This window comes from Allobosea sp. TAF32, assembly GCF_052113585.1.
Taxonomy (GTDB): Bacteria; Pseudomonadota; Alphaproteobacteria; order Rhizobiales; family Beijerinckiaceae; genus Allobosea.
Window position 1 is genome coordinate 229779 of the sequence record NZ_JBFRDM010000001.1, and the last position, 55529, is coordinate 285307.

Below are 55529 nucleotides of genomic sequence, written 5' to 3' on the forward strand. Positions count from 1 at the left end.
GCGAAGTTCACGACAACCTCCCCCCAATTCAGCGGCACATACCCTCTGGCCGCGAAGCTCCCGACAAGGGCCACACGATTGGTCGACTGACAACGAAAACGAAGGCCAATGGGCATTTTTACCGCAACATTTCCCAACGGTAAACCAGAATACCCCTTGGTCGCGCCTCCCCTGCCGCAGGTTCAAACGGATTTTCCGGAGCATTGTCCGGAGCTGGCAACATCGCGCGACGCGGCCGAGCGCGACATCCTCCATTTGCAGGAGATCGGCGGAATAAGACCAAGGGATGAGATGTCCCTTCCGCGCGCCGCTTCCGGCCCCGGGATCGTTGACTTATGTTCGCGGCGCGGTGCAGCATGCCATGCAAGGGGAACCGCACAAGCAAGAATGATTAAGCTGATGAGGGCTGGCAACCGGCATGCCTGAGGACAATATTCTTTCGACGTCAGGTCTAACCAAAGAATTTGCCGGCTTTACAGCTGTGAACGGCGTGGACCTCAATGTCCGGCGGGGCTCGATTCACGCTTTGATCGGCCCCAACGGAGCCGGCAAGACGACCTGCTTCAACCTGCTGACCAAGTTCCTCCCTCCGACGCGCGGCACGATCATGTATAACGGCCGCGACATCACGCGCGAGAAGCCAGCGGAGATCGCACGGCTCGGGCTGGTGCGGTCGTTCCAGATCTCGGCCGTGTTCCCGCAGCTCTCGGTGCTGACAAATGTCCGCATCGCCCTGCAGCGCAAGCGCGGCGATTCCTTCGATTTCTGGCGTTCGGAGCGCACGCTGAGGAGCCTGGACGATGAGGCGAGGAGCCTCGTCGACGCGGTCGGTCTCACGCCCTTCCTCTCCCTGACGGCGGGCGAGCTCTCCTACGGCCGCAAGCGCGCACTCGAGATCGCGACGACGCTGGCGCTCGATCCGGAGATGCTGCTGCTCGACGAGCCCATGGCCGGCATGGGCCGCGAGGATGTCGAGCGCATCGAGGCCCTGATTCGCAAGGTCTCGAAGAACCGCACCATCCTGATGGTCGAGCACAACCTCTCGGTTGTCGCCTCGCTGTCGGACCGCATCACCGTGCTGGCGCGTGGGCAGGTGCTGGCCGAGGGCGACTACGCCACCGTCTCGAAGGACCCCCGCGTGGTCGAGGCCTATATCGGCTCGGGAGGCGGACATGGCCACCACTGAAGCCGCGAAGGCCCCTGCGACGGCGGCCGGCAACGCTCCGCTGCTGAAGGTGCGCGGGCTCGAGGCCTGGTACGGGGAATCGCATGTACTGCACGGCATCGATCTCGACGTCGCGCCCGGCGAGGTCGTGACTCTGCTGGGCAGGAACGGCGCCGGCAAGACCACGACGCTGAAGTCGATCATGGGCGTGATCGGCAAGCGCAGGGGCTCGGTCGTGCTGGAGGGCAAGGAGACGATCGGCCTGCCCTCGCGCGCCATCGCCCGGCTCGGCATCGGCTTCGTGCCCGAGGAGCGCGGCATCTACGCCTCGCTCTCGGTCGAGGAGAACCTGATGCTGCCGCCGCAGGTCAGGCCGGGAGGGCTTTCCCTCGACGCCATCTTCACGCTCTTTCCCAACATCAAGGAGCGGCTGAAGAGCCAGGGCACGAAGCTCTCCGGCGGCGAGCAGCAGATGCTGGCGATCGGCCGCATCCTGCGGACCGGCGCGCATCTGCTCCTCCTCGACGAACCCACCGAGGGCCTCGCGCCGGTGATCATCGAGCAGATCGGCCGCACCATCGCAAAACTGAAGCAGGAAGGCTTCACCATCATCCTGGTGGAACAGAACTTCCGCTTCGCCCAGACCGTGGCGGACCGACACTATGTCGTCGAGCAGGGCAAGGTTATCGACATGATCCCGAACGCCGAGCTCGACGCCAATATCGAGAAGCTGCACCGCTATCTCGGAGTTTGACGGGCTTCGCCCGGATGCCGGCATCGCGCGGCCAAGAACACGGCGAAATGCCGACAACCACACCAGGGAGAACGACGATGAAACTGAAGACGATTCTTGCAACGACCGCGCTCGCCGCCCTGATGGCCAGCCCGGCACTGGCCCAGCAGATTTCGGTCAAAGCCGGCGTGCTGAACGACCGCTCGGGCCTCTATGCCGACCTCTCGGGCGAAGGCTCGGTCATCGCCGCGCGCATGGCGGTCGAGGACTTCAAGGCCGCCGATAAGGGCATCAAGGTCGAGATCGTCTCGGCCGACCACCAGAACAAGCCGGACGTCGGCTCGACCATCGCCCGGCAATGGTATGATCAGGACGGCGTCGACCTGATCCTCGACGTGCCGACCTCCTCGGTTGCGCTGGCGGTCAGCCAGATCACCAAGGAGAAAAACAAGATCCACATCAACTCGGGCGCCGGCTCGTCGGACCTGACCGGCAAGGCCTGCAGCCCCAACACCGTCCACTGGACCTACGACACCTACGCGTTGGCGCAGGGCACCGGCGGCGCCATGGTGAAGGCCGGCGGCGACACCTGGTTCTTCCTGACCGCGGACTACGCCTTCGGCCATGCGCTGGAGCGCGACGCCACGGCCGTGATCACCAAGGCCGGCGGCAAGGTCGTGGGTTCGGTGAAGACGCCGTTCCCGGGCACCGACTTCTCGTCCTTCCTGCTCCAGGCGCAGGCCTCCAAGGCCAAGGTCATCGGGCTGGCGAACGCGGGCGGCGACACGATCAACTCGGTCAAGCAGGCGAGTGAGTTCGGCATCACCCAGGGCGGCCAGAAGCTCGCCGGCCTGCTCACCTTCATCAGCGACGTCAACGCGCTCGGCCTGCAGGCGGCGCAAGGCCTGGTCCTGACGGAAGCCTTCTACTGGGATCACGACGATCAGACCCGCGCCTGGTCGGAGCGCTTCGCCAAGCTCAACGGTGGCAAGAAGCCGACCATGGTCCATGCGGGCGTCTATTCCGGCATGCTGCACTACCTCAAGGCGGTCGAGGCCACGAAGAGCAAGGACAGCGCCACGGTCATGGCCAAGATGAAGGAAATGCCGACGGACGACCCGCTCTTCGGCAAGGGCACCATCCGCATCAACGGCCGCAAGGTGCACGACATGTATCTCTACGAGGTCAAGAAGCCCTCCGAGTCGAAGGGCCCGTGGGACTACTATAAGCAGATCGCCGTGCTGCCGGGCGAGCAGGCCTTCCAGCCGCTTTCCGAGAGCGAGTGCCCGCTCGTCAAGAAGTGAGCCACTGAAGCCCGGCTCGGCCGGGCTTCGAACCCTCCGACGTCATTCCGGGCCTGCGCTTCGCTGCGCCCGGAATGACGGACGAGGTTCCATGAAGACATCCAGATGATCTGAGCCCCGCATGTTCGAACTTCTTGGAGTCCCGCCCCAGGCGCTGTTCGGCCAGGTTCTTCTCGGCCTGATCAACGGCTCGTTCTACGCGATCCTCAGCCTCGGGCTGGCGGTGATCTTCGGGCTCCTGAACATCATCAACTTCACCCATGGCGCCCAGTACATGATGGGCGCCTTCGTCGCCTGGATGTGCCTGAACTATCTCGGCATCAACTACTGGGCAGCGCTGCTGCTGGCGCCGATCATCGTCGGTGCGACCGGTATCGCGATCGAGCGGCTGCTGCTCAAGCGCATCGCCCATCTCGACCATCTCTACGGGCTGCTGCTGACCTTCGGGCTGGCGTTGATCATCCAGGGCGTGTTCCGCAACTATTACGGCTCCTCAGGCCTGCCCTATGCCATTCCGCCGCAGCTCGCCGGCGGCCAGAATCTCGGCTTCATGTTCCTGCCGAACTATCGCGGCTGGGTGATCGTCGCATCTCTCGTCGTCTGCCTCGGCACATGGTTCCTGATCGAGAAGACCAAACTCGGCGCCTACTTGCGCGCCGCAACCGAGAACCCGACCCTGACCCAGGCGTTCGGCATCAATGTGCCGCTCCTGGTGACCCTGACCTATGGCTTCGGCGTTGCGCTCGCGGCCTTCGCCGGCGTGCTTGCAGCGCCGATCTATTCGGTCAATCCCAACATGGGCGGAGACCTGATCATCGTCGTCTTCGCTGTCGTCGTCATCGGCGGCATGGGCTCGATCATGGGTGCCATCGTCACCGGCTTCTCGCTTGGGGTGATCGAGGGCCTGACCAAGGTGTTCTACCCGGAAGCGGCCGCGACCGTGATCTTCATCATCATGGTGCTGGTGCTGCTGGTGAAGCCCGCCGGCCTGTTCGGCCGTCAGGCCTGACGCGAGCGAGGGACAATCTCATGACCGACCTTGCCTCGAGCGACACCCCGGCTGCCGCCGTCGTCACCGAGACCGACGACAGCACGGCGCGCCTGCACCGCAACCTGTTCATCGCCATCGCCGCGGTGCTCGTGGTCGCGCCCTTCGTCGCCTATCCCGTCTTCGTGATGAAGGTTTTGTGCTTCGCGCTGTTCGCACTCGCCTTCAACCTTCTCCTTGGGTATGGCGGGCTCCTTTCCTTCGGCCATGCCGCCTATTTCGGCATGGCGAGCTATGTCAGCGCCTACACCGCCAAGAACTGGGGCCTGACGCCGGAGCTCGCGATCCTGCTCGGCACGGCAATCGCCGCCGTGCTTGGCACCGTCTTCGGCGCGCTCGCCATCCGCCGCCAGGGCATCTATTTCGCCATGATCACGCTGGCGCTCGCCCAGATGGTGTTCTTCTTCTCGCTGCAGGCGCCACGCTTCACCGGCGGCGAGGACGGCATCCAGGCGGTGCCGCGCGGTAAGTTCCTCGGCCTGATCAGCCTCGCCGACGACCGCGTGCTCTATTGGCTGGTGGCGGCGATCTTCATGATCGGCCTCTTGCTGATCTACCGCATCATCCACTCGCCCTTTGGCCAGGTCTGCAAGGCGATCCGCGACAACGAGCCCCGCGCCATCTCGCTCGGCTATCGCGCCAACCAATACAAGCTGGCGGTCTTCGTGCTCTCGGCGACGCTCGCGGGACTCGCGGGCGCAACCAAGGCGATCGTATTCCAGCTGGCGTCGCTGACCGACGTCTACTGGTCGATGTCGGGCGAGGTCGTGCTGATGACGCTGGTCGGGGGCTTGGGCACCGTGTTCGGCCCGATCGTCGGCGCGCTCGTCATCGTCGCCATGCAGAACTACCTCGCCACGCTCGGCGCCTGGGTCACCGTCGTCCAAGGTGTGGTCTTCGTGGTCTGCGTGCTGCTTTTCCGCGAGGGCATCGTCGGCGTCATCGCCAAGGCGATCAAGAAGCCGCTCTGAGCCGAGACGGGGCCGTCACCGGATCAGCTTCAAGACCGGCCGGAACTGCGGATGGTCCGCCGTCCGCAGCCATTCGAACAGCACCATCTCGGTGGTGACGATCTCGGCGCCATGGCTCGCCATGCGGTTCAGCGCAATCGCGCGCGACTCCGGGACGCGCGAGCCGATCGCGTCCGCGGCGACGACCACCCGCCGGCGGCGATCGAGCAGGCTGAGCACGGTCTGGCCGACGCAGACATGCGCCTCGCAGCCGCAGATAACCCGCTCATGATCTCCTGCGACGGCATCGAGGAAGGCGGGTTCCGCGCAAGCGTCGAAACTCATCTTGGTGACGACCGGACCAGCCCCGGCCAGTTCCGGCACCGTCGTGCCCAGGCCGCGCGGATTCTGCTCCGTCAGAACCGCGGGGATATCGAGCAGGCGCGCCGCCTCGGCGAGACGGCCTGCATTGAGCAGCACCTTATCGCCGTCATGGATCGCCGGCATCAACCGCGTCTGGAAATCGATGACGACCAGCATCACATTCTCGGCGGCCAGCAGCGGCATCGCGAACCTCCTTTCGCCGTTTCCGGTTTACCCACCATAGCGCGCCTCGGCACCCTCAGCGTCAACCCGGCCGGTCACCCGCCGCGGGTGCCGCTTGACTCGCTCCGGCGCGCCCCACATGCCATCGACATGAACGAGGATGCGAGCGTTCCCTTCGCGACCACGCTGCTGGTGCTCGCCGCCGCTCTCCCGATCTGGCAGAGCAGCCACGCCGCCGTCGAGGCGGCATTGCCTGGGGACTGACCGAGGCGCTGCGCGCTGCATTGCGCCAGCTAGCCTAAAGAAGATCGCAGCCGCTCCGCCCCCATCGCAGAGCGGCCCCGACAACACGCGGCTGGCGCATGGCTCACGCCAGCACTAATTTCCGTCATTCTCAAAATGCAGATTGAAACACGGTTTCCATGGACAAGCGGCTCGACGCACCGGCCCAGGCCGCATCGCTGACACCTGCCGATATCCGCTCGATCCTGATCGGCGTCATGCTGGCGCTGTTCCTGGCCGCGCTCGACCAGACGATCGTCGCCACCGCGCTGCCGACGATCGGCCGCGAACTCAACGACGTCACGCATCTGTCCTGGGTCGTCACCGTCTACCTGCTGTCCTCGACCGCCGTGACACCGCTCTATGGCAAGCTCGCCGATATCCATGGGCGGCGGGTGGTCCTGCTCTCCGGCATCGTCGTTTTCGTGATCGGGTCGATCGCCTGCGCGCTCGCACCGTCGCTCTGGCTGCTGGTGCTGGCGCGCTTCATCCAGGGGCTCGGCGGCGGCGGTTTGATCGCGCTTGCCCAGACCATCGTCGGCGACATGGTGCCGCCCAAGGAGCGCGGACGCTATCAGGTCTATTTCGCCAGCGTCTTCATGTCGTCCTCCCTCCTCGGCCCGGTCCTCGGCGGCGTGCTCGCGGAGCAGTTGAACTGGTCGGTGATCTTCTGGATCAACGTCCCGCTCGGCTTCGTGGCCTATTGGATGACGAGCTCGGCGCTGAAGCGCCTCCCGCGCCATGAGCGCCCCCACAAGCTCGACGTGCTCGGCGCCTTGCTGATGACGCTGGGAACCGTATCGCTGCTGCTCGCCCTGTCCTGGGGCGGCACCGCCTATCCCTGGCGCTCCCTGCCGATCGCCGGGCTGGTCGGCATATCCCTGGTGCTTTGGGCGCTCTTCGCCTGGCGCCTGCGGACGGCCGCCGAGCCGCTGATTCCGCTCGACCTGCTCGGCAACCGCGTCGTGCGGCGCGGCACCGTCGCAGCCGGTTTCGGCATGGGCACCTTCATCGGCCTGACGATCTATCTGCCGCTCTATTTCGAGACGGTGATGGGGATGAGCGCCACGCATTCCGGCCTCGGCCTCCTGCCGCTCACCTGCGGGACGGTGGTCGGCGCGTTGAGCTCCGGCCGCGCGATGTCGCATCTGACGAATTACAAGCGCGTGCCGCTGGCCGGGCTCTTCGTCGCGCTTGTCGGCACGGCCGGGCTGTCCGCCTTCTCGGGGCAGCTTCCGCTGTCGGCTTTCTCCGTGATCCTCGCCGTCGTCAGCATCGGCTTCGGCACCCTGCTGCCGGTCGCGACCGTCTCGATCCAGAATGCCGTGAACTCGCATCAGCTCGGCACGGCAACCGCAGTGGCCAACTTCTTCCGCCAGATCGGCGGCGCGCTCATCGTCGCGATCTTCGGCGCGATCGTGCTCGGCGGCGTCGGTGGCCCCTCCGCGCAGCTCTCGCCCGAGGCGCTGAAGCTCGGCACGGTCGATCGCGAGACGATGGTGACGCTGTTCCGCTATGTCTTCGGCGCAGCGAGCCTCGGCTTCGGCTGCGCCCTGATCTCGCTCGCACGCATGAAACAACTCCCCCTGCGCGGCCGGGCGATCGAAGCGGCCGAGGTGGTCGGCGGCGAGTAGGGCCAGTATCGGATCAGGTTGAAACAACCTGAGCTGAAAACGATCCCTGGCGGAACCGACAGCGATGCTGCGCGTTGCCTTGTGCTTGTCACCTGCACGGGCCAGCATGCCACCATTCGCAGCAAGAGGTTCACGCCATGTCCGATCTCGTCGTCATCGTGTATCCGACCGAGGCCCGCGCCGAAGAGATGCGCCAGAAGCTCATCGGCCTGCAGAAGGAATATCTGATCGAGATCGGGGATGCCGCCATCGCGGTGATGCATGAAGACGGCAAGGTGAAGCTGAACCAGTTGCTCAACACCACGGCGATGGGCGCGCTCTCGGGCTCGTTCTGGGGGCTCCTGATCGGCGCGATCTTCCTGATGCCGATCTTCGGCGCGGCGCTCGGCGCGGCTTCCGGCGCGCTCGGCGGCGCCCTGACCGATTACGGCGTCGACGACAAGTTCATGAAGGATCTGTCGAGCAGCCTGCGGCCCGGCAATGCCGCGCTCTTCGTGCTGGTCAAGAAGGTGACAGGCGACAAGGTGCTGGAGGCGATCCGCGGCACGGGCGGCACCGTGCTCAAGACCTCGCTCGACCGCACGCAGGAGCAGAAGCTGCGCGACGCACTGGCCGACGCCCATACGGCGACCCCGCCGGCCGCGGACTCGCCGCCCGAACCCTATCCGCAGGGAACCGGCGCGCCCTCGCCGGTGGGGTGAGGTATCCCGGCTTTCCGTCATTCTCGGGCGAAGCGGAGCTGAGGCCCGAGAATCGCGTTGAGGAGATGCTCGGGTCAGGTCCGAGCATGACGCGTCGCGACCGACGCCTCAGTCCCTGAGCAACTCGTTGATGCCGGTCTTGGAACGGGTCTGGGCATCGACCGTCTTGACGATGACGGCGCAGGAGAGCGCCGGACCCGGCGTGCCGTCCGGGAAGGGCCTGCCCGGCAGCGAACCCGGCACCACCACCGAATAGGGGGGCACCTTGCCGATATGGACCTGGCCGGTGGCGCGGTCGACGATCTTGGTCGAGGCCGAGATGAAGACGCCCATCGAGAGCACGGAGCCCTCGCCGACGATCACGCCCTCGACGACCTCGGAGCGGGCGCCGATGAAGCAGTTGTCCTCGATGATGGTTGGGTTGGCCTGCAGCGGCTCGAGCACGCCGCCGATGCCGACGCCGCCCGAAAGATGCACGTTCTTGCCGATCTGGGCGCAGGAGCCGACCGTCGCCCAGGTATCGACCATGGTGCCGCTATCGACATAGGCGCCGATGTTGACGAAGGACGGCATCAGCACGACGCCCGACGCGATGAAGGAGCCCTTGCGCGCGGCGGCCGGCGGCACGACGCGGAAGCCGGCGGCGCGGAAGCGGTTCTCGCCCCAGCCCTCGAACTTCGACGGCACCTTGTCCCAGAACACGCCCTCACCCGGGCCGTTGGCCATGATCACGTTGTCGGTGAGGCGGAAGGAGAGCAGCACCGCCTTCTTCAGCCATTGATGCACGACCCAGTCGGCACCCTGCTTCTCGGCGACACGAGCCTGGCCGGCATCGAGCATCTCGATCGCCTGCTCGACAGCGTCACGCACGGCGCCCTTGGTCGAAACGCCGATCTCGGCCCGGTTCTCCCAGGCGGCGTCGATGGTGGCGGCGAGATCGGCGAGGGACATCGGGCAGCTCCGGCGCTTGGAAGGTCGCGGGAGCGATGGCGGATGAGGGGCGCTGCGTCAAGCCGCAGAGCGCCGGCGCAGCAGATAGGTATCCATGATCCAGCCGTGGCGGGCACGGGCCGCAGCCCTGACGCTGGTGATCTCGGCCGAGAGCTCGGCGAGCGGCCCGGCACGCAGGATCTCGTCGGGCGTGCCGAGATAAGCGCCCCAGTAGATATCGAGTTCAGACGGATCGATCTTCGTGAAGGTCTGCTCACCGTCGAGCATGACGACGACGCTGTCCTGGTCGGCCGGGAAGCCTGCCGCCAGCCGGCGCCCGGTGGTGATCAGGATCGGCGCGCCGATCGTGTTGAGGGGAATGCGGTGGCGCGCAGCCAGCACCTGGACGCTGCTGATGCCGGGATAGACCTGCCAGTCAATGGCGAGGCCGGAGGCGGCGACGCGGTCCATGATGCGCAATGTACTGTCGTAGAGCGCGGGGTCGCCCCAGACCAGCAGCGCGCCGGTCTGCCCCTCGGCCAACTCGGCCTCGAACAACGCGCGGTAGCGCGTAGCGATGCGCTCATGCCAATCGTCGACTACGCCATGATAGTCGCTGCCGGCCTCGACCCGGCGCGGGATGTCCACGGGAACCGTGCGGTAGCCCGGCTTGCGGATGAAGCGCGTGCAGATGCCTTCGCGCAGGGCCCGCAGCGCCGCCTTCTCCTCACCCTTGTCGGGGATGAACAGGACATCGGCGCGGTTCAGCGCCTCGATCGCCTCGACCGTCATATGGTCGGGATTGCCGGCCCCGATGCCGATGATGAGGATGTTGCGCATGCCGCTCCGAGGGTTCGCAGCGGCTTAGCATGGCCTGCGCGCGAAATGCGAGATCAGGCCCGGCCGAGCACGGCCATGCCGGCGAGGCTCGGCTGGGGAGCTGGCGCTGCGCTTAACGCCAGCGCCGCCTGACGCGCCTCCAGATCCGCCTGGAGGCGCGGCCGCCAGCCGCAAGGGCATGGCTGATCGCCGCGATGAGCATCCGCCACCTCTCTGTCGACAGAACCGACCGCCTGCGCCGCCAGCTCGATCAGGGTGAGAGGCGGCAGCCGAGTATCGCGGAGCGCCACACAAAAAGCCGTCAGCACCGCCTGCCGGATCCTGCCCGGGCGGTTTCCAACGATTCTGCGCTCCCCTGATCAAGCCGCACAATCGAGGCCCTTCATGGCGGCATGGAGGCGGCTCGGTGGCCCCTGTTCGGGCAATGTGACGCCAAGCAGATCGACGAGGCGCTGCATGCGCGGCGGGAGTGCCGCATCGGCGGCGAGATCGCCCGGCCCCTTGGCGAGAGCGAGCGCGCGGCGCAACTCCGGCCGGCTCGCGCCGGTGCGGACGATTTCTTGAATGATGATCTTGTCGATGCGGCCGATTGCGGCCGCGACATCGACCTCGGTGACTCCACCCATTCCGGTCCTCCGTCGGTTGATTCACTGATCGCGGCAGAGAGATAGGCAGTCAGGCGATTCGAGGCAACCCTTTGTTATTAATACGTAAATAGAACTATTCGAAGGTAACGGGCCACTCTCGCCCGCAAGCGTGACCGGAAAATGACGCCGCCGGCTCAGGGCTCGCGGACGATCTCCAGCCGGGCGCCATGGGCCGGATCGACGTCGAGCACCGCGTCGTCCGGACCATAGAAGGAAATCGCATAGGCGCCCTGGCCACGGGCGATGAGATGCGCCGCCGGGGCGGCTGCGGCCGCCGCACGCGGCTCCACCAGCGAGAGGGTCTGTCGCTCGATGCGGAACTGGGCGAGGCCAAAGCCGAGTCCGGGAACGCTGCCGGTTGCGACCGGCTCGCGGCCGAGCAGAGCACGATAGCGCGCCGTCGAACCCGCGAGGTCCTGAACGGCAACCGTGACGCCGGCGACCCCGGTGACGCCGTTCGGGTGACGACGTGCCGCACCGGTCGGGACGCGCAGATCGCGCGGGGTGACGTCGGTGACGAGGAAGGGAATGTCCGGCTCGGGCGGGCGTGCCGAGCGCCAGGCGAGGCGCGTGCCGTCCGGCTGGAGCCGGCCGCCCTCGATCGGGCCGTCCATGACGATGCCGGTGGCGCGGGCGCGGGCGAGATCAGCCTCGAAATCATCCGGCAGAACGGCATAGTCGACGAGGCCGGGCCCGGCGCTATCGAGCACCTGCCACCAGCGGAAACCCGGCACCGGCCGCGGAAAGGCGATGATCTCGAGATAGGCGCCGTCCTCGAACACGACGAGCGCATTGCGCGAGCCCCGCGGATGCTCGCCGCCCGGCAGCACGGTGAAGCCGAGGGCGGCGTAGTCCCGCATGGCCGCATCGAGATCGGCGACGGCGATGACGATATGGTCGATCGAAAGCGGCATGGCTGTCGTCCTGCGATGCGGTGATCAGTCGCTTTGTGCGATGGCTTCGATCCTGGCCATGCCGCCAAGCTGGGGGGCAAAGCTCGCCCAAACCTTGCGGGCGCCGTCCTGCCAGCCGGCGCGGTCCTCGGCCGGCACGGTCCTGCCGCCTTCGGAAGCGGCCTTCGCCATAGAGGCGGCCTCGTCAGCCAGCATGAGCTCGTCGAAATAGGCGGTTCCCTCGGCCACAGCTGCGGCCAACGCCTCGCGGTCGGACGGCGTCAGCGCCTTCCAGAACGGCGCAGCGAACATCACGACGCCGCTAGCCCAGATATGGCCGGTCTCGATCAGGACCGGCACGACCTCATGCAGCCGGAAGCCGACATAGGCGGATTTGGTCAAGTCCATGCAGTCGACCACGCCGGTCTTCAGGGCGTTGTAGGTCTCGGGGATCGGGATCGGCGTGGGGTAAGCGCCGAAGCCGGACCAGAGCGCGGTGTGGAGCGGGCTCTGAATGACGCGAATGCGCTTGCCCTTGACGGAAGCGGGCGTCGTCAACGGCTCCTTGGCGAGGAGATGGCGGGCGCCGTAGTTGATGAAGCCCGGCACGATGAAGCCCTGCGCCTCGTAGCGCGCCTTGAGCTCGGCCCCGAGCGGGCCGGCCAGAACCCTTCCGAGATGGTCGCGATCCCGGAAAAGGAAAGGCAGGTCGAGGATCTGCCCCTCCGGCACCCAGCCGGACAAGGATGAGACTGTCGAGAGCGCCGCCTGAATGGAGCCAAGGCGTAAGCCCTCGGCGACCTCTTTTTCGCCGCCGAGCGCGGCATTGGGCACGATCCGCAGATCGAAGCGCCCCGGCGCCGTGCGCGCCAGGATCTCGGCGACGCGCCGCCAGATCCTGGTCTCCGGCTTGGCCTCTCCGAGCAGCGAGGCGACGGTGACCGGCCGGCCGGCGGCAAAGGCCCGCCCGCTTCGCAAAATAGCGGGCGCGACGAGGGAGCCGGCGGCGAACTGGCGGCGGGTGATCGGCAAGGGCGTGCCTCCTTCAGCGCTTGCCGCGAGATCGCGCGAAACGCGCCCCGCGGCAAGAGGTGCGCACGATTCAGGCCGGGAAGGCGCCCTCGAAGGCGGTCGCCGAGATCGGGTTGCGCTGGCTGGGCGTCTCCCGCGCCTGCAAGGCTTCCGGCAGCTGCGCCTTGTCGCCGGGCTTGCCGATCGCGACCGCCGCCTCGACGCGGTAGCCAGCAGGCACCTTAAACTCTGTCAGCGCACGCGCACGGTCGAAGCCGACCATGCCATGCGCCTGCCAGCCCAGCCGCACGGCCTGGAGGGCGAGATTGGCCCAGGCGGCGCCGGCATCGAAGGAATGGCTGTAGGACGGCACTTCCTCGGCCTTGCCAGGCACCGCCATGGTCTCCTTCGAGACGACAACGACAAGGGCCGCGGCGTTCTTCGCCCAGGACTGGTTGAACGCGTTGAGCAGGCCGAGCAGCGTCTGCCAGTGTGCCGTGCCACGGCGGGCGTAGACGAAGCGCCAAGGCTGGGAGTTGTAGGAGGATGGCGCCCAGCGCGCCGCCTCGAACAGTGCCTTCAGCTCAGCTTCGGAAATGACCTCGTCGGTGAAGGCGCGCGGCGACCAGCGCTCGAGAAAGAGCGAGTCGATCGCGTGATCGGCGGTGCGGCTATTGGCAATACTGGTCATCAGAAATCCTGACGGCATGAACGAAACCCGGCGCGAGATATACCACGCCTGGAGCCCTGCGGGGCCTCCGGCAGGATCGGCATGGGCGAAGGAGGGGTCAAGGAAAGGAAAAACCTTAAGAAGACCCGTTTCGGCAACGCGTTACTTGCCTGGCAGCGCGGCGGAGAACGATGCCGCTTTTGCATGGATTCCGGGGAATGCGGTGTCACTCTTGCGTGATATGCAGGGCGGACCGATCTGCCAGATCGCGGCGGCCAGCGGAGACGACGATGACGGACACCCACGAAATTGCTTCCGGCCGGCTGCGTGCGACGATCCGGGCACAGGGCGGCGAAATGATCGCGTTGTCCGATGCCAACGGGCCGCTGCTCTGGCATGGCGGGCCGGAATGGCCGCGCCATACACCCGTGCTTTTCCCCATCGTCGGGCGGCTCACCGACGACACGCTGATCCTAGGGGGCCAGTCCTATCATCTGACGCAGCACGGCTTCGCGCGCGACAGCCTGTTCCAATGGGTCGAACGAGCGGCGGACCGCGCCGTGCTGGAATTGCGGGAGAGCGCTGAGACGTTGGTACGCTACCCGTTCCGCTTCGTATTGCAGATGATCTACGAGCTCGCCGACGACAGGCTTTCGGTGACGACGCGCGTCACCAACCCGGCCGAGACGAAGCTGATCTGCGGCGTCGGCGCCCACCCCGCTTTCCTCTGGCCCTTGGCGGAGGGCATCGCGAAGGAGGCCCACCGCCTCAGCTTCATTCACGCCGAGCCCGGACCGGGCCTGGGCGTCGAAGGCGGGCTGCTCGGCGCGCCGATCCCCTTGCCTTTCGACGGCACCGAGCTGCCGCTCGCGGAGGCGCTGTTCGCCAACGATGCGATCGTGATCCCGGACGTCGCCAACAGTTCGGTGCGCTTTGCAGCCTTCGACACGGCCGGGCGCGAGGTTCGCGCCCTTACCGTGAGCTGGGAGGGCTACAAGGACCTCGGCATCTGGTCGAAGCCGACCGGCGCCCCCTTCCTCTGCATCGAACCCTGGTTCAGTATGGCGAGCCCGGCCGGCTGGCAGGGCGAGTTCGCGGAGAAGCCGGGCATCCTGACGCTGGCGCCGGGCGAAAGCCGCGACTTCGTCTGGCATGCCACGCCGCATTTCATCCCGACGGCTTCGCCAGCTTGAACGCCCCCGGCGCTATTTCTTCTCGATGTTCCAGAACAGCATGACCGGCGCCGCCAGCACGCCGGCGACATTCGTGCGGCGGGCATAGGGCTGATCGAACTGGCCGAGCACGCGATAGGGCTGCACCTCGGCAAGACGCTTGTGCAGCGCTTCGAGCGCGATCTTGCGGCTGGCGTCATCGGGCGCATCGACGAAGGCGCCGCGCAGCTTCTCGGCTTCAGCATCGCAAGGCCAGCCCGCCCAGGCGCGCTCGCAGGCCATGTTGGTGCCGATATTGGTCAAGGGCGACTGCATCGTCGCGCCAGAGGCATAGGTGACGAAGAGGTTCCAGCCACCCTGATCCGGCGGGTTCTTGTTCTGCTGGCGCGTGGTGACGGCACCCCAATCCGCGAACTGCACGTCGACATTGAAGCCGACTTCCTTCAGCGAGGCGGCCGCAACCTCGGCCATGCGGCCGATCGGCGCGATGTCGTTGCTGGTCGAGAGAACCAGCTTCTCGCCCTTGTACCCGCTTTCCTTGAGCAGTTGCCGCGCCTTCGCGAGATCGGGCTTGGCATAGCCCTCGGCACCGGCTTCGGTGCCGTTCGGGCTGCCGCAGACGAAATAGGCGTTGCAGCGCTTCCACCATTCCTCATCGCCGAAGCCGGCGGCGAGGAAATCGGCTTGATCAGTGGCATAGGCCAGAGCGAGCCGCGCCTTCGGATTGTCGAAGGGCGGGTAGAGATGGTTCGGCCGCAGCATCACCTGATTGGCGAGGTTGGAATAGCGCTCGACCTTGATCTGCTTGTTGGTGGCGATCGTCGGGATCAGATCCTGGCTCGGCTGCTCCCAGATGTCGATCTCTCCGGTCTGGAGCGCCGCGGCGGCGGTGGCGGCATCGGGCATGATCAGCCATTCGACGCGGTCGACTTTGACGACACGGCCACCTGCGAGGCCGTCGGCAGGCTCGGAGCGGGGCACATAGTCGGGATTGCGGTCGTAGACGATCTTCGAGCCGCTGCGCCATTCCTCGCGGTTGAACTTGAACGGGCCGGAGCCAATCGTCTCGGTGATCGGCTTCATCGGATCGCTCTTGGCGTCCGCCTCGCGCATGATGACCGGGATCTGGCCCACGGCCGAGCCGAGCGCGAACGGCACCAGCGCCAGCGGGCGCTTGAGCTTCAACTTGAAGGTCCTGTCGTCGACCGCCTCCATGCCTTCGGTGTACTCGCCGAGCTTGCCGCCGATGGTGTCGCGCTTCATCCAGCGGGCGAGCGAAGCGATGACGTCCTTGGTGGTCACCGGCTGGCCGTCATGAAATTTGAGGCCGGGGCGCAGCGTAAAGCTCCAGCTCAGCTTGTCCGGCGCGGTCTCGAAGCTCTCGACCATCTGCGGCTTCGGCTGGAGGTTCGAATCCCAGGCGAACAGCGTCTCGTAGATCATCAGCCCGTGCATCCGGGTGATGACGATCGAGGCTGCGACCGGGTCGAGCGTCTTGAGATCGGCATGCGGCGCGACACGCAGCACGCGGTTCGCGGCGGGCTGCGCCTGCGCTGCCGCCGGCAAGGGCAGCAGCGCAGATGCCGTCAAAAGCAGCGCGGCAGCGAAACGGGGCAGTTGCATCGGGACGTCCTCCTCAATCGTCATCGACCCAGCTGCATCGCCCACGCGGAGCGGTGTCAGCCGACGCGTTTCAGTTGCAAAATCCTTGCCCTGTGCCCGGCGACCTGCAAGCCGCCGGCGCCATCGAGCCAGAGGCAGGGCCGCGAACGCCAGGGGCCGTGCAGCAGATCGGCCAGCGCGCGGCCGTTCGGCAGCGGCGTCAGCCGTGAGACCGTGCCGCCTGAGGGCCAAGGCATCAGCGCGGTGCCGTCGGCGCGCACCTCGATCTCGGTGCCGAAATGCGGATCGCGCCAGTGGCCTACGAGCCGGGCATCGAGTGCCGTATCGGCGGGGACGCGCCGCAGCGAACGTTGCACGCCGCCGATTGGGCCGGACAGGCGGTCAGCCCCCTCCTGCCGGAGACGGATATCAAGATAGGCCGGCAGGCTGCGCAGCCCGTCGGCCCCGTCCTTCACAAGGCGCTCATAGCCGCCCATGAAGCTGATCGAATCCGGCGTGAGTTCCGCCCAGAACGGACCTTCTTCGGCGGCGAAGAGGCCGGCGGGCGCGTCGGCCGGCACGGGCAGTTCCTGCCCGAGCAGCGCCGCCAGCACCGTCATGGCCGGCCAGAGCGCTTCTTCCTCGCGATTGGTCAGCACGACCACGCCGGCGCCATAGGCCGGCGCCATCAGAAAGTGGTTGCGATAGCCCGTGAGCGAGCCGCCATGGCCGACGATCCCGATCTCGCCGAGGCGGCTGCAAACAAGCCCCAGCCGATAGACGCTCTCGCTGCCATCGGCGAAATGGCGCGGTATCGTCAGGCGTTCGAGCATGCCGGCAAGCGGTCCGCGCCCCGCCAGCAAGGCGGAGGCCCAGCCGGCAAGATCGGCAGCGGAGCCGGCGATGCCGCCCGAGGCGGAGAAGTGAAAGCCGTAATGACCGCGCCGCCAGCTTTCGCCATCACGCCAATAGCCCGTGGCAAGGCCCGGCACGATCTCCGCGCTGTCATAGGGCAGCCGGAAGGCGAGGCCGAGTTCGCCCGACAGCTCCGCGACGATGTCGGCGTAGGGCCTGCCCGTGACCCGCTCCAGAATGCGCTGGCCGAGCCGCCAGCCGGTGTTGGAATAGGCCATCTCCGTGCCTGGCTCTGCGCTCAGCGACGGGAAGCGGCAGGCGAGCGCGAAGACTTCGTCGGCGCTCAGCGTCGCCGTGAAGGGCACGCCCTGCTGCCAGAAGACCTCCATCATGTCCGGCAGGCCGGCGGTCATGTCGAGGGCGCGGCCGAGCTCTACTTCTGCGAGCGGCGCCGACAATTCGGTCAACCAGCGACCGAGCGGGGCATCGAACGGCACACCTGCGCGCAGCAACGCGATCGCCAGCACATGCTTGCTGATCGAGGCGAAGCGGTTCGGCGTCTGCGGCGTGAAGGGCAGCTGATAGTCGATGCTGGCGAGACCGCCGGCAAAGGCCTCGCGCACGCCGTCGCGATCGAACAGCACGACGGCGCCGCCGGGACCGGCCTCGCGCTGCCAGCTAGCGACAATTTCGTTCGCGCACGCAGCGGCGCGCATCCAGTCCAAAGCCATCCGGCTTGTCCTCAGGCTCGCGGGGCTTCGCCGACTAGATTGCGCAGCGCCCGCATGAAGACGCGCGCTCCGGTGTCGATCGCATCGTCCGGGAAGTCGTAATCGGGGTTGTGCAGATGGGCGGTATCGCCCGAGCCGAGCAGGAACATCGCCGACTTGGCCTTGCGGCCGAACAGGCCGAAATCCTCCGAACCGCGGGACGGCTTGGTCGGGCCGTGCGGCACCTTCTCCTCGTCCATCGCCCGGCGCAGCATCGCGACCGCCTCGGGCTCGTTCTCGCAGTGGTGGAAGATGTCGTGATAGCTCATCTCGGCGTCGAGGCTGCCGGCGGCTGCGACCTCGCGCACCAGCGCCTCGGCCTTCGCGCAGAGCGCGCCCATCTGCGCGTCGTTGACGGTGCGAAGCGTCACCCAAAGCTCGCCACGGCCGGGCGCGATGCCGAAGGCCGGCTCGCCGATCCCGGCATGCGTCACGGTGACGAGCGTGAAATTCGCGTCGAGTTCGCCGCCCGGGCCGAGCGCCGTCAGCTCGGGGATGAGGCGGGCGATGGCGGGAGCCGGCGAGCGGCCGTGCTCCGGTGTCGAGGCATGCGAAGTCTCGCCGTTGAGCACGATCCTGAGGCCGCGCGAGGCGCAGTTGGCGGCGCCTTCCGAGATGCGGGCATGGCCGACCGGGACACCCGGGCGATTATGCAGGGAGAAAGCGTAGTCCGGCGCGATCTCGGGGAATTTCGGGTCGGCGATCACGGCGGCGGCGCCGGCTCCGGTCTCTTCCGCCGGCTGGAACAGCAGGATGGCGCGGCCGCGCTTGGGCGGATTGCGGTGAAGCCCGCGTGCCAGCCCTGCGAGGATGGTCATGTGACCGTCATGGCCGCAGAGATGGCCCTTGCCGGGAATTTCGGAGCGGTGGTCGCTGGTCGAGAGCTCCTCGATCGGCAGCGCATCGAGCTCGGCGCGGATCAGCACGGTCGGGCCGGGCTCGGCGCCCTCATAGATCGCGGCGACGCCGTGGCCGCCGAGTTCGGTGACGATGCGGTCGGGCCGGGTCGGCTCCAGAAACGCGACGATGGTGGCAGCGGTCTCGCGTTCCTCGCCCGAGATCTCGGGCCTGCGATGCAGCCGATGCCTGAGATCGACGAGATCGACCATATCGCTGTTGGTCAGGAACACGGATGAGCCTCCCAGGTTGTGGCCGGCGCGTGTGCCGGCTCTTTCCCGGAGAGGTTCGACAATTCATCCGCTTCGGCAACCCGCGTCGTCGCCGGGGGCGGCATGCGCGAGCGCGATGCCGGCCAGAATCAATTGCCGAGCTCGGCCTCGACCTCTGCGTCGAAGGCCTGCGCCAGCATGGCGCGACAAGCCTCGGCCTGCGCGCGGGCGGCGTCGAGCGCGATGTGCGGCATGATTTCCGCGAGATCGCGGAGCGCAAAATCGACAGCCGAAAGCAGACCGAGCACGGGCTCGGGCGCGGCTGGTGGCTGTTGCGGGCGACGGAACGCGATGACCTGACCCATAGGCATACTCACACTGAAGGCGAATCGGCGAACAGTGTGCGGGCCCAAGCTTCAGAAAGTGGTTAACGGCAAAATTGCGGCAGAGAGACCGCGTCAACCATAACCGTGCAGGCTCGCGCCGTGGCGCTTCAGCCAGGCCTCCGCCTCCTCGGTATGCGGGCAGAGCTTGTGGGTCAGCGCCCAGAAACGATGCGAGTGGTTCATCTCCCTGAGATGCGCCACCTCATGGGCCGCGAGATAGTCGAGCACCGAGGCCGGCGCGAGAATCAGCCGCCAGGAGAAGTTCAGATGCCCCTGCGAGGAGCACGAACCCCAGCGGCTCGTGGTGTCGCGGATGGTGATCTTGCGGGCAGGGATGCCGAGCGCAGCGGTGTGGCGCCGCACCGCCTTCTCCAGATCCTCGAGCGCGAGCCGCCTGAGGAAATCCTTGACCCGGCGCGCGACATGGGCCGCCTCGCCCGCGACCGCGATGATAGGGGCGCCGTCCTTGTCCTGCGTCGCCTGCGTCAGCCCGCGGGCCTTCGACCAGTGGACGATCCGATGGGGCACGCCGCGCAGCGGCACAACCTGCCCCGGCTCGAACGGCACCGCCAACGGGCGCTTCGCGACACGCGCGGCGATCCAGCCACCATGATTCTCGGCAAAGGTACGCCCCGCAGCGAAGTCGACCCGCTCGGGCAGGGTCAGGGTGATCTCTCCAGTCGCTTGCGAGACGCGCAGCGTCATCCGCCGCGCATTGGCGCGCCGCTTGATCGATACGGGATAAAGCGTGCCGGCATGCCCGACCTCAATCCGGTCGGGGTCCGGCTGGCGCCTGAACAGGGAGATGCGCATCGCCTACGATTGTGCGGGATTCGCGAGCGATGGGAAAGAGCGGGGCTGCTGCGCCCCGTCAGCCGACGACCTTCAGAGCCTTGCGCTGCTCGTCCGCGCTCTCGCTGCGACGGCTCTTGGCCGCCTCCATGTCGAGGCTGACCATGAAATCGGAGATGCGGGGCTGGATCTCGGAGCGGAAGCGCGAGCCATTGAAAACGCCGTAATGACCCACCTTCGGCTGGAGATAATGGACGCGCTTGTCGGCGGGGATGTTGGCGCAGAGATCATGCGCCGCCTGGGTCTGTCCGACGCCGGAGATGTCGTCGTTCTCGCCCTCGACCGTCATCAGCGCGACGCGGCGGATAGCCTTGAGGTCGACAGGCTTGTCGCGATGCATCATCTCGCCCTTGGGCAAGGCGTGTTTGACGAAGACGGTGTCGACGGTCTGGAGGTAGAACTCCGCCGTCAGGTCCATCACGGCGAGATATTCGTCGTAGAACTCGCGGTGCTTCTCGGCCGAATCGCCGTCCCCGCCGACGAGATGCTTGAACATGTCGTAATGGGCGGTGACGTGGCGGTCCATGTTCATCGCCATGAAGCCCGAGAGCTGCATGAAGCCCGGATAGACCTGCCGGAACGCTCCCATATGCGGGAAGGGAACGACGGTGATGCAGTTGCGGCGGAACCAGTCCGTGCCGCGCTCCATCGCGAGCTGGTTCACGGCGGTCGGCGAGCAACGGGTATCGATCGGCCCGCCCATCAGCGTCATCGAGCGCGGAGCGCAGGGATCGCTCTCGGCCTCCATGCGGGCGATCGCGGCAATGACCGGCACGGAAGGCTGGCAGATTGCCATGACATGGGTGTCCGGCCCCAGCGTCTGCAGCATGGCGATGACGTAATCGATATAATCGTCGAGATCGAAGCGGCCCTCCGTCAGCGGCACCAGCCGCGCGTCGGTCCAGTCGGTGATGTACACCTCATGGCCGGGCAGGAAGGCCTCGACCGTGCCGCGGAGCAGCGTGGCGTAATGGCCCGACATCGGCGCCACCATCAGCACCTTCGGCTGCGGCTTGCGCCGGCCCGCGATCTTCCGGTCGAAATAGACGAGCTTGCCGAAGGGGCGTTCCCAGACGACCCGCTCCTCGACCGAGACCTTGACGCCGTTGATCGTCGTCTCGTCGAGACCGAAGGCCGGCTTGCCATAGCGACGCGTGGCGCGCTCGAACAATTCGCAGGAGGCCGCGACCGTACGCCCGAAAGGCGTATAGGTCAGCGGATTGGCCGGGTTCTTGAAGGCGAGGTGCATGGCGTCGGAGACCCCGCGCACCGGGCTCACCATCATGTGAACCGCTTCGTAGGCATGATAGGCAAACGACATTGTGTCCCCGTACATGCGATCGCGTGTCCTTCTGGCGACGCAGCAAGGAATGATGCGCCGCAATAACGCAGCTTACGTTGATTTTGTTCTCATTCAACCCAGCTAAAGGCTAAGATTCTCCTGCCATGTGGATGAAACCGTCATTCCCGCTCTCGGCGGGAGCCGCGCAGGAGGCCGATCAGCGGTGAGTGCCTCGGACCTCTCGCCACCTCTTCTCGCCCGCACGGGCCGCCATCTGCGGCTCGACACGCTGGTCAGGCTGCGCTGGCTCGCCATCGCCGGCCAAAGCGCGGCCGTCGCCGGCGTGCATTTCGGCCTCGGTTTCCCCCTGCCCTTCGGCTGGTGCTTCACGATCATCGCCGTTTCGGCCGGGCTCAATATCGCGCTGCGGGTCCGCTTTCCGCTCAGCCATCGGCTGCAGGATGGCTCGGCGACAGCGCTGCTCGGGTTCGACATCGCCCAGCTTGCGGCCCTGCTCTTCATGACCGGCGGGCTGCAGAACCCGTTCGCGATCCTGTTCCTGGCGCCAGTGATGATCTCGGCGACGGCGCTGCCGCCGGAACGCACCCTGCTGCTCGGCCTGCTGGCGATCGTCCTGGCGACCCTGCTCAGCCGCTTCCACCTCCCGCTGCCCTGGGCGGGCGAGGAACGGCCCGTGCTGCCGCCCTTCTATCAACTCGGCAACTGGGTCGCGCTCGTGCTCGGCCTCGCCTTCACCGGCATCTATGCCTGGCGAGTCGCCAAGGAGGCGCGCGATCTCTCCGACGCGCTCGCGGCGACCGAGCTCGTGCTGGCGCGCGAGCAGCACCTGTCCCAACTCGACGGGCTCGCCGCAGCAGCAGCCCATGAGCTCGGCACCCCGCTGGGCACCATCGCGCTGGTTGCCCGCGAACTCACCCGCCTCGCCCCGCCGGATGGCGAGATGGCCGAGGACATCGCACTGCTGCGCGAGCAGGTCGAACGCTGCCGCGGCATTCTCGGCAAGCTCTCCAGCCTGCAGGACGACGATGCCGGCCCGCTGGACCAGCTGACGCTCAGGCTGCTGATCGAGGAAGCGGCCGGGCCGCAGCGGCCCTTCGGCGTGCCCTTCGAGATCAGCATGACCGGCGACAAGCCGGAACCGGTCTGCCGGCGCAACCCCGGCATGATCTACGGACTCGGCAACATCGTCGACAATGCGGTCGATTTCGCACGCTCCACCGTCGCCATCACGGCCGAATGGACGCAAAGCCGCGTCGTGCTGACGATCGCCGACGACGGCCCGGGCTTCCCGCCGGATGTGCTGATGCGGGCGGGCGAGCCTTATCTGTCGCGGGGCTCGGCAGAGAACCGTGCCGGCGGCGGGCTCGGGCTCGGCCTCTTCATCGCCAAGACGCTGCTCGAACGCGGCGGCGCGACGCTGGAGTTCTCGAATCGCCCTGCCCCTTCGAGCGGCGCCTCGATCCGCATCGTCTGGCCCCGCGACATTTTTGAAGCGGACCTGCCCGCCATGGGGGGTACCAAGCTGGAAGCATCGGCATTACATGAGCTTAGCTGACCGCAAGCCCGAACGGGCGTGCGGCCGGCGTTTCGAAACCTCACTTCGCGCCACCGCAGCGCGCATGGACAAGCGGTCAGGAGATCAAAATGCAGGACGCGCCGAGCGAGACCGACAGGCCCGAAAACACGGACATGTCGTTGCTGCTGGTCGATGACGACAAACCATTCCTCACCCGCCTCGCCCGCGCCATGGAAGGCCGCGGCTATATCGTTCGCACGGCCGACAGCGTCGCCGCCGGAATCGCGGCGGTCGAGCAGGCCGCACCCGCCTTCGCGGTGATCGATCTGCGTCTCGGTGACGGCAATGGGCTCGACGTGATCGCTCGGCTCAAGGAGCGCCGGCCGGGAGCCCGCGGGGTGGTGCTGACCGGCTATGGCAACATCGCCACCGCTGTCAGCGCCGTGAAACTCGGCGCCTTCGACTTCCTCGCCAAGCCGGCCGATGCCGACGAGATCCATGCCGCACTTGCCGCCGCGCGCGACGCCCGGCCCCAGCCGCCGGAAAACCCGATGTCGGCGGATCGCGTGCGCTGGGAGCATATCCAGCGCGTCTACGAGCTGTGCAGCCGCAATGTCTCGGAGACGGCGCGCCGCCTCGGCATGCACCGGCGCACGCTGCAGCGCATCCTGGCCAAACGCGCTCCACGCTGATTCGACGACCTACAGAAGAAAGCCCGCCGGATGGCATGTCCGGCAGGCTTTCGCTTGTTCGTGAGTTTTCCCTGCCTCAGGTCGCGCAGGCGGGAACGATGCGGGCCGCGCGCCGGTCGAGCGCCACCGCGAAGACGGCGAGGCCGAGCGCGACCAGCGGAACCACCGCCGCGATCGGCGCGATGGCGCCATAGCCCAGTCCCTGCGTGATGACCGCGCCGCCAAGCCAGGCGCCGAAGGCATTGCCGAGGTTGAAGGCGGCGATGTTCAGGCTCGATGCCAGCCCCTGCCCGGCGCCACCGGCCTGCTGCAGCACCCACATCTGCAGCGGCGCGACGGTGGCGAAGGCGGCTGCGCCCAGGGCGAAGGCCGCGATGACGGCGCCGATCCGGCTGTGGAACCCGAAGGTCGAGGCGAACATCACCGCGGTCAGCAGCGCGATGGTTCCGATCAGGGCCGGTGCCAGAGCCCGGTCGGCCCAGCGCCCGCCGAGCAGGTTGCCGATGACGAGCCCGGCGCCGAAGACGAGCAGGATCGGCGAGATCGCCCCCTCGCTGTAACCGGCGAGCTCGACGAGGATCGGCTGGATGAAGGTGAAGACCGCGAAGATGCCGCCGAAGCCCAGCACGGTCATGACCAGGCCGAGCTGGACCTGCGGCCGCGTCAGAACCTTGAACTCCTCGGCAAGCGAGCCGGGGATGACGCGTTCGCGGTCCGCGGGGACGAGCGCGGCAAGGACGACCAAGGCGACAAGGCCGATGGCGGTCACGGCCCAGAAGGTCGAGCGCCAGCCGAAGGCGAGGCCGAGCCAGGAGCCGAAGGGCACGCCGAGCAGCGTCGCAAGTGTGAGCCCGGTGAACATCAGGGCGATGGCCGAAGCCTTGCGTTCCGGCGCGACGAGGCTCGTGGCGACAAGCGAGCCGACGCCGAAGAAGGTGCCGTGCGCCAGCGCGGTGACGATGCGGGCCGACATCAGCCAGGCGAAGCTCGGCGCCAGTGCGGCGGCGAGGTTGCCTAGGGTGAAGATCGCCATCAGCACCAGCAGCGTCGTCTTGCGGGGGAGAGAGCGTGTCGCGATCGTCAGGATGGGCGCGCCGACGAAGACGCCGAGCGCATAGCCGGTCATCAGCAGGCCCGCTAGCGGCACGCTGACGCCGAGATCGTCGGAGACCTGCAGCAGCAGGCCCATGATCACGAATTCGGTGACGCCGATGCCGAAGGCACCGACGGTAAGGGCATAAAGGGCAACGGGCATGGGATGCCTCCGGGAACTTGTTCGGGCCCGGAGATAGCGCCGCGAAGGCTTGTGAATTAGACTACAGCAAAGATCAGCAATTGTGAGTTGAATTCACGATGCCGCGCTCCGAGATCAACCGTTCCGGCGAAATGGAAGTCTTCGCCCGCGTCGTCGAGCTCGGCGGCTTCTCGCCGGCGGCGCGTGCGCTCAGAATGACTCCCTCGGCGGTCAGCAAGCTCGTCGCGCGGCTGGAGGCGCGGCTCGGCGTCCGGCTGATCGTACGCTCGACCCGCAAATTCATGCTGACCGAGGAAGGCACGACATTTCATGAGCGGACGCTTCGCGTACTCGCCGAACTCGACGAGGCGGAGCGGGCGGTCGCGGCCTGCCAGATCCCGCGCGGCCGGCTGCGCGTCAACGCCAATGTCGCGGTCGGCTGGCATTTCCTGCTGCCGCTGGCACCGCGCTTCATGGCGGCCCATCCCGGCGTGCAGCTCGACATCACCATCACCGATCAGGTCATCGACCTGGTGGATGAACGCGCCGACGTCGCGATCCGCGTCGGGCCCATGCGCCCATCGCAACTGATCGCGCGCAAGCTCGGCGAGAGCCCGACGGTCATCGTCGGCGCCCCGTCGTATCTGGCACGGCATTCGGCGCCGTCGTCGCCGGCCGACCTCGCCGCGCACGACCTGATCACCTTCAACTTCGCGCGCCTCCGCGACGAATGGCCGTTCAGAATCGACGGCAAACGGGTCTACCTGCCGATGCATGGCAAAGTGCTGATCGGTGATGGCGAGAGCGCCCGGCGCCTGGCCGTCGCGGGCCAGGGCCTCACCAGGCTGGCGCTATTCCACGTCGCCGCCGACATCGACTCAGGCGCCCTCGTGCCCGTGCTGCAGGAGTTCAACCCCGGCGATGTCGAGGAGATCAACGCCGTCTATGTCGGCCATGGCGGGCGTCTGCCCGCCCGGGTACGCGCCTTCATCGATTTCCTGGTCGCCGAAATCGACCTGCGCCGTTTCGCCAAGCCACTGGAGCCGGCAAAGGCCCAAGCAAAGCGGGAAGCCGTCTCAATCTGAGCCGACCGGGTCCTCGATCAATGCGAGCCGGCCCGAGGCCAGCCGCGCCAGCGCGATGGTCAGCATCTTGCGGCGCGCCGGGCTCAAGGGATGGCGCGGCGGCTCGCGCAGCAGCTCGCCGCCATAGGCATCGGCGACGATCAGACCGACATCGTCGGGCAGGATCTCGCGCGGGAACTCAGGCGCGACCGCGAAGAGGAAGCCGTCGCAATAGTCGCGATAATCCGGCCATTTGCCGTCGACGCGGTAGTCGGCAATGCCGGACTTGACCTCGACGACCCAGAGCTCGCCCGACGGCGACAGGGCGACGATGTCGCCGCGCCGGCCATTGGCGAAGGTCATCTCCTTGACGATGGCATAGCCGCGCTCGCGCAGATGGCGGGCGGCGCCGCGGCAGACCATGCGCGTGATGTCGGGCCGGGCGGGCGATGGGTTGAGAACGGAATCCTGAAGGGACATCCGGTCATGTTCCCTCTTTGTTTCCGAATTTGCAAGCCTCGACCGCCGGTCTAGGGCAGGTTCTCGCGCAGGATGATCTCGATGCTCGGGGCCGCCGTTCCCTCCAGGGCAGGTCGCCCTGCCCGCAGATTGGCGAAGATCGCGATGCAGCTCATCAGCGCCGCATGCGGATGCTGGGTGATGACGGCGTCCATCGTGCCGTCAAGCAGGAGCACGCGAGTCTCGGGCGTCAAGCCATGGCCGACGAAGACGATCTCCTGCTGGCGGCCGACCTCCTTGAGCGCGCGGGCAATGCCCTCCGGCCCGCCGCCGATGTTGTAGATGCCGGCAAGATCCGGGTGCTTGCCCAGCAGGGCCTTGGCCTGGCGATAATTGCGCCCTTCATCGTCCAGCCCTTCGCGCAGCCCGACCACCTCGATTTGGGGAAACATCTCCTCGAAGAGATGGAGGAAGCCCATCTCTCGCTCCTCATGGGCGCGATAGCTCAGGCTGCCGGCGATCATCGCGACCTTGGCCGGGCGCTTGCCGATGAAGCGGGCGACGAGATAACCGGCCGTGCGGCCGGTCGAACGGTTGTCGAGCCCGACATAGGCGGCGCGGCGCGAATTGGCGACGTCGGAGATCAGCGTCACCGTGGGCACGCCGCGCTCGGCCAGCGTGTTGACCGCCTCGCGCACGGCTGGGTGCTCCAGCGCCATGAAGGCGATGCCATCGACATCGCGCCCGATCTGCCGGAGCTGCTGGGCCAGCAGCTCGGGCTTGAAGCTCTCGATGAACTCGACGCGGGCGCGCATATTGAACGAGGCGAGCTGGTCCTGCGCCGCCGCGATATGGCGCCCGAGCATGGCCAGGAAGCGATTGCTGCCGGCCGGCAGGAGGAAGGCGAGCCGCATCGGCGTCAGGGCCTGCGCCGGCAGGCTGGAATCGAGGACGTAACCGAGCTCGCTCGCCGCCTTCAGGACGCGCTGCACGGTCACGGCGCGTACGCCGGGGCGCTGGTTGAGCACCCGGTCGACCGTCGCGGTCGAGGCGCCCGACAGCGCCGCCACATCGGCGATGCGCGCCATCCGGCGGCGTTGCAGCCCGTCTGCAGCCTTCGAATCACTCATGGAGCAGCATCAAAAACCATCAATAATTGAGTTTGACGACCATCATTCCTGCTTTCTACTCTTGAGGCAAGAAGACCTCAAACAAATCAAATCGCATCAGCGATATCGGGAGGACCACCATGACGAACTTCACGCGCCGCACGGTGCTGCGCACGCTGGCCGCCGCCCCCGCCGCCTCGCTCATCGGCATGCCGCACATCGCGCGCGCCGCCGAGATCGAGCTGAAATACGGCAACAACCTGCCGCTCAGCCACCCGCTCAACATCCGCGCCCAGGAAGCGGCCGAGCGCGTGGCGAAGGAGACGAACGGCCGGGTCGAGATCAAGATCTTCCCGAACAACCAGCTCGGCGGCGACACCGACATGCTGAGCCAGGTGCGCAATGGCGGCATCACCTTCTTCACGCCCTCCGCGCTCGTCATCGCGACGCTGGTGCCGGTCGCGGCGATCAACGCGGTCGGCTTCGCCTTCGCCGATTACGATCAGGTCTGGAAGGCGATGGACGGCAAGCTCGGCGCCCATGTCCGTGACGCCATCTCCAAGGTGAACCTCTATGCCTTCGAGAAGATGTGGGACAACGGCTTCCGCCAGATGACCACCTCGGGCAAGGCGATCGAATCGGCCAAGGAAATGGCCGGCCTGAAGATCCGCGTGCCGGTGAGCCCGCTCTCGATCTCGATGTTCAAGGCGCTCGACGCCGCCCCGGCGAGCCTGCAGTTCTCGGAAGTCTATTCGGCGTTGCAGACCAGGGTCGTCGACGCGCAGGAGAACCCGCTGCCGATCATCCAGGTCGCCAAGCTCTACGAGGTGCAGAAGAGCTGCGCCGTCTCCAACCATATCTGGGACGGTTTCTGGTTCATCGCCAACGGACGCGCCTGGCGCGGCCTGTCGGCCGACATCCAGACGATCGTCGCCAATGCGATCAACGATGCCGGCGTCGCCCAGCGCGGCGACATCAAGAAACTCAACGAAACCGTGCAGGCGGACCTGCAATCGAAGGGCCTCGCCTTCAACAAGACCGACCCCGAATCCTTCCGCGCCAAGCTGCGCGATTCCGGCTTCTACAAGGAGTGGCAGGAGCGCTTCGGAGCGGAGGCCTGGAGCCTGCTCGAAGGCGCCGTCGGCAAGCTGGCCTGAGGAATGCGGGCGGGCCTATAAGGCACCCAACGCATAAAACAGGAAACGCCCCGATGGATGTTCACAGCGCGACCCTTCCCGCTGCCGCCATGCCCACGACCGGGATCGGCCGCTTCGCAGGCCATCTCGACCGCGTGCTGGGCGGGTTGGTCGAGACGGCGGCGGCAGTGCTGGTGCTGGTCGAGATCATCATCCTCGGGGCGGGCGTGGCGGCCCGCTACGTTTTCCATGCACCGCTCGTCTGGTCGGACGAGCTCGCCTCGATCCTGTTCCTGTGGCTGTCGATGCTCGGCGCCGTCGTGGCGCTGCGGCGCGGCGAGCATATGCGGATGACCGGCCTCGTCAGCCGCGTCTCGCCGCCGACGCGGGCGCTGCTGGAGGCGGTCGCGATCACCGCCTCCATCGCCTTCCTGCTGCTGATCATCCCGCATGCGATCGAGTATGCGCAGGAGGAGAGCTTCATCGTTACCCCGGCGCTGGAGATCACCAATGCCTGGCGGGCAGCGGCGATTCCGGTCGGCGTCGGGCTGATGCTGATCGCGGCGGGTTGCCGGCTGCTGCGCTTCGGCTCGCTGAAGCCGGTGCTCATGGCGATCGGGCTGACGGCGCTGCTCGTGCTGCTGTTCTGGCTCATCGGGCCGATGCTGAAGCCGCTTGGCAAGCTCAACCTGATCGTCTTCTTCGTCGGCGTCGTCGCACTCAACGTCTTCTCCGGTGTGCCGATCGCCTTCTCCTTCGCGCTCGCCACCTTCGGTTACCTCGCCTGTACGACGTCGACGCCGATGCTCGTCATGGTCGGCCGGCTCGACGAGGGCATGAGCCATCTCATCCTGCTCGCCGTGCCGCTCTTCATCTTCTTGGGCGCGCTGATCGAGATGACCGGCATGGCGCGCGCCATGATCCAGTTCCTGGCGAGCCTGCTCGGCCATGTCCGGGGCGGCCTGTCCTATGTGCTGGTCGGCGCGATGTATCTGGTCTCCGGCATTTCCGGCTCGAAGATCGCCGACATGGCGGCGATCGCGCCGGTTCTCTTCCCCGAGATGAAGAAGCGCGGCGCCAAGCCCGGCGACCTCGTCGCCCTGCTTTCGGCGACTGGCGCGCAGACCGAGACGATCCCGCCCTCGATCGTGCTGATCACCATCGGCTCGGTGACCGGCGTCTCGATCGCGGCGCTGTTCACCGGCGGCATGCTGCCCGCCGTGGTGCTGGGCGCGGCGCTCTGCTTCGTGGTCTGGTGGCGCTGCCGCGGCGAAGACCTCAGCAACGTCACCCGCTTCTCCAAGCGCGAGATCGCCAAGCTTGCCCTGATCGCGGCCCCGGCCATCGCCCTGCCCTTCGTCATCCGCGCCGCGGTGGTCGAGGGCGTGGCGACAGCCACGGAAGTCTCCACCATCGGCATCGCCTATGCGGTGCTGGCCGGCATCCTGCTCTATCGCCAGTTCGATTGGCGCCGGCTGCCGCGGATGCTGGTCGAAACGGCCTCGCTCACCGGCGCCATCATCTTCATCATCGGCTGCGCCACCGCGATGGCCTGGGGCCTGACGCAATCCGGCTTCTCGCGCGACCTCGCCCAGATGATGGCGGCCGTGCCGGGCGGAAGCTGGGGCTTCCTCGCCATCTCGATCGTCGCCTTCACCATCCTCGGCAGCGTGCTTGAGGGCATCCCCGCGATCGTGCTGTTCGGGCCGCTGGTCTTCCCGATCGCCAAGCAGGTCGGTGTGCATGAGGTGCACTATTCGATGGTCGTGATCTTCGCGATGGGCATCGGGCTTTTCGCCCCGCCCTTCGGCGTCGGCTATTACGGGGCCTGCGCGATCAGCAAGATCAATCCCGACGAAGGCCTGAAATACATCTGGGGCTACATCCTCGCCCTGCTCATCGGCCTCGTCGTCGTCGCTGCCGTGCCGTGGATCTCCATCGGCTTCCTCAGAACCTGATACTCAGAAAGCAACGCCCATGAGCCGCTTCTTTGGCCAGATCCGTCAGGCCGGCTATGTCGTCCCGGATATCGAGGCGGCGATGGACTATTGGAGCCGCGTGCTGGGCGTCGGGCCGTTCTTCTACAATCCGAAGGTTCCGATCAGGAACTACCGCTACAAGGGCGAGGCCTACGAGCCGCACAACTCGGTGGCATTGGCCAATTCCGGCCCGCTCCAGATCGAGCTGATCCAGTGCCGCAACGCCGTGCCGTCCATGTACAAGGACTTCACCGATGCGGGGCTGACCGGCCTGCAGCACGTCGCCTACTGGACCTCGGACTACGACGCCGACATGGAGCGCCTCCTTGCCGAGGGTTTCAAGCCGGTGATGTCAGGCGAGGTCGGCGAACGCGGCCGCTTCGTCTATTTCGACACGCATTACCATCCGGGCACGGTGATCGAGCTCTCGGAGGTCGCCGGACCCAAGGGCGAGATGTTCCGGCTGATCCGCGAGGCCTCGGAGACCTGGGACGGCAAGGACCCCGTCCGGCCCTTCCCGGACCTGAGCAAGCTCACTGCGGCGGCGGCCTGAGATCGCGAAAGCGCCACGTCAGGTCGGGCTTGACCCGACCATCTCAGGACCAGCGCCCTCTGGTCCTGAGATTCTCGGGTCAAGCGCGAGAATGACGCCTTATGAACGGCCTGGATGCGTGCGATGACCGAGAACCGCTTCGAAGCGACCTACCTGATCGAAACCCCGCTCGACCCGGCTGAGGTCGCGGAGGTGATGGCGGGCGAGCAATCCTGCGGCACCTTCGCCCGCGTCGCCGGCGAGACCGACGAACTACGCGAGCGGGCCCGTGCCGTCGTCACGCGGATCGAGGAGCTGGCGCCGGCGACGGAGCCCAGCCTGCCGAATGCCTGGCTCGCCCGAAAGGGCGTCGGCGGGCCATGGCGTCGGGCGCGGATCACTATCTCCTTCCCGGTCGACAATGTCGGCGCCAATCTCGCGACGCTGGCTGCCGTCGTCGCCGGCAATCTCTACGATCTCGGCGAAGTCACGGGCCTGCGGCTCGAAAGCATTTCGCTGCCCTGGTCCTATCGCCAGCGTTTCCCGCTGCCGGCGCAGGGCATTGCCGGCACGCGCCGCCTGACCGGCGTGGCAAAAGGGCCGCTCGTCGGCTCGATCATCAAGCCGAATGTCGGCCTGAGCGCCGCGCAGACGGCCGAGCTCGTCGCAGGCCTCTGCGAGGCGGGGCTGGACTTCATCAAGGATGACGAGATCTCGGCCGATCCGGTGCATGCGCCGCTGGCCGAGCGCATTCCGGCGGTGATGGCGGCCGTGCGCCGGCATCAGGACAAGACCGGCAAGCACGTCATGGTCGCCTTCAACATCACCGACGAGACCGACGCGATGCGCCGCCATGCCGATCTCGTCGCGCGCGAAGGCGGCTCCTGCGTGATGGCGAGCCTGAACTGGTGCGGTTTCTCCGCGATCGAGAGCCTGCGCCGCTCGACCGATCTTGCCCTGCACGGGCATCGCAACGGTTATGGCGCCCTCTCGCGCCACCCGCTGCTCGGCATCGGCTTCCAGGCCTATCAGGTGCTGTGGCGGCTGGCTGGCGTCGATCATATGCATGTCCATGGCCTGAAGGGGAAATTCGCGCAGGAGGACGAGGAGGTCGTGACCTCCGCCAGGGATTGCGTGACGCCGTTGACGGAAGGAGCCGACGACCGGGTGATGCCCGCCTTCTCCTCCGGGCAATGGGCCGGCACCGCGCAACCGACCTGGGACGCGATCGGCCATGATGACCTGCTGTTCATGGCCGGCGGCGGCATCCTCGCCCATCCTGGCGGGCCAAAGGCCGGCGTCGCCAGCATCCGGCAGGCGTGGGCGGCGGTCGCCGACGGCATGCCGATCGCCGAGGCAGCCCGCGCGCATCCCGAGCTGCAACAGGCACTCGACACCTTCGGCGGCGAGGCGGGTTAGCGCGCCGTGACTGCGAAGCGCACGCCTCTCTATGGCTGGTATGGCGACGATTTCACCGGCTCGACCGATACGCTGGCAACGTTGGCCGAAGGCGGATTTCGGGCCCTGCTTTTCCTAAGCCAGCCGAGCGCCGCACAGCTCGACGCCGCCGGTCCGCTCGACGCGATCGGCATCGCCGGGGCGAGCCGGGCCATGGCGCCGGAGGCGATCGCAGCCGAGCTTGCCGAGATCGGGCGCTTCTTCGCCGAACGCGGCGTCGGGCTGATGCACTACAAATGCTGCTCCACCTTCGACAGCGCGCCCCATATCGGCAGCATCGGCGCGGCGGTTGCGGCGCTGAGACCCTTCTTTCCGAACCCGCTCGTGCCGATCCTCGGCGGTCAACCCAATCTCGGGCGCTTCTGCCTGTTCGGAAACCTGTTCGCGGCTGGCGGCGACGGCACGATCCACCGCATCGACCGGCACCCGACGATGAGCCGCCACCCGGTGACGCCGATGGCGGAGGCCGATCTGCGCCGGCATCTTGCCGCGCAAGGCCTCGACGATGTCGGGCTCGTCGACTTCCGTGCCTATGCGGGCCACTCGGTCGCACAGGCCGATGCTCTCTCCAACGGAAACGCGGCCGTTCTCTTCGATGTCGCCGCCGAAGCCGACCTCGCGGCGATCGGCGGATTGCTTGCGACTTCGCTGGAGAATGGGCCGATGCTGGCCGTGGGCGCCAGCTCGGTTGCACGCGCCTTCGCGGCCGGGCATCCAAGGGCGTTCGCCGCCGCGCTGGCCGACGAGACCCATCAGCGCCACGGCGGGCCCTTGCTTGCCCTCGTCGGTAGTCTGTCGCCGGTGACCCGCGCTCAGGTTGAAACCGCCAGAGGCTATACGATGCTTCCTGTTCGGCCGGAACGGCTGCTCTCGGACGAAGCCTATGGCGCCCAGTTGCAGGCAGCGACCCTTTCCGAGCTTGCCCAAGGTGACGTGATGCTGGTGACCGAGCAGCCGGAGGGCGCGCCCGCATCAGCCGCTAAAGTGGCGGGCGCGACCGGGCGCCTGCTTGCCGCGATCATGGCCGAGGCGCGCCTTAGCCGGCTCGTCGTAGCCGGTGGCGACACCTCGACCATGGCTATCCGCGCCCTGCCTCTCTGGGGCCTGTCCTATCGCGGACCATGCGTGCCCGGCGCCCCGTTCTGCCGCGCCCATTCCGAAGATCCGCGTCTCGACGGGCTCGATATCGTGCTGAAAGGCGGACAGATGGGTCCGCCCGGCTTCTTCAACGACGAGGTCCGCGCCTAACTCGGCAAGCAGCCATCGGTTCCGGCACCGCAGACCAGCGCGCAGACTTTCTCGCCGCCGGTAAGCGCGACCCGTCCGGACTGCAGCGCCGCCAGCGCGGCTGCGCCCGACAGGTCGGCTGCGATGCCGAATTCGAACCAGAGCGACTTCGCCGCCTGTTCCATCTCGGCATCGGTGATCAGCACGATCTCGTCGACATTGCGGGCCACCGCCTCATAGATCGCCTGATCCGTCTGGCGGCAGGACATGGTGGCGACGCGTGTCTCCAGCCGGTCGAGCGCGACCAAGCGCCCGGCGGCGAGGCAGGCATGCAGAGTTGGGGAGCCCACAGGCTCGATGCCGATGATCCGCGTCTGTGGGCGCAAAGCCTTCACCGCCGTCGAGAGGCCAGTGATCAAACCGCCGCCGCCGATGGCGACGAGGATGATGTCCACGTCCGGCATGTCGTCGAGGATATCGAGGCCGAGCGTGCCCTGCCCCGCCACAACGACGGGATCGCTGAACGGATGAGCATAGGTCGCGCCGGTCTTTGCTGAATGGGCGAGTGCAGCCGCATTCGCATCGTCCCAGATCGCGCCGACGATATGGACGTCCGCGCCCCAGTCGCGCAGCTTGGCGATCTTGTCGGGCGCCGCGTTGGACGGCAGGAAGATCGTCGCGGGCACGCCGAGCACATGGGCCGAGCGGGCAATGGCGAGGCCGTGATTGCCGCCCGATGCGGTGACGACGCCGCGCGCGAGCTCATCCTTCGACAGCGTCAGGAGCCGGTTCATCGCGCCGCGCGCCTTGAAGGAGCCGGCGGCCTGCAGCAATTCGAGCTTCAGCGTGACGTCGCCGCCGAAATCGCCGCCGCGCGTCTTCGCATAGGGCAGCATCGGGGTTTTCCGGATGTGGGGCGCGATGCGCTCACGGGCGGCGCGGATCTCGTCGAGCGCGATCATCACAGGGTTCCGCGATAGGGCGCCGCGACGATCAGGCAGCAATTGCCCGGCTTCACGCGGCCGGGTTGGCGACGGCCATAAAGGATGCCGTCGGCGGCGTAGTGCAGCGTCTCGGGCGGGCGCGCCGGGTCCCAGGTGCAGTGGATGCGGCCGGCCGGTTCGCCGGCGCTGACCTTGGTGCCATTGGCGTGGAAGGGCTCGAAGATGCCGTCCGCCGTCGCATAGACGTAAGCGGAGATGCCGGGCAGTTCGAGGATCTGGCCGTCGCCGCGCTTCGGCTCAGGCTTCTCCCTGACGACGACGCCGAGATGGTCGAGCACATTGGCGACGCCGCGCCGGCAGACCGAAAGCGCTTCGAGCGAGACCGTGCCGGCGCCGGCCATCTCCGTGCCGACCGTGACGAGCCCGGCCCGGCAGGCGGCGGCGGTCGCCGTACGGGGCTCGCCGAGATTGCTGATGACGACGGTCATCGGTGCGTCGAAGGCCTGCACGGCGGCGACGTTGCGCTTGTGCAGCGCCGGGTCATCAGTCGGCTCGACGATGGCGCTCGGGATGATGTCGAGCGAGGAGCCGCCCGAATGCAGGTCGAGGAAGGCGTCGCCGATCGGCAGGATATGGTCGCTGACGAAGGCCGAGATCTGCTGGGTGATGGTGCCGCGCGGATCGCCCGGGAAGGTGCGGTTGAAGTTCAGCCCGTCGACCGGCGAGGTGCGTTGACCGGCCATGACGGCATGGACATTGTTCGCCGGCATCAGGATGAGGCGGCCCTGGACGCGGCCGGGATCGAGATCGCGGATCAGATCGCAGATCGTGATCGGGCCCTCGTATTCGTCGCCATGGTTTCCGCCCTCCATGATCACGGTCGGGCCGGCGCCGTTCTTGATCACGGCGATCGGCACGCGCGTCGCGCCCCAGGCATCGTCATGCGGCGAGTGCGGGATCATCAGGAAGCCGGTCTGCTTGCCCTCCCGGTCGAGATCGACGGTGAGGAAGGCGCTGGAGGGGCGCGGGTTCGGCTTGGGGCGGGAGCTGGTCATGGCGGGCTCGATGGGACGTGGCTTGGGAGCCCTCTCCGGCAAAGGAAGGGCGAGACGAGCCGTCATGCTCGGGCTTGCCCCGAGCATCTCCGGCAGAAGAAGGCTCCCGACCAGCGCCTTCTGGTCAGGAGATTCTCGGGTCTGCGCTACGCTTCGCCCGAGAATGACGGATGTGGCTCCGACTAGAGCGTCGGCAGCGGGTCCATCGGCATATCCAGATACTTGCGATGGAGCCGGTCCAGCTCGCCGTTCATGGAATTGAAGAAGATGAAGCCGTCGAGCCAGCGCACGAGATTATGCTGGTCCATCTGCACGCCCATATGCGCCGGGCTGCGGCGGATGACGAATTTCCGCTCGAACTCCTTGTTCGGGTTCTGCTTGGCGAGCGCCTGCGCCACGATCGAGTTCGTGGCGAGCAGATCGGCCTGGCCGGTGATATAGGCCGCCGCTGCCGTGGCATCGTCCTCGGTCCGCATCAGGCTGGCCTTGGGCGCCGCTGCCGAGATGGCGAGCTCCTGCGTCGTGCCCTTGGCGGCGGCGACACGCGCGGAGCCGATCGTCTCCGGGCTGCTCACCGTCGAATTCTTGGCGCCGTAGACCGCCAGGAAGGTGTTGGCGTAGGGCGCCGTGAACTGGATCTGCCGGGCGCGCTCAGGGGTCAGGCCCATCACCGAGATGACGATGTCGACCTTGTCGGTCATCAGGAATGGGATGCGGTTGGCGCCGGTGATCTGCTGCATCTCCAGCTTCACACCGAGACCTTTGGCGACCATTTCGGCCATCTCGATGTCGAAGCCGATCGGCTTGCGGTCGGCATCCTGGGCGCCGAAGGGCGGCGCGTCGAGCGGTACACCGATGCGCACCACGCCCTTGGACAGGATGTCCTGAAGCTTGTCGGCCTTGGCCTCCGCCGCACCGAAGGCTGCGACCGCCAGGGCGGCTAAACCTGCGAACAATGAACGCATCGTCTTTTCTCCCCTCGTTGATGTCGGTTTTTGGTTCCGCCTCAGTGCAGGACAGCGCTGAGGAAGGTCTGGAGTTCCGGCGTCTTCGGCTCAGCCAGCACGGCAGCGGCCGGGCCCTGCTCGTGGATACGCCCCTCATGCATGAAGACGACGCGCGAGCCGAAGCGGCGGGCGAAACCCATTTCATGCGTCACCAGGATCATGGTCATGCCTTCCTGCGCGACGGATTCGAGGACCTTGAGCACCTCGCCGGTCAGTTCGGGATCGAGGGCGGAGGTGACCTCGTCGAACAGCATCAGCTTCGGCCGCATGGCGAGCGAGCGAGCGATGGCGACGCGCTGCTGCTGGCCGCCGGAAAGCTGCGAGGGATAGGCGTCGAGCTTGTCGGCAAGACCGACACGGGCAAGCACCTCGCGCGCCACCTCGCGGGCGGCCTGCGGCGCCTGCTTCTTCACCACCCGTGGCGCCAAGGTGATGTTGTCGCAGACCGAGAGATGCGGGAACAGGTTGAAGCTCTGGAAGACGATGCCGACCTCCTGGCGCAGCTTGCGCAGATTGGTCTTGGGATCGTTGACTTGCGTGCCGTCGACACGGATGACGCCGGCCTGCACCGGCTCCAGCCCGTTGATGCAGCGGAGCATCGTGCTCTTGCCCGAGCCGGAGCGGCCGATCACGGCGATGATCTCGCCCTTGGCGACGTCGAGCGTCACATCCTTCAGCACCTGGACGGCACCGTAACTCTTGTTGATCCCATGGATTTCAACGAGCGACATCGAGCTTCCGCTCGATCGAGCGGCTCCATTGCGTGAGGGGGAAGCACATCGCGAAATAGATCGCGGCGACGGTGATGTAGACGGCGAAGGGCTTGTAGGTGCCGGCCGCCGTGAGCTGTCCTTCGCGGGTGATCTCGACAAAGCCGATCACCGCGGCGAGCGAGGTGTTCTTGATCAGCTGGACGAGGAAACCGACCGTCGGCGGGATCGCCACCCGGACCGATTGCGGCACGATGATGTAGCGCAGCTGCTCCCAGAGCGAGAGCCCGAGCGAGGCACCGGCCTCCCACTGCGTCTTCGCAATCGAGACCAGTGCGCCGCGCCAGATCTCACCCAGGAAGGCGCTGCCATAGACCGAAAAGGCGGTCGCGGCGGCAATCCACGGATTGACCGAGATGCCGATCAGCGGCAAGCCGAAGAAGATCACGAACAGCCAGACCAGCAGCGGCGTGCCCTGGACGATGTGGATATAGGCCGCCGAAACCCAGCGCAGCGGCGCGAAGGGCAGGATGCGGGCGATGGCGATGAGGATGCCGATCAGCGAGGCGCCGATGAAGGCGGTGACGGTGAGCGCCAGCGTCCAGCGCGCCGCCGCGATCAGATACATCACATCGATGAGGCCGAATTCGCGGATCATCGCCTGACGAACGCCCAGTAGTAGATGCCCGCGAACAGGCCGCGGAAGGCAATCGCGAGCCCGAGATAGAGCACGCCGATGACGGTGTAGACCTCGAAGTCGCGGAAGGTGCGCGACTGCACGATCGAGGCCGCATGGAAGAGGTCCTCGACCGAGATCTGCGAGACGACGCTGGTCGCCAGCATCAGCAGCACGAACTGGCTGGCGAGCGCCGGGAACATCGCCTTCAGCGCCGGAAACATCACGACATAGCGGAAAACCTGCAGGCCGGAGAGACCGAGCGAATGGCCGGCTTCGACCTGCGCCTTGGGCACGGCCTCGAGCCCGGCGCGGACGATCTCGGTGGTATAGGCGCCGAGATTGACGACGAGCGCGATGATCGCGGCGGTGAAACCGTCGAGCCTCAGGCCGAAGCTGGGCAGGCCGAAGAAGATCAGGAAGAGCTGCACCAGCAGCGGCGTGTTGCGGATGATTTCGACATAGCTGCCGACGATCCGGCGCAGCCAGGCCGGGCCATAGACGCGGGCCGCCGCGCAGGCGATGCCGATGACGAGGCCGCCGATCATCGCCGCCGCCGAGAGGAGCAGCGTGACCCAGACGCCGGCGAGGATCGATTCCCAGGCCGCGAAAACATCGCGGAACTGCAGGCCATATTTCATGCCCGGCCGCCTTGCGGCTGTCTCGCAGCGTTGTTCGAACGCGCGATATGATCAGGCCACCGCACCATCCGCCTCCCCTTTACGAGGAGGCTAGGTTCGTTTCTTATTTGATGTCAAGCTTCATATATGAAACAGGAAGATATGAGCGACCTGCCCGACTCCGAGAACGGAGACAAAAGTTCCTACGCGGCGCCCGCGCTGGAGAAGGGGCTCGACATCCTCGAGCTCCTCGCCGAGGCGGGCGAGCCGCTCTCGACGCGTGAGATCGCCGAGCGCCTCGCCCGCTCGAAAAGCGAGATCTTCCGCATGGTCTTCGTGCTGCAGCAGCGCGGCTATCTCGCCCGCGAGGCCGGCACCGACCGCCTCGCCCTGTCACGCCGATTGTTCGACCTCGGCATCCGCACGCCGGGCGGGCGCCAGCTCACCTCGATCGTACTGCCGCTGATGGAGCGCTTCAGCGAGGATAGCGGGCAGGCCGCGCATCTCGTCGTGCTGAGCCGGGCGCAGACCGTGGTGCTCGCGACCACCTCCGGCCATCTCGACGCCAGCGTCATCGTGCGGCCGGGCTATGGAAGGCCGGCGCTCGACGCGAATTCGGGCCTGCTTATCCTCGCCTTCCAGAGCGAGACGCGGCGCCGGCAATTGATGAAGGAGGCCTCCGAGGCCGACCGCGACAAGCTGGAGAGCGACGAGACCAATCGCACCCTCGCGGAAATCCGCGCCACCGGACATCGCGTCGCGCCGAGCCGCGACATCATGGCGGTGACCGACATCGCCTGCCCGGTGATCGGCCCGAGCGGTCATGCCGAAGCGGCGATCCTCGTGCCCTGCCTGCAGCGGCACGGCATCGCGACCGATGAAGCGGCGATCCTGCTCGCGCTCAAGGCCTCCTGCCGGGAGGCGGGTTCGCAGCTCTCGCTCTGAGAAAGTCCCAATCGAGAACGCCGTTGCGACCAGCGCGAGAGGCCTTGACGGTCGCAGTCTTCGGGTGATCCCCTCCTGCCGAAACAATGGGCTTCGCGTGGCTGTCGACAGCACCGATTCCCGGTCGCCGCAGTTCAAACCATCAGGAGATCGTCATGGAGATCATGCGCGCGGGCTCGCGCCCATCCGGAAAAGGACCGGCCGACTGGTTCACCGGATCGGTCCGGATCGACCCGCTCTTCAATCCGCATGCGCCGGAGCGCGTGCAGGGCGCGAGCGTCACCTTCGAGCCGGGGGCGCGGACGGCCTGGCATACGCATCCCCTCGGCCAGACGCTGATCGTCGTCAGCGGGGTCGGCCGGGTGCAGCGCTGGGGCGGTCCGATCGAGGAGATCCGGCCCGGCGACGTTGTCTGGTTCCCGCCCGGCGAAAAGCACTGGCACGGCGCGGCGCCTTCGACCGGGATGACCCATATCGCCGTTCAGGAAGCCGAGAACGGCAAGGTCGTGGAGTGGCTGGAGCAGGTCTCCGACGACCAGTATGGCGGCTGATGGCCGGCATAGTGGGGCGAAACGATGAAGCCTGAGCTCTCCAGCCTCCTGCGCGAGGCCCGCCACGTTCTGCTCGACACTCCGACGCCGCTTCAGCGGCTGCACCGTTTCGAGGAGAAGCTCGCGCGGCCCGGCATCTACGCCAAGCGCGATGATCTGATGCCAATCGCGCTCGGCGGCAACAAGCTGCGGAGCCTTGAATACTGGCTGGGGGACGCGCTGCGGCAGAAGGCCGATATCCTCCTAGTAGGCGGCGGCGCCAGCTCCAATCTCTGCCGTCTGACGGCCGCGGCGGCTTCGCTCGTCGGGCTCGACTGCCTCGTCCTGCACAATGCGGCCGACACGCAGGAGAACCGCCAGGCCTCCTTCCTCAACCGGCTGTTCGGCGCGGAGTTGCGCTTCCTCGGACCGGTCGATGAAAGCCAGCGCAACGCGGCGCTTGCAGCGGCCGCCGCAGAACTCGCCCGGCAGGGCCGGACGCCCTACATCGTCGGCGATCCCGTGCTGGGCGCGATGGGTTATGTTCGGGCCGCCTTCGAGCTGCATGAGCAGTCGCAAGGTGAAGAAGCCCCGATCAAGCATGTCTTTCTTGCCGGCTCGATGGGGCCGACCGAGGCTGGCTTCCTCTTCGGCAACGCCCTGCTGGGGCACCCCTTCCGCATCCATCTCGTCAGCGTCGAGTATGCGCTGACGGAGCTGGCGGGGCGTGTCCGGGCGATCTACGAGGGCCTGCGGGAGCGGACGGGGCTCGACGTCGACTCGCTGGAGGCCGCGCCCCTGCATTATCACATGGGCTATCTCGGCGACGGCTGGGGCGCCCCGACTCCGGCCTCGGAAGCGGCCATCCTGAGCTTCGCGCGCACCGAGGGCATCCTGATCGAACATGTCTACACCGCGAAGACCTGCGCCTGCTTCCTCGAGCGGGTTGCCGATGGAGGGATTGCCGGCGGCGAGCCCGCTTGCGTGCTCCATACCGGCGGCACCGCCGCGCTCTTCTCGCAATTCAGCCTGTTCCGGACGCTGACCTAACGTCGTATCGCTTGACGGGCTTCGGCGCCGCTCTATGGTGCCGCTCGATCGAGGTTCTCCGGGTCACGCCCGGAGCTAAGAGGGAATTCGGTGAGGCGCTTCCCGCGCCAATGCCGAGGCTGCCCCCGCAACTGTAAGCGGCGAGCCCTCCGTCCATCGTCCACTGGCGCCCTGCGCCGGGAAGGCCGGGCGGATCAGGCGTCGACCCGTGAGCCAGGAGACCTGCCGCGATCGCAAGGCGTCTTTCGGGCGGGGTGTTCCGGAGGGGTGCGCGTCGGCGGCCGGCTCCAGAGCTGCGCCTTCCGGCCGTATCCATCGAAGCTCCCCCGCCTCATCTCGGGGAGCGATGAATTCCATGTCCATGATCTTCGGCCGGGCCGCCGCAAGGGCCGCGACACGCTTGACGCGTCCACGTCGTGCGACCTATGAGAAATGCAACATTGTTACATCTTGTGAACATCGCGCCGAAACCGCCCGGTTTCGCCGACGCGGTGCCCGCGTCAGCCCGGTTGCCCCCATGCGTCCCGCCTTTTCGCTGCTGCCCACCCTTTTCGCCGCCGCAGCCGGCCTTGTCCTGTTCGCCGCGCCGGTCGCCGCAGCGCCGACGCAATACCCGCTGACGCTGGAGAATTGCCGGGAGACCATCACCTTCAACGCACCGCCCAAGCGCGTGGTCGCGATCGGCCAGACCCAGACAGAGATTCTCTACGCGCTCGGCCTCGGAGACCGGGTGGTCGGCACCGCCGTCTGGTTCTCGCCGGTGGCCAAGCCCTATGAGGCCGTCAACGCCAAGGTGAAGCGCCTCGCCGACAATGATCCGAGCTTCGAGGCGGTGGTCGGGCAGGAGCCCGATCTCGTCACCGCGATGTTCGAATGGCATGTCGGGCCGAACGGCATCGTCGGCAAGCGCGACCAGTTCCACAAGGTGAAGGTGCCGACCTATGTCTCGCCGACCGATTGCGTCGGCAAGGACAATTCAGGCCCGGGTGACGGCGTGCGCACGCAGATGTTCTCGATGGAGCTGGTCTATCGCAACATCCGCGAGTTCGGGCAGATCTTCGATGTTTCCGACCGCGCAGAGAAGCTTGTCGCCGAACTGAAGGCGCGCGAGGACAAGGCGGTCGAGTCCGTCGCGAAGCTGAAAGCGCAGGATGTGCCCGTCGTCGTCTGGTTCTCCAGCAAGGACATCAAGGGCGACGGCTTCATGGCCGGTAGGAACGGCGTGCCCGCCTATATCCTGTCCAAGCTCGGGGCGCGCAACATCATCACCACCAATGAGGAATGGCCGCTGGTCGGCTGGGAGAGCATCGCCGCCGCCAACCCGGCCGTAATCGTCACCGTGAAGATGGACCGCCGCCGCTTCCCGGCTGATGACATCGAAAAGAAGCTCGCATTCCTGAAGACCGACCCCGTTGCCAGCAAGCTCGACGCGGTGACGAACAACCGCGTCGTGATCATCGACGTGGGCGCGACCCGCGCGGGGCTCGACACGGTCGATGGGATCGAGACGCTCGCCAAGGCGATCGCCAGCTTCGGCCTCACCCCTTGAGCCACGCCGCCCACGGCCCGAATTGGCCGGCGCGGATCGGCATCGCGCTCCTCTCGCTGGTGGCGCTTACCGTCTCGGTGGCGCTGGCGGTGACGATCGGCGAGATGGCGATCCCGTTCGATGTCGCGCTCAAGGCGCTCGGCAACGGATTGTTCGATCTCGGCCTGCCGGTCGGCGCGATCCAGCAGGGCGTCATCTTCGACTACCGCCTGAGCCGGGCGCTGATGGCGGGGCTATGCGGCGGGGCGCTGGCGCTTTCCGGCGTGATCCTGCAGGCGCTGCTGCGCAACCCGCTGGCCGAGCCCTATATCCTCGGCATCTCGGCCGGCGCCTCCACCGGCGCCGTCGCGGTGCTGATCCTCGGGGTCGGCATCGGCGGCATGGCGGTCAGCCTGTCGACCGGCGCCTTCATCGGCGCCTGCGCGGCGCTTGCCGTCGTCGCGCTGCTAGCGGCGGGGGCCGGCGGCGCGAGCGACCGCGTCATCCTGGCCGGCGTCGCCGCCTCGCAGCTTTTCAACGCCGCGACCGCAACCATCGTGACGACGCTCGCCAGCGCCGAGCAGGCGCGCGGCGTGATGTTCTGGCTGCTGGGCAATTTCGGCGGGGTGCGCTGGCCGGATCTGTGGATCGCGACCCCGGTTGCGCTGATCGGCTTCGGCATCTGCATGCTGCACGCCAAGGCGCTCGATGCCTTCGCGTTCGGCGCCGACGCCGCCGCCTCACTGGGCGTGGCGGTAATGCGCGTGAGGATCGTCCTGTTCGCAACGACCGCCGTGATGACCGCCGCGATGGTCAGCATCGTCGGCACGATCGGCTTCGTCGGCCTCGTCATCCCCCATGCCGCGCGCTTCCTCGTCGGCTCGGGCCATGCCCGGCTGCTGCCGGCCAGCCTCGTCATCGGCGCGATCTTCATGATCCTCGCCGATATCCTCTCGCGCGTGCTGGTGCCGCAGCAGATCCTGCCGATCGGCGTGGTCACCGCGTTGTTCGGCGCACCGGCCTTCGCGCTGATCCTCTACCGCGCCCGGAAGCCCGCATGACGCTCGCGACCCAAGATGTGCGCTGGGGCGCAGCCGGACGGATGATCGTCGACGGCGTGACGCTTCATGCCGCTCCCGGCCGCATCCTCGGCTTGATCGGCCCCAACGGCTCGGGCAAATCGAGCCTGCTCCGGCTGCTCTGCCGATTGCGCAACGTGGCGAGCGGCGTCGTGACGCTCGACGCGCGCGACATCGCCGCCGTGCCACGCCGCGAACTGGCGCGCCGGCTTGCCTTCGTCGAGCAGCAGGCGACGACCGAGGTCCAGCTCTCGGTCTGCGACGTCGTGCGCCTCGGCCGCACGCCGCATCGCGCCGCGCTCGCCTCCTGGGCCGCTGCGGACGAGGCCGCCGTCAACGCGGCGCTCGCCCGCGTCGGGCTCGCCGAGAGGCACGAGCAGCTCTGGCACACGCTATCGGGCGGGGAGCGCCAGCGCGTCCACATCGCCCGGGCGCTGGCGCAGGAGCCGAGCGAGCTCATCCTCGACGAGCCGACCAACCATCTCGACATCCAGCACCAACTCTCTATTCTGACGCTGATCCGGCGGCTCGGCATCACCTGCATCGTCGCGCTGCACGATCTCAACCTCGCCGCGCTGTTCTGCGACGAGATCGCGCTGCTGCATCACGGGCGCCTGCTGGTTGCGGGCGCTCCGGAATCTGTGCTGACGGAGGAGACGATCCGCGAAGTCTTCGGTGTCGCCGTGGCGATCCGGCCGGGCACCGCCGGACGCCGCCATATCGAGTATCTGGTCGATCTGGAGCGTGACGAAGCGGGCGCGTGACGGCCGGCACCAATGTGCCGCAGGTCTTGCACCCCGCTCACGAGCCGGAGGTCTTGTCTCCGGGATGCACAGCCTCTTCGGCGTAGCGCGCGACCAGCTGCTTCTGGATCTCCGTCTCCGGCCCCGAGCCGGCGGCGGCGATGGCTGCGACCGCGTCGGCACCACTCAGGCCGAGCGCAACCAGGATACAGGTCGCGACCATGCCGGTCCGGCCGATGCCGGCGGCGCAGTGAACAAACAGCTGCCTGCCCGCTTCGAGATCGCGAGCAGCCTGTTCGGCGAGAGCCTTCAGGCCGCCGCCATCATCGGGAACGCCGAAATCGCCGATCGGGAAGCATGTGACGGGGATGCCGAGGTCGGACTGCCGCGCGGCGTAGTCCGGCGCCTTCAACTCGATCTCCTCGAAGGGCGTCAGGCAGATGATGCGGGCGATGCCTCGCCGGGCCAGATCGGCCAGATCGTCCACCAGCGGCCGCAGCCGGCCCGGCATCGGCCCAAGCCAGAGGGCGCCGGCGATCGCCGCCGGCAGGTCGACGCGTCGCATGAAACCCGTTCGGGCGCTGATCATCGCAGCCTCCCCTGCTTATCGCTCAGGCGAGCAGCGCCTTCGCCTGAACAGCCATGACCTTCTCCTCATTAGCCGGGATCACCAGAACCTTGAAATCGCCGAGGAAGGTGAGGCGATCGAGGATCGCGCTACGGACCGGCGCGGCATGTTCGCCGATGCCGCCGGTGAAGATGAGGCCATCGATGCCGCCCATCGCCGCCGCCATCGCCGCGCTGAACTGCGCGACCTTCAGCGTGAAATAATCGAGGGCGAAGCGCGCGCGGGGATCGTCGCTGTTCAGCAGCGTCTCGACGTCGTTGGAGAGGCCGGAGAGGCCGAGCAGGCCGGAGCGCTCATAGAGCGCGTTCGAAACCTCCCCCGCATTCATGCCCAGGCTCTGGAACATGTAGAGCACCGCTCCGGCGTCGAGCGCGCCGCAGCGCGTGCCCATCGGCAACCCGTCGAGCGTCGTCATCCCCATCGTCGTATCGATGCTGCGCCCGCCCCGGATGGCACAGAGGCTTGCGCCATTGCCGAGATGGGCAGCAACGACGCGGCCGGCATGGAGGTCGGGATGCCGCTCGGCCAGCACGATCTCCAGCCATTGATAGGAGAGGCCGTGGAAGCCGTAGCGGCGGATGCCCTTGTCGCGCAGTCCCTGCTCCAGCGCGAATTCATGGGTGAGCGCATCGTGCCGCGCGTGGAAGGCGGTATCGAAGCAGGCGACGTTGGGGACGTCGGCCATTAGGCGCCGGGCGGCCGCCACCGCGGCGAGATTGTGCGGCTGATGCAGCGGCGCCAGCGGCGAGAGCGCCTCCAGCGCGGCGAAGATCTCGGGCGTCAGCACGACCGGATCGGCATAACGTTCGCCACCATGGACGATGCGGTGGGCAACCGCCTTCATGCTCCAGCCATCGTCGTGGCGGTCGACAAAGGCGAGGACGGCGGAGAGCGCCGTATCGTGGTCGCAGGCCTGCGGCAGCGCGATGCGCTCGCGCGGGCCGTCCGCGAGGCCTGCATCCATGGCCGGCTCCGGCTCGCCGAGACGCACCGCCTTGCCGCGCGCGAGCACGCTAAGGTCGTCGCTGCGGAAAACCTGAAATTTCAGGCTGGATGAGCCGGCGTTGAGGACGAGGATGGTATCGATCACCTGAGCCGCCCCGTGCGCCGCGCATCAGCCAGAAGAACCGCCAGGACGCAGGAGAGTAGGCGCGCCCGCAGATTGTCGGCCCGGCTCGTCAGGATGATCGGCACACGCGCGCCAAGCACGATCCCGGCCGCATCGGCGCCGCCGAGGAAGGTGAGCTGTTTGGCCAGCATGTTGCCGGCCTCGATCTCGGGCACGAGCAGGATGTCGGCATGGCCGGCAACGGCCGAGACGATGCCCTTCTCCTTCGCCGCTTCCGCGCTGATGGCGTTATCGAAGGCGAGCGGCCCGTCGACGATGGCGTCGGTGATCTGGCCTCGATCAGCCATCTTCGAAAGCGCGGCAGCATCGAGCGTCGCTGTCATGCGCGGGTTCACGGTCTCGACGGCCGCCAGCACCGCGACCTTGGGCAACTCGTCGATGCCGTTCAGCGCGACATGCCAGAGATTGACGGCGTTCTGGACGATGTCCGCCTTGGCGGCGAGATCGGGCGAGATGTTGACCGCGGCGTCGGTGATGATGAAGGGCTTGGGATAGCTCTCGATGTGCATCACGAAGGCATGGGAGATTCGCCGCTCGGTCCGCAGGCCGGAATCGGCGTGCACGACCGCGCCCAGCAGTTCGTCGGTGTGCAGCGAACCCTTCATCAGCGCCTCGAGCTCGCCGGCGGCGGCCAGCGATACCGCCTTCGCCGCCGCCTGATGGCTGTGCTCGGTATCGATGACCTGCCAGGGCGAGATGTCGATGCCGGCCTCCTGCGCGGCGGCATGGATGCGCGCGGCCGGACCGATCAGCACGGGATCGATGAGCTGCTCAGCCACGGCGTCGGCCACCGCCTCGATCACATTGGCCTTGACGGGATGCACCACCCCGGTCCGCACCGCCGGGAGATCCTCGCAACGGCCTAGCGCGAGGCGGAAATATTCGGTGGAGGTTAGCGTCGTCATGGCGCCTCTCTAGCTCTGCGCGGCGATCCAGCGGGCGATGCCGGGCCAGGTTTCGCCAAGCGTCTTGCGGCCCATGAACAGGCCGATATGGCCGCCGGGCACCAACTTCTTCTCGATCTTCTTCTTCGGCGTGCCGACGAGGTCCTCCGCCGCAAAGACCTGCTCGCTGGTGGTGATGTCGTCCCCGGCGCCAGCCAGGAGATAGACCGGGCAGGTCACGTCCTTCAGGCTCAGGCGCCGGCCCAGCCCGACGAACTCGCCCTTGGCGAAGCGGTTGTCCTTGAAGATCTGCTCGATGGCCTGGAGGTAGTAGACGCCGGGCAGGTCGAGCGGGTTCTCGTACCAGGCCGCGAAGGTCTCGGTCCGGTCGAGATAGTTCTTGTCGGCGATGTTCTGGTAGAGCCGGACGTACTTGTCGACGTAGTGCTCGTCGGGATGCATGTTCTTCCAGCCCGCCAGCATGAAGCGCCCCGGCATCAGGCCCCGCCCCGTCCGGACCATGGCGCGATAGCTCTTCAGCGGCATGGTCTTCGCCATGCGCTTGATCGGCCCGTCGCCGGCATCGGCGTCGATCGGCGCGCCGGCCAGCACCAGCGACTTGACCTTGCCCGGGAAGCGGGAGGCCAGCATCGCGCTCAGCCAGCCGCCCTGGCAGAGGCCGACCAGATGCACGACGCCACCGAGATCGTCGATCGCGGCGTTGAGCTCGGCCAGATAGGTGTCGATGCTGAAATAGCGCATCTCCTGCGTCGCCGGCTTCCAGTCGGTGACGAGGACGTGTTCGAGGCCGTTCGCGAGCAGCGTCTCGACGAGGCTCTGCCCCTTGTCGTAGTCGGCGATGGTCGCGCTGTGCCCGGCATAGGGGGCGTCGACCAGCACGGGAATACCATCCGAGCCGGCCTTGCCGAATTCGCGCAAGGACATCGTCGGCAGGTCGAGGCGGACGGTGTGTGGCGTCGCCCAGCCCGGCGGCGGCGGCCGGGTGATCTTCACTGCTTCGGAGAGGAAATCGAGATTGCGCTCCGTCAAGCGCAAGGCGGCGTCGACGGGCCAGAACCAGGGCAGGCTGAGCTCGTCGGCTCCGTTCGCCGGCTGGGAAGACGTCTTTATCGCGCTTCGGCTCGTCGCCATGGTCGAAACATCCGTTTTCTCGATCACATTCGGAAGGTAGGCAGCCGATCTTGCCGAGGCAACCGCGACAGCCTTGCGACAGGTCAAAGCCCTTCCGCGATTCGCGGCGCCGGAGCGGCCTCCGCAGTCGGGCGCCGCGCCATAGGGCCTACTAGCGTGCGCAGGGCGTTGAGGATGACGGCGATGTCGATGCCCTGCTGCAGGAACGCGCCGACCACGGGCGGAATGTAGCCGAAGGCGGCGAAGATCATGGCGATCCCGGACAGGCCGAGGCCGACGACGATGCTCTGCTGCGCGATCGCCCGCGTCCGCTGCGCGATCACGACCGCTTCCGCGACCCGGTCGATCCTGTCGACGAGGATCACCACGTCGGCCGCTTCGGAGGAGGCCGTCGCACCGCGGGCGCCCATCGCCACACCGACATCGGCGGCGGCCAGCGCGGGTGCGTCGTTCAAGCCGTCGCCGACCATCATCGTCGGCTGACGAGCCTTCTCCGCCGCGATGGCAGCGACCTTCTCGGCGGGGCTGCACTCGGCCTTGACGTCGTCGATAGCGAGGTGAGCGGCAACCTCCGCCGCCGTGCCGGCATCGTCGCCCGTCACCATCAGGATGCGATTGACCCCGGCACCATGCAGGCGATCCAGCGTCTCGCGCGCGTCGGGCCGCACCGCATCCGCCATGGCGAGAAAGCCGGCGAATTGCCCGTCGATGGTGACAAAGACGGCAAGAGCGGCAGCACCGTCGAGGCCCGCTTGCGCCGTCCGCGCCCAACCCGGGAGCGGCTCGTCTCCCAGGACGAGATTGCGCGAGCCGGCGCGGACATGCCTGCCGTCCACGATGCCTTCCAGACCCGAGCCCCGATATTCCCGCACCTCGGTTGGCTGCGACAGCGGCCGCGCCTTCTGGCGCGCCAGCGCGACCAGGGTCTCGGCGAGCACATGATGCGAGGCCTGCTCGAGCGAAGCCACGAGACGGAGGATCTCGGCCGCTTCGACATCTGGCGCGGCCTCCAGCGCCACCAGCCGGGCTCCGCCCTCGGTCAGTGTACCCGTCTTGTCGAAGATCGCCGTGCGGACTTGCCCGAGCGCCTCGATGGCCGAGCTGCCCTTCATCAGGATGCCGGCACGGGCAGCGCGCGAGACGCCGCCGATGAAGGCGACCGGCGCCGCGAGGATCAGCGGGCAGGGCGTGGCGACGACGAGCACGGCGAGGGCGCGGATCGGATCGCCCGACAGCCACCAGGCGAGGCCGGCGACGACCAGGGTCGCCGGCAGCAGCAGCAGCGCGAAGCGATCGGCCATGCGGATGAAGGGGGCCTTCGCTGTCTGCGCCGCCTCAACCATGCGGACGATACCGGCATAGGTGCTCTCACGCGCCGGCGCCGAAGCGCGGTAGCGGAACGCCTCGCCGGCGTTGACTGTGCCACTGCGCAGCGCCTCGCCCTTCGCCTTCGCCTCCGGCAGCGGCTCGCCGGTGACCGCGGATTCGTCAAGCCGGGCCTCGGCATCGAGAAGCTCGCCATCCACCGGCAGCATCTCGCCCGCCCGCACCAGCAGCTCGTCGCCAACCGCCACCTCCTCCGCAGCGATATCGACGAGCCCGTCCGCGTCCTGCCGGTGGGCGATGCGCGGTGTCCGGTCGCGCAGCGACCTGAGTTCGCGCTCCGCCTTGCCGCGCGCATAGTCCTCGAGCAGGTTGCCGCCGGAATACATCATGGCGACGACCGCGCCGGCTAGCGGCTCGCCCATCGCGATCGACGCGATCATCGCGACGAGCGCGATCGCATCCACGCCGAGCCGCCCGGCCAGCATGTCGCGGAGCATCGAGACCGCCAGCGCAACCGCCACGGGGATGGTGACCGCCGTCCAGATCAAGTCCGGCGACCATGCGCTGCTGACACGGCCTGCGATCAATCCAGCGATGGCACCGGCCAAGGCGATGGCGAACAGGCTCAGATGGACGACCATCTCACGCATCGGCGCTGCTCCCGTTCCGCCTCTGCCCGCCGCGCCTCAAGCGAAAATCACCTTGCGGAACCGGGCGAGCGCGAAGGCGAAATAGGCCGCGCCGATCGCAATGATCTTGGCAATCTCCGGCCAGACCACGTCGAACCCCGCGCCGCGATAGAGCACGCCTTGCGAGAAGGATACGAAATGCGGCGTCGGGCTGAAGATCTGCATGATCCACTGCAGCCAGACCGGCATGCTCTCCATCGGGGTCGTCGCGCCGGACAGAAGCTGCGTGACCACGAAGACCGGAATCGCGAGCAGGCCGAACTGCCCCATCGTCGTCGCCACGGTGCCGAGCAGGATGCCGAGCGCTGCGACGGAAAAGGCATAGATTGCGGTTCCCAGCACGAAGAGCGGGATCGAGCCGGCGATCGGGACGCCCAAGGCCAATTCGACGATGAGGACGAGAGAGGCGACCGCGGCCACCAGGATGACCAGGGCGTTCGCGACCATCTTGGCAAGCATGATCTCGATCGGAGTGACCGGCATTACCAGGAGATGCTCGACCGTTCCCTGCTCGCGCTCGCGGATCAGCGCCGCGCCGGTCAGGATGATGGTCAGCAGCGTGACGTTGTTGAGCACCTGCATCACCGAGCTGAACCAGCCGGAATCGAGATTGGGGTTGAAGCGCGCCCGCACCACGAGATTGATCGGCAGCGTGGTCGTCGTCTCGCGCCCGGCCTGCCGGTTCGCGATCTCCTGCGCGATGATCTGCTGGATATAGACCGCGCCATTGCCAGCCTGACTCATCGCAGTGGCATCTATGTTGAGCTGCAGCGTCGCGGCTCGCCCCGCCTGCAGGTCGGCCTGGAACTTCGGTGGAATCTCGAGCACGAAAACGAGGCGGCCGGAATTCATCTCGGCATCGATCTCGTTGGCGGCGATGCGCTTCGAGACCTTGAAGAGCGGGGGGTTGAAGGCGCCGAGCAGCGTGCGCGAGAATTCCGACTGGTCCTCGTCGACGATGCCGATCGTCAGGTCCCGAGCCTCGAGCGTCACGCCGGTCGCGACCGTGTAGACGGCGATGCTGAAGGCATAGACCACCAGCACCAACATGATCGGGTCTGCCCGCAGGCTGCGCAGTTCCTTCACCACGAGGCGCAGGATGTTCTGGAGGTGTATGACGAGCGCGGCCATCTCAAGCCTCCTGCTTGCGCAGGCCGAGCTGAGCGACCGCGAGGAAGAGCAGGAAGAAGAAGCCGAGCATCAAGAGATTGGGCCAGAGTTCACTCGGCCCCAACCCCTTGGTGAAGACACCGACGCTGACCGGCTGATACCAGGCCGGGGGCAGGCTCATGCCGATGAGACGGCCACCGCCCGAAAGCGAAGCGACCGGCACCATCAGGCCGGAGAAATTGACCGCCGGAATGATCGACAGGATCGCGGTGGCAAAAACAGCCGAGACCTGCGTGCGCGTGAAGCTGGAGATGAGCTGGCCGAAGCCGGTCGTGGCGGAGACGTAGAGCAGGGTCGCGAGCCACAGCACCCAGGCCGAGCCCTTGATCGGCACCGCGAAGACGGTCAGCGCGATAATGACGAGCATGACGAAGCTGGCCATCGCCACGGCGATGTAGGGCAGCTGCTTGCCGAACAGGAATTCGAATTGGCTGATCGGGGTCGAGCGGAAATTGGCGATCGAGCCGGTTTCCTTCTCGCGGACGACGCCGATCGCCGACATGATCGCCGGGATGAGGATCAGCATCAGCATGATCACGCTCGGCACCATCGCATTGGCGCTCTTGAAATCCTGATTGTAGCGGAAGCGGGTCTCGATCGTGACGGGCGACGGCACATGGCTCGACGCGGCCTGGGCGGCCACGAAGCCCTGCGCGTATTGCGTCGCCAGCCCGGTGACGTAGCCGCGCGTCGTCTCGGCCCGGAACGGCATGGCGCCGTCGAGCCAGACCGAGAGCTCARGCGTCCGGTCGGCCATCAGGTCGCGGCCGAAGGAGGGCGGGATCTCGATCGCGAGCTGCAGCTCGCCGCTTCTCAGGCGCTGGTCCAGCTCGGCTGCGGAGCGGATCGGCGGCTGCTCGCTAAAGTAGCGCGAGCTGGAGAAGGCCTCGACCAGCTGCCGGCTCTCCATCGAGTTGTCCTGATCATAGGCCGCGAATTTCAGGTTCTCGACATCTAAGGAAATGCCGAAGCCGAAGGCCAGCATCAGCAGCACCGGCCCGAGAAAGGCGAAGCTCAGCCGGATCGGATCCCGCAGCAGCTCCATCGTCTCGCGCCGGGTGCAGGCCCAGAGCCGGCGCGGATCGAAGCGGCGGGCCGGCCGCGCGGGCTGCGCGGCGGCGGCCGGGATGGCCGTAGCTTCCACCGGCACGTCCTCGATGCCGGCCGCCTCTTTGAGATAGACGATGAAGGCCTCTTCCAGCGTGTCGACGCCGCGTTTCTGCACCAGCTCTTCCGGTGTGCCGACCGCCAGAACCTTGCCCGCATGCATGAAGGAGATGCGGTCGCAGCGCTCCGCCTCGTTCATGAAATGGGTCGAGAGGAAGATGGTGACGCCGTCGTCGCGAGAGAGGTCGATCAGCGTGCGCCAGAAGGCGTCGCGCGCGATCGGGTCGACGCCCGAAGTCGGCTCGTCGAGGATCAGCATCGCCGGGCGATGCAGGACGGCGACAGCGAGCTGGAGGCGCTGGCGGATACCGAGCGGGAGGCTGTCGGGCCGCTCGTCGGCGACGGTCTCGAGGTCGAAGCGGGTCAGGAGCTCCGCGATGCGGCCGGGAATCTCTGCCGATGGCAGATGATAGAGCTCGGCATGCAGCAGCAGATTCTGCCGCACCGTGAGCTCGCTGTAGAGCGAGAAGGCCTGGGACATGTAGCCGACATTGCGCCGCGTCTCCATGTCGTCGGCGGCGAGCGGCTGGCCGAACAGCTTCGCGGTGCCCTCGGTCGCCGGCAACAGGCCGGTCAGCATCTTCATCGTCGTCGACTTGCCGCAGCCGTTCGAGCCGAGGAAGCCGAAGATCTCGCCGCGGCCGATGCGGAAGCTGACATGGTCGACGGCGACGAAATCGCCGAAGCGGCGCGTCAGCCCCTCGGCCTCGATCGCAGGGGTCGCATCATCGCTCACGACCCGCGGCCGGAGCACGACCTCGCGGTGCTGCGCCCGCTTGGCTTCGGGCAGCAGGGCAACGAAGGCTGCTTCCAGCGTCGACTGCCCAGCCTTGCGGCGCAGCTCTGCGGGCGTTCCGGTGGCGATCGCCTTGCCGTCATCCATCGCCACGAGCCAGTCGAAGCGTTCGGCCTCCTCCATATAGGCGGTGGCGACGATGACGCTCATGCTGGGCCGGCGGGCGCGGATCGTATCGATCAGATCCCAAAACTGGCCGCGCGAGAGCGGATCGACGCCGGTCGTCGGCTCGTCCAGGACGAGCAGGTCGGGATCGTGGATGAGCGCGCAGCAGAGGCTGAGCTTCTGCTTCATGCCGCCGGAGAGCTTGGCGGCAGGGCGGCCCTCGAAGGGATCCAGCCCCGTCGCCGTGAGCAGTTCATCGATGCGCTGGCGACGCTCGGCCGCGTCCTGCCCGAAGAGCCGCGCATGGAAGTCGATATTCTCGAAGACGGACAGCGTCGGATAGAGATTCCGGCCCAAACCCTGCGGCATATAGGCGATGCGCCCGCGCCGTGCCTCGCGTTCGGCCTTGACGCCGAGATCGCCGCCGAGCGCGTGCACGCTGCCCTGCTGGATCGCTCGCACGCCGGCGACGAGTGCCAGCAGGGTCGACTTGCCGACGCCGTCCGGCCCGATCACGCCGATCATGCGGCCAGCGGGGATATCGAGCGTCAGCGCATCAAGGGCGGTCACCTTGCCGTAGCGGTGCGTGACGCCCGCGAGGCTGGCGGCAGGCACGACCTCCGTCATGGCAGCTTCACAGCGAGCGAGTCGGGCCATTTCGCGGAGGGAGAGGTGCGAACGAAGCCGAGGCCGCGCACGCCGGTCTTCACCTGCCGGTGGTATTTGGCGAGCAGATCCTTGTCGACCTGAAGTTTAGCGCGGAAGACCAGCTTCTCGCGCTCCTCGGCAGTCTCGACGGCCTTCGGCGTGAACTGGGCGTCGGCCGCGACGAAGCTGACCGTCGCCGGGATGACGTATTGCGGCACGGGATCGAGAATGATGCGGGCCTCGTCGCCCAGGGCGAGCTGACCGGCCTGCGCCGCCGGCAGGTAGATCGTCATGTAGACATCAGACAGGTCGAGGATGGTGATGACGCGCGTGCCGGCCGAGACCACCTCGCCGGTCCGGGCCAGTTGGTACTGGACGCGCCCGCTCCGCGGCGCGAGGAGCACGAGATCGACCAGGATCGCCCTGATCTGCTCGGCATCGGCCTCGGACGCGTGGATCGCGAACTGAGCCTGGTCGCGCTGCGCCTGGGCGGCTCGCAAGGCCGCGTCGGTGGCATCGGCCTTGGCCGAACGCTGGTCGAAGACCTGCTTGCTGAGATAGCCCTTCTCGACCAGCTCCTTGCCGCGATCGGCATCAGTCCTGGCAAGGATCTGATCGCTCTTGCGCTGGGCGATCAGGGCTTCCGCCTCGGCAAGCGCCTGGCGTGCCCGCAGCACCTGCGCCTGCGCGGCCCGCAGCTGCGCCTCGTATTCCGGCGAGGCGATCCGGGCGATCACCTGACCGGCCGTGACCTCGTCACCTTCCTTGACCGTGACCTCCGCCAGGCGGCCGGCATATTTCGAGGCGACATCGACCTGCGTCGCCTCGATGCGCCCGTTGGTCTTGACGATCCCTTCCGGCATCGTGTCGCCGCGCAATCTTTCGATCAGCGCCTTCAGCCGCGACTGCGCCTGCGCGGAAGGCGGCGATAGCAGAAGCACAGTGAAGGCAACTGCGGCGGCTACTCGACAAAATCGCATGGAGCATCTCCAACGGAGCAGGCTTGGAACGTTCAGCTCTGCAGCCTTCATAGCATGCGCGAAGCTGTCCGCGAGGCCCATACTCGCATCACGCCGCTTTCAATTGTGCACCAAAGCGCGGCCAGATGCCGCTGATCCTGCCCGCGACTTGACGCTCAG

53 protein-coding genes and 1 riboswitch (1 of these 54 only partly in view) are annotated in these 55529 nt (G+C 67.1%); of the genes, 22 read left to right on the forward strand and 31 right to left on the reverse strand.

Annotated elements, in window-relative coordinates:
• Positions 1-11: the 5' end (the start) of a caspase family protein gene (locus AB4Z16_RS00965; RefSeq protein ID WP_441509450.1), read on the reverse strand. 1636 nt of this gene lie to the left of the window's left edge; only the first 11 of its 1647 coding nucleotides appear in the window; it begins with the start codon at positions 9-11; its stop codon lies off the left edge, out of view.
• Between the two features lie 407 nt (positions 12-418).
• On the opposite strand from AB4Z16_RS00965, the gene AB4Z16_RS00970 reads away from it, so the two are divergent.
• The 5 genes from AB4Z16_RS00970 to AB4Z16_RS00990 all read left to right on the forward strand — a co-directional run bounded on the left by AB4Z16_RS00970 (position 419) and on the right by AB4Z16_RS00990 (position 5221).
• Entirely contained in the window at positions 419-1186 is a 768-nt protein-coding gene (locus tag AB4Z16_RS00970) for an ABC transporter ATP-binding protein (protein WP_441509451.1), read from the forward strand.
• Positions 1173-1919, forward strand: coding sequence for an ABC transporter ATP-binding protein (locus tag AB4Z16_RS00975; protein ID WP_441509452.1), 747 nt, complete (start codon positions 1173-1175; stop codon positions 1917-1919). The genes AB4Z16_RS00970 and AB4Z16_RS00975 overlap by 14 nt, the downstream gene beginning before the upstream one ends.
• A gap of 77 nt (positions 1920-1996) precedes the next feature.
• Positions 1997-3202, forward strand: coding sequence for an ABC transporter substrate-binding protein (locus AB4Z16_RS00980; protein WP_441509453.1), 1206 nt, complete (start codon positions 1997-1999; stop codon positions 3200-3202).
• Positions 3203-3323: 121 nt separating this feature from the next.
• Positions 3324-4211: a branched-chain amino acid ABC transporter permease gene (locus AB4Z16_RS00985; RefSeq protein ID WP_441509454.1), complete on the forward strand. Its 888-nt coding sequence runs from the start codon at positions 3324-3326 to the stop codon at positions 4209-4211.
• Between the two features lie 20 nt (positions 4212-4231).
• On the forward strand, positions 4232-5221 hold the full coding sequence (locus AB4Z16_RS00990) for a branched-chain amino acid ABC transporter permease (RefSeq protein WP_441509455.1): 990 nt from the start codon (positions 4232-4234) through the stop codon (positions 5219-5221).
• Positions 5222-5236: 15 nt separating this feature from the next.
• On the opposite strand, the gene AB4Z16_RS00995 is transcribed toward AB4Z16_RS00990, so the two are convergent.
• Positions 5237-5767, reverse strand: a complete 531-nt coding sequence (locus AB4Z16_RS00995) for a hydrolase (protein ID WP_441509456.1) — start codon at positions 5765-5767, stop codon at positions 5237-5239.
• A 401-nt stretch (positions 5768-6168) separates the two neighbouring features.
• Between AB4Z16_RS00995 and AB4Z16_RS01000 the strand changes: the two genes are divergently transcribed.
• On the forward strand, positions 6169-7662 hold the full coding sequence (locus AB4Z16_RS01000; protein ID WP_441509457.1) for an MDR family MFS transporter: 1494 nt from the start codon (positions 6169-6171) through the stop codon (positions 7660-7662).
• Positions 7663-7799: 137 nt separating this feature from the next.
• Positions 7800-8363, forward strand: coding sequence for a DUF1269 domain-containing protein (locus AB4Z16_RS01005; protein WP_441509458.1), 564 nt, complete (start codon positions 7800-7802; stop codon positions 8361-8363).
• A gap of 108 nt (positions 8364-8471) precedes the next feature.
• On the opposite strand, the gene dapD is transcribed toward AB4Z16_RS01005, so the two are convergent.
• From dapD to AB4Z16_RS01035, 6 genes are all read right to left on the reverse strand, one after another.
• Positions 8472-9314, reverse strand: a complete 843-nt coding sequence (dapD, locus tag AB4Z16_RS01010) for a 2,3,4,5-tetrahydropyridine-2,6-dicarboxylate N-succinyltransferase (protein ID WP_441509459.1) — start codon at positions 9312-9314, stop codon at positions 8472-8474.
• 57 nt (positions 9315-9371) lie between these two features.
• Positions 9372-10133: a precorrin-6A synthase (deacetylating) gene (gene cobF / locus AB4Z16_RS01015; RefSeq protein ID WP_441509460.1), complete on the reverse strand. Its 762-nt coding sequence runs from the start codon at positions 10131-10133 to the stop codon at positions 9372-9374.
• Between the two features lie 359 nt (positions 10134-10492).
• Positions 10493-10759 (reverse strand): hypothetical protein, encoded by a 267-nt coding sequence (locus tag AB4Z16_RS01020; protein ID WP_441509461.1) that lies wholly within the window; start codon positions 10757-10759, stop codon positions 10493-10495.
• Between the two features lie 155 nt (positions 10760-10914).
• A complete protein-coding gene (locus AB4Z16_RS01025) occupies positions 10915-11694 on the reverse strand; it encodes a VOC family protein (protein WP_441509462.1) in 780 nt (259 codons plus the stop codon).
• A 24-nt stretch (positions 11695-11718) separates the two neighbouring features.
• Positions 11719-12705, reverse strand: coding sequence for a TRAP transporter substrate-binding protein (locus AB4Z16_RS01030; protein ID WP_441509463.1), 987 nt, complete (start codon positions 12703-12705; stop codon positions 11719-11721).
• Positions 12706-12775: 70 nt separating this feature from the next.
• Positions 12776-13375 (reverse strand): nitroreductase family protein, encoded by a 600-nt coding sequence (locus AB4Z16_RS01035; protein WP_441509464.1) that lies wholly within the window; start codon positions 13373-13375, stop codon positions 12776-12778.
• A gap of 269 nt (positions 13376-13644) precedes the next feature.
• Between AB4Z16_RS01035 and AB4Z16_RS01040 the strand changes: the two genes are divergently transcribed.
• The gene (locus AB4Z16_RS01040) at positions 13645-14547 is read left to right on the forward strand and encodes an aldose 1-epimerase family protein (protein WP_441509465.1); all 903 of its coding nucleotides are present in this window, start codon (positions 13645-13647) and stop codon (positions 14545-14547) included.
• 12 nt (positions 14548-14559) lie between these two features.
• Here AB4Z16_RS01040 and AB4Z16_RS01045 read toward each other — a convergent pair whose 3' ends face one another.
• From AB4Z16_RS01045 to AB4Z16_RS01070, 6 genes are all read right to left on the reverse strand, one after another.
• Positions 14560-16149 (reverse strand): ABC transporter substrate-binding protein, encoded by a 1590-nt coding sequence (locus AB4Z16_RS01045; RefSeq protein WP_441509466.1) that lies wholly within the window; start codon positions 16147-16149, stop codon positions 14560-14562.
• Positions 16150-16205: 56 nt separating this feature from the next.
• Positions 16206-17714: a serine hydrolase domain-containing protein gene (locus AB4Z16_RS01050; RefSeq protein ID WP_441509467.1), complete on the reverse strand. Its 1509-nt coding sequence runs from the start codon at positions 17712-17714 to the stop codon at positions 16206-16208.
• A gap of 11 nt (positions 17715-17725) precedes the next feature.
• Positions 17726-18883 carry an amidohydrolase gene (locus tag AB4Z16_RS01055; RefSeq protein ID WP_441509468.1) on the reverse strand — a complete coding sequence of 386 codons (1158 nt, stop codon included), beginning with the start codon at positions 18881-18883 and terminating at the stop codon, positions 17726-17728.
• Between the two features lie 128 nt (positions 18884-19011).
• Positions 19012-19227: a hypothetical protein gene (locus AB4Z16_RS01060; RefSeq protein ID WP_441509469.1), complete on the reverse strand. Its 216-nt coding sequence runs from the start codon at positions 19225-19227 to the stop codon at positions 19012-19014.
• 93 nt (positions 19228-19320) lie between these two features.
• Entirely contained in the window at positions 19321-20061 is a 741-nt protein-coding gene (locus tag AB4Z16_RS01065) for a M48 family metallopeptidase (RefSeq protein ID WP_441509470.1), read from the reverse strand.
• Between the two features lie 58 nt (positions 20062-20119).
• Positions 20120-21421, reverse strand: a complete 1302-nt coding sequence (locus tag AB4Z16_RS01070; RefSeq protein WP_441510098.1) for a polyhydroxyalkanoate depolymerase — start codon at positions 21419-21421, stop codon at positions 20120-20122.
• 184 nt (positions 21422-21605) lie between these two features.
• Here AB4Z16_RS01070 and AB4Z16_RS01075 point away from each other — a divergent pair, with 184 nt between their 5' ends.
• Complete coding sequence (locus AB4Z16_RS01075; RefSeq protein WP_441509471.1) at positions 21606-22958, forward strand: ActS/PrrB/RegB family redox-sensitive histidine kinase; 1353 nt, start codon at positions 21606-21608, stop codon at positions 22956-22958.
• An 89-nt stretch (positions 22959-23047) separates the two neighbouring features.
• Entirely contained in the window at positions 23048-23611 is a 564-nt protein-coding gene (locus AB4Z16_RS01080; protein ID WP_441509472.1) for an ActR/PrrA/RegA family redox response regulator transcription factor, read from the forward strand.
• Positions 23612-23687: 76 nt separating this feature from the next.
• On the opposite strand, the gene AB4Z16_RS01085 is transcribed toward AB4Z16_RS01080, so the two are convergent.
• Positions 23688-24866: an MFS transporter gene (locus tag AB4Z16_RS01085; RefSeq protein ID WP_441509473.1), complete on the reverse strand. Its 1179-nt coding sequence runs from the start codon at positions 24864-24866 to the stop codon at positions 23688-23690.
• 98 nt (positions 24867-24964) lie between these two features.
• Here AB4Z16_RS01085 and AB4Z16_RS01090 point away from each other — a divergent pair, with 98 nt between their 5' ends.
• Positions 24965-25930: a LysR family transcriptional regulator gene (locus AB4Z16_RS01090; protein ID WP_441509474.1), complete on the forward strand. Its 966-nt coding sequence runs from the start codon at positions 24965-24967 to the stop codon at positions 25928-25930.
• Here AB4Z16_RS01090 and AB4Z16_RS01095 read toward each other — a convergent pair.
• On the reverse strand, positions 25922-26389 hold the full coding sequence (locus AB4Z16_RS01095; RefSeq protein WP_441509475.1) for an MmcB family DNA repair protein: 468 nt from the start codon (positions 26387-26389) through the stop codon (positions 25922-25924). The genes AB4Z16_RS01090 and AB4Z16_RS01095 overlap by 9 nt on opposite strands.
• 50 nt (positions 26390-26439) lie before the next feature.
• On the reverse strand, positions 26440-27498 hold the full coding sequence (locus tag AB4Z16_RS01100) for a LacI family DNA-binding transcriptional regulator (RefSeq protein WP_441509476.1): 1059 nt from the start codon (positions 27496-27498) through the stop codon (positions 26440-26442).
• 119 nt (positions 27499-27617) lie between these two features.
• On the opposite strand from AB4Z16_RS01100, the gene AB4Z16_RS01105 reads away from it, so the two are divergent.
• The 5 genes from AB4Z16_RS01105 (at position 27618) to AB4Z16_RS01125 (ending at position 33830) form a co-directional block, all read left to right on the forward strand.
• Positions 27618-28634, forward strand: coding sequence for a TRAP transporter substrate-binding protein (locus tag AB4Z16_RS01105; protein ID WP_441509477.1), 1017 nt, complete (start codon positions 27618-27620; stop codon positions 28632-28634).
• Between the two features lie 89 nt (positions 28635-28723).
• Entirely contained in the window at positions 28724-30571 is a 1848-nt protein-coding gene (locus AB4Z16_RS01110; protein ID WP_441510099.1) for a TRAP transporter large permease, read from the forward strand.
• Between the two features lie 19 nt (positions 30572-30590).
• Positions 30591-31145, forward strand: coding sequence for a VOC family protein (locus AB4Z16_RS01115; protein WP_441509478.1), 555 nt, complete (start codon positions 30591-30593; stop codon positions 31143-31145).
• A gap of 123 nt (positions 31146-31268) precedes the next feature.
• Positions 31269-32543 (forward strand): ribulose-bisphosphate carboxylase large subunit family protein, encoded by a 1275-nt coding sequence (locus AB4Z16_RS01120; RefSeq protein ID WP_441509479.1) that lies wholly within the window; start codon positions 31269-31271, stop codon positions 32541-32543.
• 6 nt (positions 32544-32549) lie between these two features.
• A complete protein-coding gene (locus tag AB4Z16_RS01125) occupies positions 32550-33830 on the forward strand; it encodes a four-carbon acid sugar kinase family protein (protein ID WP_441509480.1) in 1281 nt (426 codons plus the stop codon).
• On the opposite strand, the gene AB4Z16_RS01130 is transcribed toward AB4Z16_RS01125, so the two are convergent.
• From AB4Z16_RS01130 to AB4Z16_RS01155, 6 genes are all read right to left on the reverse strand, one after another.
• A complete protein-coding gene (locus AB4Z16_RS01130; RefSeq protein ID WP_441509481.1) occupies positions 33827-34771 on the reverse strand; it encodes a threonine ammonia-lyase in 945 nt (314 codons plus the stop codon). The genes AB4Z16_RS01125 and AB4Z16_RS01130 overlap by 4 nt on opposite strands.
• Positions 34771-35808, reverse strand: a complete 1038-nt coding sequence (locus AB4Z16_RS01135) for a succinylglutamate desuccinylase/aspartoacylase family protein (RefSeq protein ID WP_441509482.1) — start codon at positions 35806-35808, stop codon at positions 34771-34773. Before AB4Z16_RS01135 ends, AB4Z16_RS01130 begins: the two co-directional genes overlap by 1 nt.
• Positions 35809-35990: 182 nt before the next feature.
• Positions 35991-36773 (reverse strand): transporter substrate-binding domain-containing protein, encoded by a 783-nt coding sequence (locus AB4Z16_RS01140; RefSeq protein WP_441509483.1) that lies wholly within the window; start codon positions 36771-36773, stop codon positions 35991-35993.
• A 41-nt stretch (positions 36774-36814) separates the two neighbouring features.
• Positions 36815-37546, reverse strand: coding sequence for an amino acid ABC transporter ATP-binding protein (locus AB4Z16_RS01145; protein ID WP_441509484.1), 732 nt, complete (start codon positions 37544-37546; stop codon positions 36815-36817).
• Positions 37533-38183, reverse strand: coding sequence for an amino acid ABC transporter permease (locus AB4Z16_RS01150; protein ID WP_441509485.1), 651 nt, complete (start codon positions 38181-38183; stop codon positions 37533-37535). Before AB4Z16_RS01150 ends, AB4Z16_RS01145 begins: the two co-directional genes overlap by 14 nt.
• Entirely contained in the window at positions 38180-38842 is a 663-nt protein-coding gene (locus tag AB4Z16_RS01155; RefSeq protein WP_441509486.1) for an amino acid ABC transporter permease, read from the reverse strand. The genes AB4Z16_RS01150 and AB4Z16_RS01155 overlap by 4 nt, the downstream gene beginning before the upstream one ends.
• 141 nt (positions 38843-38983) lie before the next feature.
• Between AB4Z16_RS01155 and AB4Z16_RS01160 the strand changes: the two genes are divergently transcribed.
• The 6 genes from AB4Z16_RS01160 (at position 38984) to AB4Z16_RS01185 (ending at position 44717) form a co-directional block, all read left to right on the forward strand.
• Positions 38984-39766 (forward strand): IclR family transcriptional regulator, encoded by a 783-nt coding sequence (locus tag AB4Z16_RS01160; RefSeq protein WP_441509487.1) that lies wholly within the window; start codon positions 38984-38986, stop codon positions 39764-39766.
• A gap of 155 nt (positions 39767-39921) precedes the next feature.
• Positions 39922-40317 (forward strand): (R)-mandelonitrile lyase, encoded by a 396-nt coding sequence (locus AB4Z16_RS01165; RefSeq protein WP_441509488.1) that lies wholly within the window; start codon positions 39922-39924, stop codon positions 40315-40317.
• A 24-nt stretch (positions 40318-40341) separates the two neighbouring features.
• A complete protein-coding gene (locus tag AB4Z16_RS01170; RefSeq protein WP_441509489.1) occupies positions 40342-41346 on the forward strand; it encodes a 1-aminocyclopropane-1-carboxylate deaminase/D-cysteine desulfhydrase in 1005 nt (334 codons plus the stop codon).
• Positions 41347-41380: 34 nt separating this feature from the next.
• Positions 41381-41590, forward strand: a riboswitch (cobalamin riboswitch).
• A 273-nt stretch (positions 41591-41863) separates the two neighbouring features.
• Positions 41864-42895, forward strand: coding sequence for an ABC transporter substrate-binding protein (locus AB4Z16_RS01175; protein WP_441509490.1), 1032 nt, complete (start codon positions 41864-41866; stop codon positions 42893-42895).
• A complete protein-coding gene (locus AB4Z16_RS01180) occupies positions 42892-43935 on the forward strand; it encodes a FecCD family ABC transporter permease (RefSeq protein ID WP_441509491.1) in 1044 nt (347 codons plus the stop codon). The genes AB4Z16_RS01175 and AB4Z16_RS01180 overlap by 4 nt, the downstream gene beginning before the upstream one ends.
• Complete coding sequence (locus tag AB4Z16_RS01185; RefSeq protein WP_441509492.1) at positions 43932-44717, forward strand: ABC transporter ATP-binding protein; 786 nt, start codon at positions 43932-43934, stop codon at positions 44715-44717. Before AB4Z16_RS01180 ends, AB4Z16_RS01185 begins: the two co-directional genes overlap by 4 nt.
• Positions 44718-44754: 37 nt before the next feature.
• Here the strand turns inward: AB4Z16_RS01185 and AB4Z16_RS01190 are convergent, their stop codons facing one another.
• The 8 genes from AB4Z16_RS01190 to AB4Z16_RS01225 form a co-directional block, all read right to left on the reverse strand.
• Positions 44755-45285, reverse strand: coding sequence for a protein-tyrosine phosphatase family protein (locus tag AB4Z16_RS01190; RefSeq protein ID WP_441509493.1), 531 nt, complete (start codon positions 45283-45285; stop codon positions 44755-44757).
• 22 nt (positions 45286-45307) lie between these two features.
• The gene (locus AB4Z16_RS01195; RefSeq protein WP_441509494.1) at positions 45308-46414 is read right to left on the reverse strand and encodes an acetate/propionate family kinase; all 1107 of its coding nucleotides are present in this window, start codon (positions 46412-46414) and stop codon (positions 45308-45310) included.
• The gene (locus tag AB4Z16_RS01200; protein ID WP_441509495.1) at positions 46411-47358 is read right to left on the reverse strand and encodes a bifunctional enoyl-CoA hydratase/phosphate acetyltransferase; all 948 of its coding nucleotides are present in this window, start codon (positions 47356-47358) and stop codon (positions 46411-46413) included. Before AB4Z16_RS01200 ends, AB4Z16_RS01195 begins: the two co-directional genes overlap by 4 nt.
• A 9-nt stretch (positions 47359-47367) precedes the next feature.
• Positions 47368-48489 carry an alpha/beta fold hydrolase gene (locus AB4Z16_RS01205; RefSeq protein ID WP_441509496.1) on the reverse strand — a complete coding sequence of 374 codons (1122 nt, stop codon included), beginning with the start codon at positions 48487-48489 and terminating at the stop codon, positions 47368-47370.
• Positions 48490-48572: 83 nt separating this feature from the next.
• Complete coding sequence (locus tag AB4Z16_RS01210; RefSeq protein WP_441509497.1) at positions 48573-50465, reverse strand: heavy metal translocating P-type ATPase; 1893 nt, start codon at positions 50463-50465, stop codon at positions 48573-48575.
• Positions 50466-50501: 36 nt separating this feature from the next.
• A complete protein-coding gene (locus AB4Z16_RS01215; RefSeq protein WP_441509498.1) occupies positions 50502-51635 on the reverse strand; it encodes an ABC transporter permease in 1134 nt (377 codons plus the stop codon).
• 1 nt (position 51636) lies between these two features.
• Positions 51637-54369, reverse strand: coding sequence for a ribosome-associated ATPase/putative transporter RbbA (gene rbbA, locus AB4Z16_RS01220; RefSeq protein ID WP_441509499.1), 2733 nt, complete (start codon positions 54367-54369; stop codon positions 51637-51639).
• Positions 54366-55370, reverse strand: coding sequence for an HlyD family secretion protein (locus AB4Z16_RS01225; protein ID WP_441509500.1), 1005 nt, complete (start codon positions 55368-55370; stop codon positions 54366-54368). Before AB4Z16_RS01225 ends, rbbA begins: the two co-directional genes overlap by 4 nt.
• Between the last annotated feature and the right edge of the window lie 159 nt (positions 55371-55529).

What these genes read in the sequence shown, in the direction of transcription:
- AB4Z16_RS00970 (WP_441509451.1), top strand. Translation starts at nt 419, where the DNA reads ATGCCTGAGGACAATATTCTTTCGACGTCAGGTCTAACCAAAGAATTT.
- AB4Z16_RS00975 (WP_441509452.1), top strand. Translation starts at nt 1,173, where the DNA reads ATGGCCACCACTGAAGCCGCGAAGGCCCCTGCGACGGCGGCCGGCAAC.
- AB4Z16_RS00980 (WP_441509453.1), top strand. Translation starts at nt 1,997, where the DNA reads ATGAAACTGAAGACGATTCTTGCAACGACCGCGCTCGCCGCCCTGATG.
- AB4Z16_RS00985 (WP_441509454.1), top strand. Translation starts at nt 3,324, where the DNA reads ATGTTCGAACTTCTTGGAGTCCCGCCCCAGGCGCTGTTCGGCCAGGTT.
- AB4Z16_RS00990 (WP_441509455.1), top strand. Translation starts at nt 4,232, where the DNA reads ATGACCGACCTTGCCTCGAGCGACACCCCGGCTGCCGCCGTCGTCACC.
- AB4Z16_RS00995 (WP_441509456.1), bottom strand. Translation starts at nt 5,767, where the DNA reads ATGCCGCTGCTGGCCGCCGAGAATGTGATGCTGGTCGTCATCGATTTC.
- AB4Z16_RS01000 (WP_441509457.1), top strand. Translation starts at nt 6,169, where the DNA reads ATGGACAAGCGGCTCGACGCACCGGCCCAGGCCGCATCGCTGACACCT.
- AB4Z16_RS01005 (WP_441509458.1), top strand. Translation starts at nt 7,800, where the DNA reads ATGTCCGATCTCGTCGTCATCGTGTATCCGACCGAGGCCCGCGCCGAA.
- dapD (WP_441509459.1), bottom strand. Translation starts at nt 9,314, where the DNA reads ATGTCCCTCGCCGATCTCGCCGCCACCATCGACGCCGCCTGGGAGAAC.
- cobF (WP_441509460.1), bottom strand. Translation starts at nt 10,133, where the DNA reads ATGCGCAACATCCTCATCATCGGCATCGGGGCCGGCAATCCCGACCAT.
- AB4Z16_RS01020 (WP_441509461.1), bottom strand. Translation starts at nt 10,759, where the DNA reads ATGGGTGGAGTCACCGAGGTCGATGTCGCGGCCGCAATCGGCCGCATC.
- AB4Z16_RS01025 (WP_441509462.1), bottom strand. Translation starts at nt 11,694, where the DNA reads ATGCCGCTTTCGATCGACCATATCGTCATCGCCGTCGCCGATCTCGAT.
- AB4Z16_RS01035 (WP_441509464.1), bottom strand. Translation starts at nt 13,375, where the DNA reads ATGACCAGTATTGCCAATAGCCGCACCGCCGATCACGCGATCGACTCG.
- AB4Z16_RS01040 (WP_441509465.1), top strand. Translation starts at nt 13,645, where the DNA reads ATGACGGACACCCACGAAATTGCTTCCGGCCGGCTGCGTGCGACGATC.
- AB4Z16_RS01045 (WP_441509466.1), bottom strand. Translation starts at nt 16,149, where the DNA reads ATGCAACTGCCCCGTTTCGCTGCCGCGCTGCTTTTGACGGCATCTGCG.
- AB4Z16_RS01050 (WP_441509467.1), bottom strand. Translation starts at nt 17,714, where the DNA reads ATGGCTTTGGACTGGATGCGCGCCGCTGCGTGCGCGAACGAAATTGTC.
- AB4Z16_RS01060 (WP_441509469.1), bottom strand. Translation starts at nt 19,227, where the DNA reads ATGGGTCAGGTCATCGCGTTCCGTCGCCCGCAACAGCCACCAGCCGCG.
- AB4Z16_RS01065 (WP_441509470.1), bottom strand. Translation starts at nt 20,061, where the DNA reads ATGCGCATCTCCCTGTTCAGGCGCCAGCCGGACCCCGACCGGATTGAG.
- AB4Z16_RS01070 (WP_441510098.1), bottom strand. Translation starts at nt 21,421, where the DNA reads ATGTCGTTTGCCTATCATGCCTACGAAGCGGTTCACATGATGGTGAGC.
- AB4Z16_RS01080 (WP_441509472.1), top strand. Translation starts at nt 23,048, where the DNA reads ATGCAGGACGCGCCGAGCGAGACCGACAGGCCCGAAAACACGGACATG.
- AB4Z16_RS01085 (WP_441509473.1), bottom strand. Translation starts at nt 24,866, where the DNA reads ATGCCCGTTGCCCTTTATGCCCTTACCGTCGGTGCCTTCGGCATCGGC.
- AB4Z16_RS01090 (WP_441509474.1), top strand. Translation starts at nt 24,965, where the DNA reads ATGCCGCGCTCCGAGATCAACCGTTCCGGCGAAATGGAAGTCTTCGCC.
- AB4Z16_RS01095 (WP_441509475.1), bottom strand. Translation starts at nt 26,389, where the DNA reads ATGTCCCTTCAGGATTCCGTTCTCAACCCATCGCCCGCCCGGCCCGAC.
- AB4Z16_RS01100 (WP_441509476.1), bottom strand. Translation starts at nt 27,498, where the DNA reads ATGAGTGATTCGAAGGCTGCAGACGGGCTGCAACGCCGCCGGATGGCG.
- AB4Z16_RS01105 (WP_441509477.1), top strand. Translation starts at nt 27,618, where the DNA reads ATGACGAACTTCACGCGCCGCACGGTGCTGCGCACGCTGGCCGCCGCC.
- AB4Z16_RS01110 (WP_441510099.1), top strand. Translation starts at nt 28,724, where the DNA reads ATGCCCACGACCGGGATCGGCCGCTTCGCAGGCCATCTCGACCGCGTG.
- AB4Z16_RS01115 (WP_441509478.1), top strand. Translation starts at nt 30,591, where the DNA reads ATGAGCCGCTTCTTTGGCCAGATCCGTCAGGCCGGCTATGTCGTCCCG.
- AB4Z16_RS01120 (WP_441509479.1), top strand. Translation starts at nt 31,269, where the DNA reads ATGACCGAGAACCGCTTCGAAGCGACCTACCTGATCGAAACCCCGCTC.
- AB4Z16_RS01130 (WP_441509481.1), bottom strand. Translation starts at nt 34,771, where the DNA reads ATGATCGCGCTCGACGAGATCCGCGCCGCCCGTGAGCGCATCGCGCCC.
- AB4Z16_RS01135 (WP_441509482.1), bottom strand. Translation starts at nt 35,808, where the DNA reads ATGACCAGCTCCCGCCCCAAGCCGAACCCGCGCCCCTCCAGCGCCTTC.
- AB4Z16_RS01140 (WP_441509483.1), bottom strand. Translation starts at nt 36,773, where the DNA reads ATGCGTTCATTGTTCGCAGGTTTAGCCGCCCTGGCGGTCGCAGCCTTC.
- AB4Z16_RS01145 (WP_441509484.1), bottom strand. Translation starts at nt 37,546, where the DNA reads ATGTCGCTCGTTGAAATCCATGGGATCAACAAGAGTTACGGTGCCGTC.
- AB4Z16_RS01150 (WP_441509485.1), bottom strand. Translation starts at nt 38,183, where the DNA reads ATGATCCGCGAATTCGGCCTCATCGATGTGATGTATCTGATCGCGGCG.
- AB4Z16_RS01155 (WP_441509486.1), bottom strand. Translation starts at nt 38,842, where the DNA reads ATGAAATATGGCCTGCAGTTCCGCGATGTTTTCGCGGCCTGGGAATCG.
- AB4Z16_RS01160 (WP_441509487.1), top strand. Translation starts at nt 38,984, where the DNA reads ATGAGCGACCTGCCCGACTCCGAGAACGGAGACAAAAGTTCCTACGCG.
- AB4Z16_RS01165 (WP_441509488.1), top strand. Translation starts at nt 39,922, where the DNA reads ATGGAGATCATGCGCGCGGGCTCGCGCCCATCCGGAAAAGGACCGGCC.
- AB4Z16_RS01170 (WP_441509489.1), top strand. Translation starts at nt 40,342, where the DNA reads ATGAAGCCTGAGCTCTCCAGCCTCCTGCGCGAGGCCCGCCACGTTCTG.
- AB4Z16_RS01175 (WP_441509490.1), top strand. Translation starts at nt 41,864, where the DNA reads ATGCGTCCCGCCTTTTCGCTGCTGCCCACCCTTTTCGCCGCCGCAGCC.
- AB4Z16_RS01185 (WP_441509492.1), top strand. Translation starts at nt 43,932, where the DNA reads ATGACGCTCGCGACCCAAGATGTGCGCTGGGGCGCAGCCGGACGGATG.
- AB4Z16_RS01190 (WP_441509493.1), bottom strand. Translation starts at nt 45,285, where the DNA reads ATGATCAGCGCCCGAACGGGTTTCATGCGACGCGTCGACCTGCCGGCG.
- AB4Z16_RS01200 (WP_441509495.1), bottom strand. Translation starts at nt 47,358, where the DNA reads ATGACGACGCTAACCTCCACCGAATATTTCCGCCTCGCGCTAGGCCGT.
- AB4Z16_RS01205 (WP_441509496.1), bottom strand. Translation starts at nt 48,489, where the DNA reads ATGGCGACGAGCCGAAGCGCGATAAAGACGTCTTCCCAGCCGGCGAAC.
- AB4Z16_RS01210 (WP_441509497.1), bottom strand. Translation starts at nt 50,465, where the DNA reads ATGCGTGAGATGGTCGTCCATCTGAGCCTGTTCGCCATCGCCTTGGCC.
- AB4Z16_RS01215 (WP_441509498.1), bottom strand. Translation starts at nt 51,635, where the DNA reads ATGGCCGCGCTCGTCATACACCTCCAGAACATCCTGCGCCTCGTGGTG.
- AB4Z16_RS01225 (WP_441509500.1), bottom strand. Translation starts at nt 55,370, where the DNA reads ATGCGATTTTGTCGAGTAGCCGCCGCAGTTGCCTTCACTGTGCTTCTG.